Raw genomic sequence first — 57,501 nt, 5'->3', positions numbered from 1 at the left:
GTCTTCGGATGGAAGCTCATAAGGAGCTCCTCCAAAGACGGAGTAATGTCCAGCCGGAACACGAAGCGCGGCTGTATACCTTCGAAATTCAGAGCTTCCATATTCTGTTTAAATCCCAGCTTCTTTAAATTATTTGCCACAATTTGGTCTTTTATACTTATATCGGGATCTATTTTTAACATTATGGCATTATTCTTTCGGGCCAGTTTTCGGACGTTATCCATTAAGAATTTCAGGGTATCGAAATCGTGCATATCACAGACCGGGCCTCTGGGAGAATAGATTATGTTTTTCCGTATCATAGGAAGCTGCCTCAAGAGTAAAAGCATTGAGGCTTTTACAGCCCCTTTTTCCTCCACCGTAACGTATATCGGGCGCCAGTTGTCTTCCTTTACCTTAGCCCATTCTAAGGTCTGGAGTACGTGGCCTTTCGGATGAGTTTCTACAAATTTTGTATATTTAGAGGGGTCCCCGTTGATTATAAAATCCATCAGCGCTTCTCCTTTTAATTAACTATTCTTCTTGTACCTATTATCCTTAACGGCAATGCCTGTGTCAATATGGTAATTTTTTGAAAATTGCTATTAGCCGTTTCTTTCCACGTTCCGATAAATCTATTCGTTTCCCCTGACGCCCTTCAGGCGCTGCAGGGCTTTTTCAGCCGGCATTAAAGCCAGCTTCTTTTCGATGGAGTCTTCCTTAAAAAGGCTCTTTGTAATTTCCAGGGACCGGCGGTAACAATCCTCCGCTTTTTCGTATTGCCTGAGGCCTTCATAGCTTTTGCCCATGTCAATCAAAGCCTCAGCTTTAATTTTTTTCAAATATGCGGGCTCCCCTTGCTGGCCGATATCGGGAGGCAAGGGCTCTTTTGCTTTCATAACCTCATCAAAAAAGCTTATGGCCCTTTGGTACTCGCCCAGGTCATTTAGAGCCCTTCCCATTACTACCTTAAATCTATAATCCTGGGGGTAGTCTCCTTTCAAAGCAAGGCCCTTTTCTGCCGATTTCAAAGCTTCTTCAGCCATCCCCGCCTTTTGCTGGGCATCGGCCAGGTAAAACCAGAGAGCAGGTGCGTCGGGGGCTTTTTTAAGCTGTTCTTCATAATATTCCACTACTTTTGGAAAATACTCTCGGTACAGGTCTACTGCAGGAACCAAGCCGATTTCTTCCCAGCGCAGCACATCCACGGCCATAGCGGTAATGGTGTCCTTCTGCCAGACCGCCAGCTGCGCTCGTCCGTCGTAGCCCTTTTCGGTGCTATTGCCCGATAAGTGCAGTATTTCCAGTCTGTGATACCCCGTTCCGGCGATCTTCTTCAGTGTGTCCTGCTGCCAGGAGAAAATATCCAGTCCATTTCCGGCGGAGGCCCCGATGGTGGTTCCGATGAGTACTTCCGGTTTTCCATCGCCGGTTATATCCGCAAATTCCATCAAATCCAGAGCATATCCGAAGCCCTGCTGCTGCCATACCTTCTGCCACTCTCCATCCTTAAATTTGAGCACGAAAGCCCCGATTTCGTTGGTGTTGTTTCCGACCCGGTAAACGGCCAAAATCTCGCTTTTGCCGTCGACAGCGTCGATATCCCCTTGCCTGACAGCGGGACCTGAACCATACTGTTCGAGCTGTGCCCCCGGAGGCAGGAATTTCTGGACAACGGGGACTATGTCCTCCTCATTTTCGACCGGAGTGCTGGCCGGCTGCGGAGGCCTTATGGTGCTGCCCGGGGCGGGCAGCATGCTGCAGCCCGCGAGCAACAATGTCCCGGAGATAATAATTGCCGCAAACATTTTTAAACGGCTCATTAACATCCCTCCGTTGAAACTTATCACCGCAGTTTGTGCCTTAGCTAAGGTAATTCCCCTGCTGCAATAATAAGTATAATAATTGCTAGCAAAAAAAGGGTTATTAAGAAGTTAAAAAAGGTTACAAAAAAGTTAAACGGGCAATATGACCTCAACCCGGGTTCCCTTTCCTGGCGCGCTGGTTATTTCCATGCGCCCTCCGTGGAGCCTGACGATTTCGTCGCAGATGGCGAGCCCGAGTCCGCTGCCCGGCTGTTTGCTCTTTGCCTTATAAAATTTTTTGGTGACGTGGGGAAGGTCTTCCGGCGGTATGCCGCAACCGGTGTCCTCCACAATTATTCTCACACTGTCGTTTGCGCTTTCAGCTTTGACCCGAACCCTGCCGCCGGCCGGGGTGAATTTAAAGGCGTTGTCCAGCAGATTTATGAGTACCTGTTTTATGCGGTTTTCGTCCGCCAGTATCTCCGGAAGTCCTTCTTCCGGGTATATTTCAAATTCTACAGCCTGCCGCTTGGCCCTCGGCATCATCTGGGTTTTTATATAGTTGAGTGTATCAACAAGCGCGACTTTATCCAAATTCAGTTTGATTGCCCCGGCCTCAAACCTTGAAAAATCAAGGAGTTCCTCCACTAGCTCCGAAAGCCTTTCGCTCTCTTTTGTTATTATTTCAAGACCTTCTATTAATTCATCCAAATTGAGGTAAACTCTCCGATCCGGGACGCCGGCGTTTTCCCGAATATCACTACGTCCTGCCTGTGAAGTTCCACGAATGGCTGAAAGCAGCGTGATTGTCCACCCTTTAATAGCAGTAAGCGGTGTGCGGAGCTCATGGGATACGGATGCTATAAATTCATTTTTGAGCTCCTCCTGCCGCATTATTTCCTGCGCCATGAAATTCAGGGTATCTGCCAGCCTGCCCACCTCATCATCGTATCTTTTGGGAGCCCTTGCCGTAAATTTGCCCTTTGCCATCTCTTCCGCCACACGGGTTATGTCGTTTAGGGGCTTTACGATGGTTTGTGACAGTATGGCTGCGGCAAAAACGGATATAATAACCGCCGCCAAACCTATTGAAATTAGAATAACGGCGATTTTGCCCACCACACCATTTACGCCCTCCAGGGAAGTCACAAATCTTACAACCCCAACCACAGTATCGCCGGATTTCAGGGGGTATGAGACCGCCAGCACCCTTTCTCCGGTACCGGGCATCCTCCCCTGCCATTTAGAAGGAAGCCCTTTTAGCGCCTTTTTTACATCGGGAGTGCCGACCGCACCGCCGTGCCCGGCAAATTGCGAATCTGCCAGCAGTATCCCTTCTTCGTCAATGATCTGCACCTGGGCGGCGGTAGGGGCCGAAAAGCTTTCCAGCAGAACATCGGCGTTCTTTTCAAGGAAATCATCCCGCGCCAGATATTGCCGGTAAAAATTTGCCGAGACTTCCGCCTGTTTTGACAGTACTTCTTCCACATTGCCGAAATAATACTGTCTGACGGATATTATTAATATAATTTCGAAAATTATAACCGTCAGTAAGATGACCGCAAGAAAACTCTTCAAAAGTCTAGCTTTGATCCCCTTCAATACTTTTCCCTCCATCGGTAACCTATACCCCATACCGTCTCGATATATTCGGGTCTTCCGGGGTCATCCTCTACCTTTTCCCTTAACCTCCTGATATGCACGTCCACCGTCTTGGGATCCCCCACATAATCCGCACCCCAGACCGCATTCAGAATCTCATCCCTGCTGAAGGCCTTTCCGGGGTTTTTCATAAAAAGCGCCATCAGGTCAAATTCCCTGGGCGTGAGGTCCAGCTCTTCACCCTTTTTTAAAACCCGGTGACCTTTCAGGTCCAACATAAACGGCCCCGAGGAAATTTTCTCATCTTCCAAACCGGCCTTTCGAATCCGGCGCAGCACCGCCCGGATCCTCGCCGTGAGCTCCAGGGGGTTGAAGGGCTTTACCACATAATCGTCGGCCCCCAGTTCCAGGCCCATGATTTTATCTATGTCCTGGCCCCGGGCCGTCAGCATGATGACGGCCATATCGGGCAATTTCTCCCGAAGGAGGCGGCACACTTCAAAACCGTCCATGCCCGGAAGCATCACATCCAGCACTACAAGGTCCGGCTTTCCCTCCATAGCCTTCATTAATGCTTCCTCGCCGGAAGCCGCCTCAATCACTTCATAGCCGTTCCTCTTCAAGTTTATGACAATAAAGCGGCGGATGGAATCCTCATCCTCCACTACCAGTATCCTTCCGCAGGATAGCTGCTGCATTACTGAAACCTCCAATATATAACTTTCTATGTGCAAAAAATAAGCCCCTTTTTAGAGGCTTATCCAATTTTTACTATGAGGCCTATTATAGCAACGAGTATGCCCAGAATACCTATAACAGAACCTATGAACCAATATTTTAAACTATTGAATTCTTTTTTGAGTTCATTTATTTCATCTTTAAGCGATCTTGTATCAGATTTAACCGAATTTATCTCAGTTTTCACTTAATTTATTTCACCCACTAATGCTTGCCTGAAACCATCAATTTGCTGCTTTACCGAATCTATTTCACCCTTGAACTCTTGCCTCATACCACCATTCTGCTGCTTTACCGAGTCCATTTCACCCTTGAGCTCTTGCTTGATACCATCAATCTGTTGTTTTATTTCCTGTCTTAAGCTGTCAAAGCGTAGATCCACATTGTTACGAAATTCGTTATGTATCTGCATTAATGTGTTGATCTGCTGCGCCAGATAAAAATAGCCTATTTCGGTAATCCTGGCTTCTTCCCCTGAACCCGAAGCAGTAACTTCTTTTTTAGCCTTTTCCAAATCATCCAGCGCCATTGCGAAAAACCCCTCTGTTTTATTATAACACAAACGGTAAAGGGGTTGTCATATATTCAAATATTTTTTTAAAAATCCGACAATCCATTATCCCGCTTTCTTTTTAAGCCGGGCTACGGTATAGTACGTCGGCCGGTCCTGGACGATTGCGTAAAATTCGGCTTCCAGCATCAGGCCGTTATACCTCAAAACTATTTCCCTCAGTTTTTCCTGCGACACATTTTCCAGAAACGCGACTATGACTGCCTTCCTGGCCCTTCTCCTTCCGGCCGCCGCCTCGATAGATTTATTATCCACCGCCGGTACGATGTCGATAACCGTGCCGTCGTCCCTCAACAGCGCCGCCACAAAAGCAGGCCTGGGAGCCTTGGCCAGCCTCCGCCTTACTTCAAATACGACCGAATTCATAATCTTTACCCCCCGATCGTGTTCCTTATGAAAGTGGACAAAACCCACCTACGTTAAACTTATATGCACCGTATTTCCGTTTTTATGACGGATTTTTGTAATTAATAAATACGAACGAGTGTTCTTTATATTAACTATATAACATCGAAGACGAACTTTCAAGATGAAATTAAGTAAAATCAAAAAAATTGAATTAAATATGGCGAAGATTACGATAAAGGTATATAATGATAATCGTCATTACACTATTTATTGCGTATTAGTAGTAAAATACGTAGTAGTAAACTTAATTACTCTACGAGATAAATTGAAATTTGTCGAAACGTATTGTATAAATTTATCATCAAAGGAGTTATGTTATGATTAGTTTGCTTAATCTCGGCAGCCTCGTGCTTGGCCTAATTGCTTGGATACTTCCTGTTGTTAATCTCATGCGATATAAAAAGCATGACCATAGGAATTGGGTCGCTCTTTCCATTATAAGTATAAGCATCAGTGCTTGTGCTGTTTCGTTATATTTCCAGATTTTATATAATTATCATCTGGTTAAGATTACGGATTGGTCTGCTCTTATGGATATAACTGACAATGTGACGTTTGTTGCATCAGTTCTTCTTATCGTTACCATTATATTAAATGCGATTACTTTGCTTGTATATCGTGACAAAATAGCAAGTAGAAGGTTGAAATAATTAATTCAAATTCATAATGCAAAGAGGATTACCTCACAAAAAAATGACTTATTCCCCAGCAGCGGTGTTATAATTGAACTCGGAAAGGAGATATTTTGAAATATCGGAGGTTATTGTTAGGCAACAGCAGGAAAAAGCGAAGTAGAGATTATTTATGAATTGTTTTTTGCAAGAGGAAATTCCCCATTTTTGCAAAGGTTTTTCCCCAGGCACCGGTGGGGAATTTTTATGTTAACTTAATTGCCTCATGAGTGATTGCCTCATCCGGTAGCTTTGACCATCAAAGATCAATAGGTAACTGTGGTGTATTAGCCGGTCAATCATTGCTGCTGTCATCTGCTCATCGTAGAAAATGCTCGCCCAGCGGCTGAATTCCAGGTTAGTGGTAATTACTACACTGCGACGTTCATAGCAGTCCGAAATCACCTGAAAAAGTAGCTGCGCTCCTTCGCGGTCCAAAGGAACATAGCCCCATTCGTCGCAGATCAGAAGATCTGGTTTGGAAAGCTGTTTCAGTAACCCGGAAAGTTCACCTCCCTTCCGGGCTTCCACCAGCCGGTTTACCAGCGCTGCAGTGCGGAAAAACTTTACGTTGTAGCCTTTTTTACAGGCCTCCACACCGATGGCGGTGGCAAGATGGGTTTTGCCGGTTCCCACGTTGCCGTAAAGGATCAGGTTTTTCTTTTCTTCGAGAAATTTGCAATCTTTTAGGTCCTGCGGTGTAAGCCCCTGCGGGAGTTTGATTTCATCGAATATGTAGCCGGCAAAGGTCTTTATCGTGTAAAAGCCCGCATTTTTCAAAAGCCTGTCCTTTCGGCTTGCGTCTCTGTGCTCCAGTTCTAATCTTAGCAGCTTCAGCAGGTATTCTTCATGGCTTTGAGCCTCGATCTTGTCGCAGTTTTCCACTAGATTGCGGCTGAGTTTTAATGCTTTACAGCAGGCGGCGATTTCGTCCTTCAGCATAAATTGGCACCGCCTTTCAGAAAGGCTTTGTCATAGTCTTCTGCATTGAAGCGGAATGCAGTGAGTTCAGGAACCCCTTCCGGAATCTTTACCGGCTCCAACTGCGGGGTTATACCCGTTATCCTGTTATGGATGGCTACGAGGCTGTCTAAATCCTGCACTCCGTAAAGGAGAGCCTCGGCTACAGCGTTCACAGCCTGTTCAAAACTGCTTTTGGTACAAAGCACAGCCAAAGCCTTGAGCGCTTTGCCGCGCTCACTTTTGCTTAAGCCGTCGAGGTATTCCCGGAGTGGGTCCGGCAGCATGCTGTATATTCCCGAATACTTAAGGGCTCCCGGACAGCGGGAAAGCTGGGTAAGATATGGCAGCCAGTCCATGCTTTCTTGCTTGTTGTCCCCGTAAAGCCGCTGGTGGCGCACGATTTCCCGGTGGCTCTCATCCAGCGGTATGACCTCATGGGCTGTTATCTTTACAAGCACCCGGCTGTTGGCGTATTTGGGGGCGGTAGAGTATAGGTGCTTTCCACCGTTCAAGCTGAATTTGGCGTAGGCGTTGGTTTTGACTGTTATGTAACCGGCTACCTCGTAAGGAACGGTAGGCAGCTCAAGCAGAGCCTTACGGTCTTCATTAAAAAGTTCGGCTATGGATGCTTCCTTCCGGTAGTGTTCGCGGTGCATGTCCTGGTCGCATAATCGTAAAAGTTCGCGGTTAAAATCCTCTAGTCTTTCAAACCTGGGGACCGGAACTAGAAGGTTACGTCGGTGGTATCCCACCTTGTTTTCCACATTACCCTTTTCATGGCCGGAAGCAGGGTTACAGAATACCGCTTCAAAACCATAGTGCTGCTTGAACCTCAGGAAGGCGTCGGTCAGTTTGCGCTCTCCATTTTTCGAGAGTTTCACGATAGTGCTGGCGTTATCAAACCATAGCTTACGGGGTACTCCTCCCAAGTGTTCAAATATGTCCTTAAGTCCCTGAAACAGGCATTCCTGGTTTTCTCCCTTGAAAAGCTGGGTATATCCTACGTTACTGTAGGGAAACGACAGGTTCAGATAAAATCCGTGATGCAGCGTCCCGTTTTCGTAAAAGTCTGCCTCACCGAAATCCACCTGCGCTTCACCCGGGATATGTTCCAGCGGCAGACGACATGAGTTGTCCTGGTACAATTCTTTTTTTCTCATGGCTACGTAGCCTGCTACGGTGCGGTAAGAACAGTTAAACTTATCTTGGTATTTTTCACAGAGCCTGTCATAAATCCTTTTGGCGGTATGCCTCTGCTTTTTGCGAGCTTTTTTATCTTCTTCAAGCCACTGATCTATATCCGCCTTGAAAGGGTCGAGTTTTGGGAAGGTATGTTTAACTTCTTCAACTTTAACCCTGGTGTTCCAGTCTTCTTGATAAATATACTTGCGTATAGTTTTTCGGTCTTTTTGGAACTCCCGGGCTATCTCGCTGATATTTTGCCCTTTCATAAAGAACGCTTTTCTGATATTATCAATATGGGTCATTGTGAGCATCCTCCAATCCTCCCTTGCAGTTAAGATTTCCCTAACTACAAGGGTAAAGGTTTTTAGGGGTGCCTGCAATGACCTTTGCAAATTTGGGGATTTTTGAGTTGCAAAAGTGGGGATTTTATTTTGCAACTCTGTCCATTTTAATTATGCAATAAACATTTATGAATCTATAAAAGGAGTGTGTCTATAGTGGTTGGAGTAGAAATCGATATGGTTGTCACAGACAGCCTAAAAGCATTGGAATTATACGAAAAAATATTTGATATCGAGCGTGTTGAGGTTACAGATTTTCCCAAAGGTGAAAATGAAGTCATTTTTACCCTATACGGAGTACGTTTTCACATGTTGGATGAAAACCCAAAATTCGGGTTGAAAGCACCAAACCCGGATGAACCTAAAACGATTTGGTTTAACATCCTTGTCCCTGACATCAAGGAAACATTTTCAAAGGCGATCAGTGCAGGCTGTACTGAGGTGCAACCGGTGACTGAAATGCCTGATTACGGAGTGTCAAATGCCATATTTATTGACCCTTTCGGCTATCAATGGATGCTGCATCAAATACACAAAGAAGTGAGTTTTGAAGAACGCATACGACTTTGGGAGGAAAAAAGGGATAATTAACAATTGGTGCATAATACGAAGTTAAATTGGTTCCCTATCTTCTTATTTTACGAATCGAATTACCCGCAAAATTATACACAGTTTATATATAAACTAAGAGGCAAGCCTTCATTTATGTGGCTTGCCTCTTTTTGAGTTTAGATAATTTTTATCGGCGGGATTTTTTTCTATTAATACATGTCGGGGTTGGGCATGGGCTGATTCTTTTCTTTTTCGGGAAGCTCGGCGACCACTGCCTCGGTGGTGAGCACCATAGCAGCAACGCTGGCCGCGTTCTGCAGTGTGGAGCGGGTTACCTTGGTCGGGTCAACGATACCCTTCTTGATCATGTCGCCGAACTCTTCACGCAAGGCGTCGAAACCGATGCCCTTCTCCATGCCCTTCAGCTTCTCGACGATCACGGAACCGTCCAGACCGGCGTTATAGGCGATCTGCCTTACGGGTTCCTCAAGGGCCCTCCTGATGATTTCCACACCGATCTTCTCGTCGCCATCCACGCTGAGCTTGTCAAGAGCGGGCAGCGCGTTGATGAAGGCGGTTCCGCCGCCGGGTACGATGCCCTCTTCAACGGCAGCTTTGGTGGCGGAGAGGGCGTCCTCGATGCGGTGCTTCTTCTCCTTGAGCTCGGTCTCGGTGGCGGCACCTACTTTGATTACGGCTACGCCGCCGGCCAGCTTGGCAAGGCGCTCCTGAAGTTTCTCCCTATCGAAATCGGAGGTCGTCTCCTCAATCTGGGCTTTGATGGAGTTGATGCGCTTTTTAATTTCTTCCTTGCTGCCGGCGCCATCGACGATGATGGTCTTCTCCTTATTGACCTTGACCTGTCTTGCCCTGCCCAGCATATCCATGGTGACGGTCTTGATGTCGATGCCGAGCTCTTCGGAAATTACCTGGCCTCCGGTCAGGATAGCGATATCCTGGAGCATGGCCTTCCTGCGATCGCCAAAGCCGGGTGCCTTAACGGCAACGGACAGCAGAGTGCCGCGCAGTTTATTCACAACCAGAGTGGCAAGGGCTTCGCCTTCCACATCTTCGGCGATGATCAGGAGTTTGGCTCCGGCCTGTACAACTTTTTCAAGGATGGGTATGAGGTCCTGGATATTGGAGAGTTTCTTATCGGTAATCAGGATATAAGGATCATCCAGAACGGCTTCCATCTTCTCGGCGTCGGTTACCATGTAGGGGGATATGTACCCTCTATCGAATTCCATACCCTCAACTACTTCAAGGGTGGTTCCCATGGTCTTGGATTCCTCGACGGTGATTACGCCGTCTTTACCGACCTTTTCCATAGCCTCGGCGATGAGGTTTCCGATCTCTTCGTCGGCAGCGGATATGGAAGCGACCTGGGCTATAGCTTCTTTGGTCTCGACGGGTTTGCTGAAGGTTTTCAGCTCTTCAACGATGGCTTTCACAGCCTTCTCGATACCCTTCTTGATGAGCATCGGGTTGGCTCCGGCCACAACGTTCTTCATTCCTTCGTGTATTATGGCCTGGGCCAGCAGTGTAGCGGTCGTGGTACCATCGCCGGCCACGTCCTGGGTCTTTGTGGCCACTTCCTTTATCAGCTGGGCTCCCATGTTCTCGAAGGGATCTTCCAGCTCGATTTCCCTGGCGATGGTGACGCCGTCGTTGGTGATGGTGGGTGTGCCGAATTTCTTGTCGAGCACCACGTTACGGCCTTTGGGACCGAGCGTTACTTTAACGGTATTGGCCAGCTTATCGATACCCTTTAAAAGGGCTCTGCGGGCGTCTTCGTTGAATTTGATCTGTTTTGCCATCTTTCACATACCTCCTTCGGACTCTTATTCTATAATAGCCAGAACATCGCTCTGCCTGAGGATAAGGTACTCTTCATCGTCAAATTTGACTTCGGTTCCGGCGTATTTCGAGAATATTATTTTGTCGCCGACCTTAACTTCCAGGGGAACTCTTTTGCCGTCGATGATCTCGCCGGTTCCAACCGCTATTACTTCGCCTTTCTGGGGTTTTTCCTTAGCCGTGTCGGGAAGCACTATGCCGCCTTTTGTCTTTTCCTCTTTTTCCAGAACCTTGATGACTATGCGATCACCCAATGGCCTGATGTTCATGTTAACCCTCCTTTATTTTGTATTTGTCCATTGTTAGCACTCTTCTTAAGTGAGTGCTAATAGCAATTTATATCATATCTTATTGATTTTTTAAAATCAATTTCACGCCGTCGTCCAAATCCTTTAATTTTTTTCCTCTATCCGGGTTTTTTAATTTTTTTTGCTTAAATTCTCGTCAATTCGCCGGCAATCTTTTAAAGTTCCACTTATTATTTTACCCGGTAATTACCACAATATTCATGGAATGTTACTTTTAGACAGCAAAATCCTACGCTCCCGGTAAGAACCCGGCCAACCCGTCCCGGGGCCTTGCCGACTTCAAGGTTTAGTGTCTATCCGGTCTGCCGCAGTCCCTCACGCGGCCCCTGAGGAGCTCAACGGCGTGGGGGAGTGCCGGCAGCACCACTTCGAGGTTTTCTCTCACAGCTTTGGGGCTTCCCGGCAGGTTTATGATAAGGGTCCTGCCGCGGATGCCGGCCACGGCCCTTGAAAGCATGGCGTTCGGCGTTTTTTCGAGGCTTTTTTGCCTCATGGCTTCCGGTATGCCGGGAACCTGTTTTTCGACGACGGCTAGGGTCGCTTCCGGCGTGTTGTCCCGCGGGGAAAGTCCGGTCCCGCCGGTAGTGAGGACGAGGTCCAGCCCCTTTTCGCACATCGCCAGGAGGGAGTTTTTTATCGCCTCCAGATCGTCGGGAACCATGACGTATTCCTCGATCCTTCCGTTCACGGCCTCCATCATTTCCTCTATCACCTTGCCGCTCAGGTCCTCCCTCTCGCCTTTTGCTCCCCTGTCGCTGGCGGTCAGTATCCCCACCCTGATCACGGGTATCACTTCTATCTCATCCCCAGCCGAAACCACTCCGCCCCGGAGTACCCGGGCGAAAATGCCTTCTTTCGGCATTATGCAGTCTCCGGCCTGGCGATATATGGCGCACCTTTCATGGCACTCCTTGCCGATCTGGGTTACTTCCAGTAGGACATCGTTTATCCTGAGCCTGGTTCCAACCGGTAGGCTGGAAAGGTCTATGCCTTCGGTGGTGATGTTTTCGGCAAAATCGCCGGGCCCCACCGAAAGGCCTTTTTCCCGCATTTTATCGATGCTCTCTAAAGCCAGGAGGCTCACCTGCCGGTGCCATGCACCGGCGTGGGCGTCTCCCTCAATGCCGAAACCTTCTATCAGCATGGCTTTCCCCACATCGCGCTTTTTCTCTCCCTTTTTCTCGCTCACGCAAACGGCCACTACTTTTCCCACGGCACCTCTTCCTCCCTCCTGAAGTCCCCGCTCGTACCTCCGCTCTTTTCGACGAGCTGGATGTTTTTAATGACCATATCTTTGTCCACTGACTTGCACATATCGTATATGGTGAGGCAGGCAGCCGAGACCGCCGTGAGGGCCTCCATCTCGACACCCGTCCTGCCGGTACACTTAACCCGGGCCTCAACGGCCACGGCGCTTCTTTCATCTATGATACTAAAATCCATGTCGACACCGGTTAGAGTAATATTGTGGCACATGGGGATGATATCCGGCGTCTTCTTTGCCGCCATTATCCCCGCCACCTGGGCTACAGCCAGCACATCGCCCTTTTTTATCCTTCCTTCCTTTATCATGCTGAGGGTTTCGGGTTTCATGAATACATACCCTCGCGCCACAGCAGTGCGAACTGTTTCGCCCTTTCCGCTTACATCAACCATTCGGGCCCTGCCTTGCCCGTCGAAATGGGTAAATTCCATTTTCATCCCCCTATCTGGCACATGGTCCTTCCGGGTTTTCCGAAACGAACCGCGTTCATCCTGTGACCGTCGGGCTTTCTCATGAGCGCACCGGTAAAGATCCTCCTCAGATCCTCGCCGCTGGCACCGCCCCGCAGCGCCGCCTTTACGTCGAATTCCTCTTCCGAATCAAGACACACCTTCAGCTTCCCGTCGGAGGTCAGCCTGACGCGGTTGCACTCAGCGCAAAAATGACGGGTCATGGGGGCGATAAATCCTATAAAACCTTTGGCTCCGGGCAGCCTGTAGTAAACGGCCGGCCCCTTCCCTTCCTCAGGATATTCCACAGGCTCGAGTTCCCCACCCAAGGACCGGCTTATACGGCCGGCGGGCACAAAGTTCATCCGCGCTTTTTTGGATTCGCCGACGGGCATGAGCTCTATGAATCGTACCGTCAGGTTGCGCTCAATTGTAAGTTTTGCAAAATCCATGATCTCATCGTCGTTAAACCCCTTTATCACGACGCAGTTTATTTTTACGGGCTCCAGGCCATTTTCCAGCGCGGCGTCAATGCCCTTTAGCACGCTCTTCAGGTCACCGCCCCTGGTCACCCGCCCAAACCTTTCGGGCCTCAGGCTGTCAAGGCTGATGTTAACCCTGTTAAGCCCGGCGCTTTTCAAATCCGCCGCCATTCCGGCAAGCAGGGAACCGTTGGTAGTCATGGCTATGTCTTTTACCCCCGGGATGCGCCGGACCATGCGCACAAAATCCGCAATGCCCTTTCTCACCAGAGGCTCGCCGCCGGTAATCCTGACTGTAGATATTCCAAGGGGTACTATCGCCTCTAAAAAACGGGCAATCTCTTCAAAGCGAAGTATGTCTGCGCAGGTCTTCGGCATCACCCCTCCTTCCGGCATGCAGTAGATACACCTGAAGTTGCACCTGTCGGTAACCGAGACCCTGATATAGTCGATTTCCCTTCCGAACCGGTCCTTCACTCAATCGCCCCCAATCAATTCGCCGGTCCTGGACGTGTCGTATCCGCCCAAGGATTCGATTTTCCTTTTGAACTCTTCGGACCTTAAAATCTTCAATACCTTCTGTATGGAATCCATGGGGTAGAATTCGTGGGGTATGGCAATGTCAAACCTTTCCGGAGCCACCGGTACAAAGTCGAGGTCCATGGCCCTGGCGGCAGCCAAAATCCCAAGTCCCGCGTCAGCCATACCACCCGCCACTGCGGCCGCCACTGCGAGATGTGTGTATTCCTCCTTGCCGTAACCCCTGATGCGTCCCGGATCGATGTCCAGCTCTTTGAGCTTCAGGTCCAGCAGTATCCTGGTGCCGGCCCCCTTCTGGCGGTTCACGAAGGTCACGTCTTCCCGGACCAGGTCTTCTATGCCCCTTATGCCTTTTGGGTTACCCTTGGCCACCATGAGGCCCTGCTGCCGGTAGGCCAGGTTTACCAGCACCACCTTGCGGCCCGCCAGGTATTTCCGGATATAGGGCAGGTTGTACTCACCGGTTTCGGGGTCCAGCAGGTGAAGGCCAGCCATGTGGGTCTCTCCCCGCATAAGAGCCATTATTCCGCCCATGCTCCCCACGTGGGCTGAGGAAAGGGTGATCTCCGGGTAAAGCCGTTTCAGTTCGTTGGCCAGCAGGTCTATCGTGACGTCGTGGCTACCGATCATGAGCACGGTGTTCTCGATCTCTTCCCTATCCCTTAAAAGTTCGACCTCAACGGACTCACCCGACTCTATGCCCTCCCTGGATTCGGGTATCCTCACAATGCCGTCGGCCCTCACCACCGACATTATTACTCCGGCCCCACGGGAGAGGGGCGAAGCTATGAATTCGCTGCCCATCCTCCCCACCTTGACCCTGAGAAATTCCAGGGTTCCTATGGAAGAAACTACCCGCCGGGAGAGCCTGGCCCTTATCTTATGCCTGCCGGGCACCGGCAGGCCCTGCATCCGGTAAACGATGGGTTTTACAAAGAGCTCCATGGCAAGATAAGCCGAAACCGGATAGCCGGGAATGCCTATTACCGGTTTACCGGCGATCCGGCCGAGGACCACCGGCTTCCCGGGTTTTATGGCGACGCCGTGCACCAGGAGCTCGCCCATAGCCCTGATGCACTTTGCCGTGTAGTCTTCCGAACCCGCCGAAGAGCCCGCATTAATCACGACCACGTCGGCAGCGGAAAGGCCCTCCTCTATCCTCCGTTTTATCAATTCAAAATCGTCTTCTGCCTTTTCCAGGACCAGGGCCTCTCCGCCCCATTCCTCCACGAGGCCCGAGATCATGGCGGAATTGGACTCAATTATATCGCCCGGCTTCAAGGGCTCGCCGGGGTTGACCAGCTCGGTGCCGGTGGGTATAACGGCAACCCTGGGTTTTTTTCTCACCCTGACGGCGGTATGGCCGGCGGCCAGGATTGCGCTTAAATCCTGGGGCCTCAGGCGGTGGTTTTCCGGGACTACCAGTTCCGCAGCCGCTATGTCCTCGCCTATGCCCCTTACGTTGTCCCAGGGGGAACAGGGCGCCACTATCTCCACCTCACCATCGCCCAGGGGATGGACTTCCTCAATCATTATTACCGCGTCACACCCGGGCGGTAATGGGTCTCCGGTATCTACGTAGTGGAAATTCACGCCTTCCTTCAATCTCACCGGGTTCTTTTCACCGGCCCCGAAGGTATCTTTCGCCGAAACGGCTATACCATCCATGGCCGCGGCGCTGTAATGGGGGGAGGATATCCTGGCGAAAACCGGTTCGGCGGTAATCCTGCCCAGGGCCTGCCTTACGCTTACTACTTCCGCTCCGGTAAGCCGAAGGGCTCCGGACTCCTCAAGGTCAACGAAAAATCTATCTACAGCCTCTGCCAATGACACGTTTTCCAAATACACTTCTCTTTCCTTCACGCTCTTCAACCCCCTCAGTACAGCTCCACCTCGATGTATTCCCCTTCCCCGACGCCCAGCTTTTCGGGTGGTATCCTGGCGAGGCCGTCGGATTCAACCATGGTGGAAATCAGGCCCGATTTCCCCAGAATGGGTTTTGCCCAGAGTTCCCCGTCCCTTTCCTCCAGCTTCACGCGGATAAAGTCCTCCCTGCCGGCGGCCGAGGCTACGTTCCGGGCGACCCTGGCTCTGACATTGATTTTCCCGTAATTTGCGGGCCTTCCCAGCATGGCAGAGATAAGCGGCCTTACCACCAGCTCGAAGATGACCATTGCCGACACCGGGTGACCCGGAAGCCCTACCACCGGCTTGCCCATTACCGCGCCGAGTATGGTGGGTTTGCCGGGTTTTACCGCAAGGCCGTGCACCACGACGCCGGGCTCTCCTAAGCTCTCTATAACTTTCACGGTCAGGTCCCGGCTCCCTACAGAGCTCCCGCCCGAAAGCACCACTAAGTCGCTGCTTGCCAGGGCTTCCACCATCACCCTGCAGAGCCCATCAAAATCGTCTCCGACAACACCGTAGGTGCGCGGTATCCCTCCCCATTTCCGGACCTGGGCCGAAAGGGAGTAGGTGTTCATATCGCGGATCTCACCGGGCTTGATCTTCTCACCCGGAGGCCTGACCTCATCCCCCGTTGATATCACGGCGACCACCGGCAAAGCGGCCACCCTCACCTTTTGCCGCCCTATACCGGCCAGGACTGCCAGGTCCTGGGGCCTGAGGGTATGGCCCTTAGGCAGCACGAGGCTACCTTCTTTTACGTCCTCGCCCCTGAATATCACGTTTTCTCCCGGCGCCACCGGTCTTTCCACGACTAGGGTGCCGTCATCAAATTGTTGTGTATATTCAAGCATAACGACCGCATCGGAACCCTCCGGCAGCATCCCTCCGGTGGAAATCTTCACGGCCTGGCCGGGTTTCAGGGTGATGTCCGGCCGTTCTCCCATCCTTATCTCTCCTACCAGTTTCAGCAACGCCGGCATGGATTCTCCTGCACCAAAAGTATCCCGGGCCATGACGGCGTAGCCGTCCACCGTAGAACGGTCAAAGGCCGGTATGTCTTCAGGAGAATACACATCTTCCGCAAGCACCCGGTTCAATGCCTCAAGGAGCAGGACCTCCTCGCTCTTCACCGGTATATTCCCTAAGTTTTCTTTGAGCGCTTCCAAAGCGTCCCTTACGGTCCTGGCATCGAAAAGTCGCATACCGAAAACTCCTTTGAATAGCGTTTTAAAAATATTTGCATAATGTGATATATTCGCTACTTGGGCTTTCGAATCCTCCCGGCCGTCTAAAAATATTTTCGATACAGAGAGGAATAAACGCCCTTATGTCGAACATAAAATCTGGAAATGGGGGTTTTCGAAGTGGAAAAAAGAACGATGTCGGAAAAGGAATTTTACAACAATTTCAACGCGCTGAGCTACGATGCCATTTTCTTTGCGGTGTTTAACAGTTTTGTGGAACCCGGAACGGTGGTCGCGTCTTTTGTGAGCAACCTCACCAGTTCGCCGGTACTGATCGGCCTCACCACCACCATAAGGAACTGCGGCTGGTTTTTGCCCCAGCTACTGGTGGCCCGGAGGGCCGAGGCATTACCCCGGAAAAAACCCCTTGTGGTCGTCGCCGGAGGGCTATTGAGACTTGCCGCCGGGATGATGGCGCTATCGACCCTCATCGCCGCGAAAAATCCCGCGCTGGCCCTAACGCTGTTTTATGTATTCTTCATCGTAATGGCGTTCTCGGACGGGGTGGGCGGAGTTCCCTGGATAGACCTCTTCGCCAAGTCCATACCTCCGGAAAGGCGGGGAACGTACTATACCAAAACCCTATTCCTGGAGGGCAGCCTGGCTTTCGGCGCCGGATTCCTGGTTAAAGCCATCCTGAGCAGCGATCGCTTTTCCTTTCCCTACGATTATTCTGTCATATTTTTACTGGGATTTATTTGTTGTACTATATCCTACCTTTCTTTTTTAAGGCTGAAGGAAGTCGAAGACGGAGCGCCGCGCCAGTGCGAAAGCCTCGTAAAATACCTGATGGGCATACCTCAGGTTTTCAAGAAAGACCGCGACTTCAGGCTCCTGATAGTGGTAAACACTCTCCTCAGGTTTTTCTTCATGCCGTTGCCGTTTTACGTAATATTCGCCCAGGAGGCCCTGAAGGTCTCCCAGGACAGCGTCGGCATTTTTGTATCCGCCCAGATGCTGGGCTACATTCTGGCCGGCGTCTTTTTCGGCAGGATCAACGACTTTTACGGCAGCAGGAGTGTGGTGATGCTGACGGCAAAGCTTACAGCTATGCCACCGGTATTGGCTCTGCTGAGCCTGCTCCTTTACAGGCTCAACCTCCCCTCCCTACCACTTTACGTCCTGCTATTCATCCTTATAGGTGCCACATACAGCGGCATCTGGGTAGGCATCTACAACTATCTACTAAAAATCGCTCCAGAAGAAAAAAGGCCCCTTTACATAGGCCTTTTAAACACACTGACAGCGCCCACCACGTTCCTTCCGCTGCTGGGCGGGGTCATAATCCAATTTTTATCCTACGTCCACCTATTTGTTATAACGGCGGTGCTGGTGTTTTCGTCGGTGGTTGCCGCTTACGCCCTGCGGGAATTGGACGCTTAGCAAATCTCAATTTACCGTGATCGTCTCTCCCGGCGCCAGTATAACCACCCTGGCTCCTGTTTTCCCCTCAACTTTTTTCTTAAATTCCTGCGGGTCCTTTTTTATGATATCGAAGGTGTTGTAATGCATGGGAATAACCGTCTTCGGCTTTAAAAATTCCACGGCCCTCACGGCGTCGTCTATACCCATGACGAAATTGCCGCCGATGGGCAACATCGCCACGTCCAGCGAAACCTTTTCCCCTATGAGCCTCATATCCCCGAAAAGGCCGGTGTCCCCTGCGTGGTATAAAGTCTTGCCCTCGATCTCCAGGAGAAATCCACAGGGGTTTCCCATGTAGACGATCTGGTCGCCGATAAGCTCGCCGGAACCGTGCATCGCCGGTGTGAGCTGCAGCCAGCCGAAATCAAAGGTATAATCCCCGCCTATGTGCATCGGGTGGACCTTCGCACCTTTAGACTGGCAGTAAGTTGCAAGCTCGTAGGGAGCGATTATGGTGGCATTACTGGCCTTTGCTATTTCTATCGCATCCCCCAGGTGATCCCCGTGGCCGTGGGTCACGAGTATGTAGTCCACCTTCACCTGTTCGGGCTTTATGTCGGAAAGAGGGTTATCCTTCAGCCACGGGTCAATGATGAGATTGAACTTAGACGAGCTTATTGTGAAACATGCGTGGCCGTGAAACGTAAGAGAAACCATAGGCATACCTCCCTTACAAAAAGTCTCTGCCAACAATTTATATCAGAATTAGAAAGTAGTCAATTTAATTTACGAAAAAACTTTGGGGTAAATTCTCTTCCGGATATCCTGCCTAAACTTTTTTCAGCCTGTCTAAAATAGATAAAACAAAAAAAGTCATGGCTTAAAACGAACCATGACCTCATAATTTACAACGTGAAAATGTTTTAATAAATTTATTCCCTTTTTGCCAGTTCCAACGCCATATCCAGTACGGCTTCTCCGTTCATACTCCCATAAATTTGAGAATTTATTACCTCAACAGGAATCCCTTTTGGAGTTGCTATTTCTCTGACTTCATCAAGAACATACCTTGCCTGCGGTCCCAGTAGTATTACATCCGCATTATCCAGTTCTTCGTACATATCAGAAGTAGATAATGCAACAATATCGGCATCGATGTTTCTTTTAGCCGCAGCCTTTTTCATTCTGTTCACCAGCATACTCGTCGACATTCCCGCAAAACAGATCAATACTATTTTCATAAATTGTCGCCCTCTTCTCTAACAATTTTAATAATATCTTTAAGGCTATGTTCGTTAATTTCACCAAAAGGAGATCTATTATCCCGCACAGCAGTTCCAAAATGGAACACTTTTACTCCCGTTTCCTTAACCACCCGACCTATGTTTTCAAAGTTTAAACCTCCTCCAACCATAACACTTATATGACCAGAGTTTTTTATCATTTCCCTTATTTTCGGGATATTTTCGACAATGCTTCCTTTCCCTCCAGAAGTTAAAACAGTCTTGATATGTGTATATCTCGAAAGTATTCTGATTCCATTAATAGGGTCCTCCAATTCGTCAATCGCCCTATGGAAGGTTACATCTAGACCATCACATAAATTAAGCAACTCTTCAATAAAACCCTCGTGTATTTCTTTTTTTTCATTAAGAGCTCCGATTACCACTCCATTTGCTCCTAATTCTTTCGCTATTCGAATATCTTCCTTCATTATCTCGATTTCTTCCCGGGTATATATAAAAGATTTCGAATGCGGCCTTATCATAACATTTACCGGAATTCTCACCGACTTTACCACTTTATCTATCATTGCATAGCTCGGCGTCAATCCACCTTCAGTAAGAGCGCTAACGAGTTCTATTCTGTCGGCTCCACAGGCTTCAATGCGTTTTGCATCTTCCGGAGTCATGGCGATAACTTCAATCATTATTCAATTCTCCTGTCTCATAATTTTAAACTTTCACCTTTATTATAGACCTTTTCATTTTCTTCGGCTACTCTTTTTTTATCCATTATCGCTATAAACGGCCACCATATTAACATCACAATCAGGATATCTACAATTTGAAGAATAGCTCCGGATATATGTCCGGTAATTAAGAAACCCTGAATTATCGGAGGAGTGGTCCACGGTATAATAACCCCGGTGGGCCTTGCTACAAGATTAAGGGCCATCGCCTCATAATTGACTATTGTAATGGCAACTGGTCCAAGTATAAGCGGGATTATCCCGATGGGGTTCAAGACTACCGGCAAGCCGAACATTATTGGTTCGTTTATATTGAACAACCCTGGCGCCAGGGACATCTTTCCAAGCTCTCTATACTGCTTAGATTTAGCTCTAAACATGAGTAAAAAGACTACTGCCAAGGTTGCACCAGCACCGCCTATCCATATCATGTCGAAAAACTGCTCCGTAATTATATTCGGGGGAAGTTTTCCCGCTTCAATTGCTGCGAGATTAGCATCCTGCAACGGTACCCAGAACGGCCTCATGATACCGTTGACTATAGTGCCGCCATTAAGCCCTATGGACCAAAGCAGACTTATAGAAAACACCGTACCTATGGCCCCTAACAGGTTGTTGGCTACCATTGACTGCATGGGAAGAGATACTAGCTTGTAAATGAAATCATGAATGTACTGATACGGCGTTTGGAGAAACAGTAACCTTACCAGCAGCATTGTAACTATTATCACAAAACCGGGTACAAGGGCTGAAAAAGCTCTCGAAACGGCAGGAGGCACACCTTCGGGCATTTTAATGATAATTCCCTTTTTTATAAAGTAATTGAACATCTCTGTTACAACTAAGGCTGTTATAATAGCTACAAGTATACCGTTAGTCCCGTACCATCCACCGACGGTTATTACTCTTGAAACAGTATGAGTGGTGCCGTTTATGTCTATTGTTGTCGTAATAGGCGTTAAAAGGATAAAGGAAGCGATACCGAGCATGGCGGCGGAAAATGAGTCAATTCTATATGATTGTGCCAGCTTGTATGATATGGATGCTACAATATAAAGTGACATTATGTCATAGGTTACCCTTTTGGGCAAAATAATGAATTGATTAAATTCCTCTCCAAACAATTTTACCTGCAGTTCCTGCCATCCGGGTGCGGGGAAATCCTGAATAATTATAAACAGAGAACCGATAATTAAGAACGGCATGAAGGAAATAAAACCGTCTCGTATGGCCGCAAGATGCCTCTGCCCAGCCAGTTTTGTGGCAAAAGGGGCAAACTTGTTTTCCAGAAAATCTTGAATTTTTTTCATGCCCTTTTCTCCTTCCTGGTAATTTTATTGATATCTCGTTTAACAGGAAATTTAAAGTTTATATCTTTCTTTCAGCAAAGTATTTAAGGTTAATCTTTAAATTAAAGGATGATTATACTGGACTTGTAATTTTTCTCTGATACTCTTGAAGCCATTCCTCCGACGCCTCTTCGCAGATAACCCTACCGTTTTCGGGATGAGCCAGATATACTTTCGGCATACTGTCATCGGTTGCCACTACAAAAGAGAATTCTACATTGGTACCAACCCCCCATTCTCCTTTATTATTTATACACACCAGAGATATTGCTCCCGCTTTACCGCTCCTTTGCCTCAGTTTTTCACTAAAGTTGAAAACCGCTTTCTCGGCAGCTGTCTGAGGATCTATCCCACTTTCCATCAATCGAACCGCCTCATATGAAAGGCATCCCTTCATTATATCCTCCCCAAGGCCCGTTGCCACAGCACCCCCAACTTGGCTGTCCACATATAACCCCGAACCGCAAATCGGTGAATCCCCCACCCTTCCCCTTTTTTTCATAAATAGTCCACTTGTTGACGTGGCCGCGGTCATATGTCCTTTTTTGTCGAGGCATACAACACCTACTGTGTCATGTCCGTCGTACGGGCTGAGGTTTTTCTCATAAATTTCTTTGACTCTTTTTTCCCAAATTTTCTTCGCCCTGTCCGTTAACATGTTCTTTCTCTCAAAGCCGTTTTTATGAGCGTACTCCTCCGCTCCGCTTCCGACAAGAAATATATTGAATTTTTCATGGCTCAATTTCCTGGCTATGGATACGGGGTTTTTAAAATCCCGTATTCCGCCAACCGCACCAAAAGACAGAGTATCTCCGTCCATAAAAGCCGCGTCGAGTTCCACTTCACAATTTTCATTGGGAAGGCCGCCGTATCCCACGGATTTGTACAGTGGAAAGTCCTCGACGATTTTAACGGCCTCCTCCACAGCATCGCCAGAATCTCCACCATGTTTCAATATTTCTGTTGCAGCAATTATGCCCTCAAGAGACATTCGCCAAGTGCCTATTATCGCCCATTTCATACATATCTTCCTTTCGACACTTTGATTTGGAAAACCAAAATCAACCAAGCCTTTTATATAAATTTATAATTTCTCTTATAAGCGGTTTTGCCAGCATGGCGTTCATAATATGGTCCTGAGCGTGTACCATTAAAATTGAATATTCAGATTTATTTCCCCGAGATTCTTCTGCTATTAATTCCGTCTGCACTTTATGGGCTTGTAACAAAAAATCATCCGCCTTTTGCATCAACTGTTCGGCTTCTTCAAATTTACCGTTTCTTGAAAGTTTCATAGCTTCGAACATCATCGATAACGAATCTCCTGCCGCTGATATTATCCGAAAAGCTATTTCTTCTATTGATTCCATTCAATTCACCTTCCAATTTTTCTTTTAAACACCCACATTATAAGCTTATTAAAAAAAATACATCAAATAAGTTTTTTCCTAATGAATCGGAAATTTACAAACAAAAAACTTCGCAAAACTGCGAAGCCCTTTATTAATTCTCATAATTTAAATTTAATAATCTTGACTTGAAATCGTAAAAATCCCGGGATTCTATTAGACTATTTACTCCTCCGGGCCTGTCAATGGCATCAATGATATGATTGTACAAAAAATCCAATTTTTTTCTGTCTCCTGGCTTTATTGCAAACATCAGGACAAGCTGAACTTTGTGCTTCCCCCACATAATGGGTTTGTCAAGGATGGCAACCGAAATCACCGTTTCATAGGCACTAATAAGAACTGGGTGGGGTATTGCCACAAGATTACCGAAGGATGTCGAGGATAGCTTCTCTCTTTCTATAACAAGTTGGGGATAATTTTGGGGAACATAACCTTTTTCATGAAGCTCTTTTGCCATAAAATCAATAACCTGAAATTCATTTTGAAACACAAGGTTTTTGTAAAAAAGTTCTTCTTTGAAAAACTTGTCGGCTTCACTGCGTAAACTTTCAGCTTTACTTTCTGCATAATAGAGATTTAAAGTCTTATCAATCAATTTCTTGTCCTTCTCATCAAGAAAGGGCGATATTACAATAGTATTTATAGGAAGGTCATGTTCAAGCGGTACTGTAGTAAATATAAAGTCGGGGTTATCTTTTTTAATAGAATCGAGTTCCATGAATGAAAAAACCCCTAGAACTTTTATCTTTTCTTTATATATCGAATTAATTTTAGAAAGAAGTATATTAGATGTAGTATACCCTGTCGGGCAAACAATAGCTACTCTTTTGGGGAAGTTTTGTTTTTCCGTGTACCTCTCAAATGCAGCCCCAAGATGGAGGGCAATAAAACCTATTTCATCTTCATTCACTTGTAAACCGGTTAACCTGTAAAATTCTCTTGCAAGGAAGACAGCTATTTCAAAAATAAAAGGATATCGCCTTTTTAAATCTTCCAGTAAAGGGTTCCTCAGAACCATTCCATTTTTAATCCTGCAATACATTATTTTTAAATGAAGACATAAACCGATCAATAGAGTATCATCACGCGTAAAATCTATGCCGTATTCCGTAGCTATTGAATTCAGCAAAGCCACTGTTAAGGAGATATAGTATGGTTCAACGATATCTTTTAATTCATCGCGGTTTGTACAGGTACATTGTATCTTTTCTCTACCTAGAATAAGGTATGAAACATATAATACCTCTTCCGGCGGAAATTTAATCTGAAATTCATCCTCCAGTTTTGTACATAATTCCTTTGCTATTTTATATTCCATTGTATTTACCATATTTCTGCAACTAGTATAGATGTCCAGAAGGTTTTTATTCTTTATCCTATCTACAGTTATTGCAATATGAATTAAAAGATTTACTACAGCCATTTCGTTTATGGAAAAACTGTATTTTTTAACTGTTTCTAACAGGTGTTTTTGAATTAAATCTAAATCAACATCCTTGAAGTATTTCTTATATTTTGATACATCAAAGAAACTGCCGTTTGTTTCTTTGAATAACAGCTCGCTTAGTAAACTTCTCTTATCTTTTTCACTCCCCTTGAGAAAAATTTTTGAGGACTTTTTAATAACTTTTAAATCCCTGTTGTTTGCACTCACTATCTTGTTTATACGCTTCAAATCACCGACTATAGTTGATTCGCTTACCATAATTTCATCAGCGAGTTGGTAAATGTCTAATTCTTTTTTATCAAAAATTAACTTTTTCAGAATGTAGTTTACCCTTTCATCAGGATTGTCAGGCGAATCAACCCTAGCCAGTTTTAATATTTCCCTTGCTTTTTCGCAGTTTTTAATACGGTAACCTTTACTTTTCATTGAGGTAATAATTTCTTCATTATCTTTTGTAAGAGAGTTTATGTATGCAATATCATTTCTCACCGTTCTGTCGGTTACCCCTAGGGCTGCAGCGATCTCTTGCCCTTTTACCCAGTCTTTTCGAGTCAACAGAAATCTCAATAACGTTTTTTGCCGCGTATAAAGATAATATTCCAAAAGTACACCCCCTTTTTTATCGTTATTTACACGAGTTTCTTCAAGTATGTTACGGCGAGCTATTCACCTTATCATGGAAATTATAACTCATGTCGAAGCACGTCGCCAAGTTAAATAGCCCTCAAAAGAGGGCTTTCGTTCTAACCGCAGTTATTCACGTTCACTCCGAGGTATGATTCCTTTACGCCCGGATCGTTGATGAGGTCGGTAGCTCTGCCGCTTTTTACTATACTGCCCTGTTCCAGCACATACCCTCTGTCGGCGGTAGCAAGGGCTTTGTAGGCGTTCTGCTCCACCAGCAGGATGGTTTTCCCCAGGCTCTTTATATCTTTGATCACCCGGAATATGGTCTCCACCATAACGGGTACCAGGCCCAGCAAAGGCTCGTCGAGGATAATCAGCTCGGGGTTGCTCATCAGCCCACTACCTATGGCCAGCATCTGCTGCTCCCCGCCGGAAAGGGTCCCCGCCATCTGCTTTTCCCTTTCCTTCAGGCGCTGAAAGAGTTAGTACACCTTTTTCAGGTCACGCTTTATCCCTTCTTTATCACTCCTCACGTAGGCTCCTAACATGAGGTTGTCCTTCACTGTAAGGTTTGCGAAGATCGGCCTGCCCTCGGGAATCTGCACGATACCCCTCTTGACTATGAGGTGGGGAACCTTCGGCAGCGGCTCTCCCTTGAAAAATATGCTGCCTTCCCTGTACCTCACGATTCCCGAGACAGCGTTTAAAAGCGTCGACTTTTCCGCGCCGTTGGCGCCTATTATCGTAACTATTTCCCCTTTGCTCACCGATATGCTGACGCCTTTGAGGGCGTGCATGCCGCCGTAATTGACGTGTAGGTTCTTGATTTCAAGCACCTGGCATCCCCCCTTCGCTCAGGTACGCTCGGATTACCAGCGGGTCCTGCTGGATCTTTTCGGCAGGTCCTTCGGGCAGTTTTTTGCCGGAGTTAAGCACAATTATATTGTTGCAGATGCCCATTATCAGGTCCATGTGTGGTGCTCTATGACGAGTATGGTGCAGCCGAACTCGTCCCTGATCCGGCGGATCAGGTTCATCAACTGCAGCGTCTCGTCGGGGTTCATGCCCGCGGCGGGCTCGTCGAGCAAAAGGAGTTTAGGCTTCAGCGCCAGGGCTCTGGCGATTTCCAGTCTTCGCTGGAGCCCGTAAGGGAGAGAATTGGCCACCTTATCCTTCCACACGAAAAGTTCCATAAGCTCAGCAGCCGGTCAGCGAATTCTTTTAGTTCCCTTTCCCGCCGCTTGAATTTTTTCAACCTCAGAGCCGCGTCAAATATGCCGTAGTCGGCGTTGTGATGGCAGGCGGTCAGCACATTCTGGTAAACCGTGAGGTTTTTAAAGAGCCTGATGTTCTGTAACGTCTGTTATTCCCATTCCGGCTATTACGTGGGGCTCTTTGTTATGGATTGGGGTATTTTTGAAATATATGGAACCACTTGTGACTTTGTAAATTCCCGTTATGAGGTTGAATATGGTTGTCTTACCGGCCCCATTAGGTCCTATTAGTCCCCAAATGTATTTTGTACATAAAAAGAGCCCTTGCGGGCTCTGTATAAATTTACATCTCTTTTGCCTTCGCGAAACTACGTTGGAGCAAAAATATTAACGTTACGCCGATGGCCCCTCCCAGTAGGGCTGTGAAAAGCTGTGGGAGCGTAAACGCCTGTACGACCGGTGGGGGCACCCTGACGCCGAACCACTTAAGGATGTATATAACCGAAATCGAAAGCCAGGCGTATTTTGCCACAGCGGCAAGCAGCACCCCTATCACGGCGTTCTTTTGGGAAGAATAAAGCCATACGTATAAGGCATTTCCCGCCATTATGAAGGGAACCATGGGCGGGAACTTGAGGATGCCCACCAAAAGCGCGATAAGAGGAGTTAAAAGTCCGATGGTTATACCCGAAAAAACGCCAACGGTACCAGCTGCGATCAGCAGCATGGCGTTCACCAGCGACCCGGTTATGAGTTGTGGCATTTTAAGGTACTGCAACATAAGGGTTACCGCCAGTAAGAGAGCGGTCCTGGTTAAAAATTTGGTGTCATATTTCACGAAAATTCCCCCTTCGCTTCAGGTTTCCCCTCACGTCAGGATGAAGTCTAAAGACCGGGTCCTTTAAGGCCCGTATTCGGGCAAGGAACCAGGCCTATTTTATCGTAAACCTTTTTCAGTGTCTCCCGGGCAAGTTCTTGGGCTCTTTCCGCTCCGTTTTTTATGACGCTTTCCATGTAGTCCTTATTGGCCATCAGCTCGTCGTATTTTTCCCGTATAGGCCTGAGCTTATCAATTACCACTTCCGCTACAGCTTTTTTAAATTCGCCGTAACCCTTTCCCTCAAATTCCCTCTCTATCTCTTCAAAAGACCTGCCGGTTACGGCGGCGTATATGTTCATGAGGTTACTTATCCCGGGTTTTCTCTCCACGTCGTATCTTACCACGGCTTCCGAGTCGGTGACGGCCCTCTTGAACTTTTTCATTATCACATCGGGCGGGTCCAGCAGCAGAATATAGCTGTTTTCGTTTTCATCGCTTTTAGACATCTTTTTGGTGGGTTCCAGGAGGCTCATTATCCTGGCGCCGACTTCGGGGATATAGGGCTCCGGTATTTTAAAAACTTCTCCGTATAAATTGTTGAACCTGGTTGCGATATCCCTAGTCAGTTCAACGTGCTGTTTTTGGTCTTCGCCTACGGGCACCAGATCCGTCTGGAAAAGCAGTATGTCAGCGGCCATAAGCACCGGGTAGGTAAAGAGGCCGGCATTTATATTGTCCTGGTGCTTTCTTGCCTTTTCCTTAAACTGGGTCATCCTGCTCAGTTCGCCCATATAGGTGTAACAGTTTAGAATCCACGCCAGTTCCGCATGGGCGCTGACGTGGGATTGAAAGTACACCACGTTTTTTTCGGGGTCCAGGCCACAGGCCAGGTACTGAGCCAGGAAGGAATAGCACCGTTCCCGGAAAACTTTTGGGTCCTGCCTTACGGTCAGCGCGTGGAGGTCCACGATACAGTATATACAGTCGTACTTATCCTGAAGTTCAACCCAGTTTTTTATCGCCCCCAAAAAGTTTCCCAGGGTAACGGAACCCGAAGGCTGGGCACCGCTGAAAATTCTCTTTTTACCGCTCATCTTTACTTCCCCATCCTATCCTGTATATTTTTATATATTTTACATCGGAAAGGTATATAATACAAGCGCGTCCAAATAAATCCACCACTACTTTATTCTCCTGCCACGTCTTTTTCGTCCACAATCCCCCTGTTTTTGGCTTCCCAGAGGTACAGCGACGCTGCCGTCCTGTAAGGCTTCCACCTCTGGCTGCACTCGATGAGAAATTTTTTGTCGGGCCAATCGGAAAGCCCGTAAAGCCATTTCACGGCCCTCTGAAGCCCCAGGTCCGCTACGGAAAAGACATCGGGCCTTCCCAGGGAAAATATCAGGAACATTTCGGCGGTCCACCGCCCGATCCCCTTTACCCGAACCAGAGCTTCTATCACTTCCTCATCGGCCATGGAGTCGATTTTATCAAGGTCCAGGATGCCGGATAGGACCTTTTCCGACAGGTCTTTAATATATTCTATTTTTTTCTTCGACAATCCTGCGCTCCTCAGTTCGTCCTCGCTTAAACTCAAGATTCTCGCGGGCGTCACCTCGCCGCACAGGTCCTGCAGCTTTCGCCAGATGCTATCCGCGGCCTTCATGGAAAGCTGCTGCCCTACTATAGACTGGACAAGCGACTGAAAATAGTCCTCCTCCAGCTCCAGCGAATAATCACCGATGAGGTGTATAAGATAGGCCATTTTTTCGTCGGCTTTCGAAAGGGCTTTCAAAGCCGGGTCATCCTTTTGGAATCTTAAAATCTTTTTGCGTGAAATCATTTCCTGCTCCTTTCATACTGTTCGGGCCACTTAATATCATCGCCGAGCTCTTTTGCGGCGCTTAAAGGCCAGTAGGGGTTTCTCAAGAGCTCTCTGCCTAAATATACCATGTCTGCCCTCTCGTTTTGCAGGATTTCTTCGGCCATTTCGGGCACCGTGATGAGCCCGCCGGCTATTACGGGGAGTCCCGTCATTTTTCTTATGGTTTCCGCAAACCTTACCTGGTATCCGGGGTAAGCTTTTATCGTTGCCGGCACCACCGCTCCGGAGCTGACATCGATTATATCCACCCCTTCGCCCTTTACCAGGTTTATGATATTAGCGAGATCTATATCATGATTCCCGCCCTCCGCATAGTCTTCGGCGGAAACCCTGACCATGAGAGGCTTTTCTTCAGGCCATACTTCCCTTACAGCCCTTATAACTTCTCTCAAAAACCTCGCCCTGTTTTGGAGGTTTCCTCCGTATTCGTCGGTCCGCTTGTTGGTGAGAGGGGAGAGAAATTCGCTTATAAGATAGCCGTGGGCGCCGTGAATCTCTATGATATCGAATCCGGCCCTGTACGCTCTATAAGCTGCGGCTTTGAATGCGCTTACCACTTCTTTTATATCCTCTTTGGTCATCTCCCGGGGCACGCCGTAGGTTTCGTCGAAGGCTATGGGGCTCGGGGCGATAAGATCTTCGCCCGGCGCGCCGCACTTTCTTCCGGCATGGGCAAGCTGTATGCCTATTTTTGCTCCGTGTTTTTTAACTTCTGATGCTATCTCCGCAAGCCCTTCTATATGAGCGTCGTCCCATATACCGAGATCCCTTTCGGATATCCTTCCTCTTTTTTCCACGGCCGTGGCCTCCATGATGACAAGACCAACCCCGCCGATGGCCCTGGTGGCGTAGTGGATCAAATGCCAGGAGTTTGGAAAGCCCTTATCATCGGAGCTGTACATGCACATGGGCGGCATGACGATCCTGTTTCTCACTTCCATATCTTTTATTTTTATTTTGGAAAAAAGCTTGGACATAACATTCCCTCCTTTTTGGAAGTTTATCAATGGCTGCCGAGCAGGCCGTTTTTCCGGACGAGCCTTGCAAAATGCGAGAACACTAAAAGTCCTACTGCAAGGCAAATTAAAGATGTAAAGGCCAGCATGAGCCACAGCTCTGAGGGTACGGGCAATCCCATCATGCTCAACCTCGCGATATGCATGCCCTGGGTAACGGGAAGGCTCCGGGAAATCCAGCCGAAGATTTCCGGCAGCATATCCGGAGGATACAGCATTCCTGAAATAAAGAATATCAGCGTCTGGAATAAGATCACTACCCTGTTAACCCTCTTGACGTATAGGGCAAATCCCGCAAATATGTAGCCGAGCCCTTACATCCCGACGAGAGTTAAAGATAGTGCGGCCAGTGCTCCCGCCGTCACGTCGATCGACACCCTGAAAAGTAGAAAGAACACCCCACAAATCACAAGAATGAAAGCCGTAGTAGTGACAACGTGTCCTATTGCTTTCCCGGCCAGTAGCAGTGCAGGCGGTGCCACTGAAGTAAATTTGTGCTCCAATATTCCCCTTGCCGCCTCGATGGAAATATCGTTGCCCATGACGCTGAGCGCACTTGCTGAATAATACCAGAAAAGGTATCCTAAAAGTACGAGCGGTCGGGTCTCAGTCCTTGTCACTCCATAGGCGGCGCCCATGTCGGAATAGCCTCCTAGAAATATTATCATCCCAAATATTATTATATCTATCATAAGTTCGCTGAGGAAGTTCGCCTTATAATACCAGCTCTCCTGGATTTCCCGTATCATCTCAGCCGTCGCAGCGCGAAGCGCTTTCATTTACATCCACCTCCCCGGGTGGTAAATTCTGAAGAACGACACGGCGGTAAAGCTCCATGAGATTTCTCTTAACGGGAAGAACCGATCTGACGATGAGGCCGATTTCACTCATAACCTCCAAAATGCGGCTTGCCGGCACGGATTGAGGCACCTCCACCTTCAGCATGGCCCCGCTAATGTCAATTACGCGGAACCCCGCAAGTTCGAGCTTTCTGGCATCTTCGTGGGTTGCATCGTACGATAAATATATGTGGTAATACCGCATTTCTTCCTGTTTTTCCGGTTCTTCCAGCCTCACATTCCCCACCACGCGCCCCTGTTTCATGAGATACACGCGGTCGGCCACTTCCTCTATAAACCCCAGATTGTGGGAGGAAATCAGTATTGAGAGCTTTTTCTCCAAAAGCGACCTTATGATTCCGGAAAGGTGTATTGTATTTTCCACATCAAGGCCGTTGGTGGGTTCATCAAGAATCAAAATTTTGGGATCATGCGCCAAAGCAGTTGCTATAGCCGCCCGCTGCCTCTGCCCGTGGGACAGGGTGGCTACCCTCCTGTCCCATAATTCCTTGAGATCGAATATTTCCCCCAGGTATTCGAATTTTGCCTTGACTTCTCCGGAGGCGGCTCCTTTTAAGTGTGCAAAGTACATTAAGTTCTGGCGCACCGTGAGGCCCCAGGAGAGGCTCCTTTCCGTATCGAAGACCGAACCTAAAAAATTTGCAAACTCCCGGGAGTTTTTAACCGGCCGGCCGCCGATGTAAATTTCCCCGGAGTCCTGAAGGATGATGCCGTTGATGATCTTTATCAGGGTGGTTTTGCCGGACCCGTTAGGACCCAATAGCCCCACCACCTCACCTTCCATCACCTCCAGGGAGACACCGGCGAGAGCTGTAACGGGCGGTTTCTTATAAGTTTTTTTAATGTTACATACTTTGAGCATCCCCCTCCCCCTTCCCCTAACCTTTTATATTACCCCCTGTAACGGTTCCCAGGGGTATTATCGACAGATCATCAAAGGGTTTCCGTTTTAAGTCCGTAAGCAGGGGAAAGCTCGGTTATCAGTACCCCTGCCAGTATCAGCGCAAAGCCTGCGAGGGCTTTGAACGTTACGGGCTCACCCCAGAAGAGGAAGGAAAATACACCGGCAAATACCGCTTCCTGGCACATGATGACTGCCGCGTGGGTCGAGGTGGTGTATTTCTGCGCAACGTTCTGGACGAGAAAAGCGCCTGCTGTGCAGCATATAACCGCATACAGTATCGCGATCCACATCGATAAATCCAGCGTTACGGGCATGGGCTCGGTCAAGGCACCGACAAAGAGCGACAGCATTCCGGTTATACCCGTTTCAAGGATTGCGAGGTTAATCGGATTGCCCCGCCTGGCGTAGTATTCGGTGCTCACTATCTGCATGGCAAAAAATACGGCGCAAAGCAGTGTAAGAAAATCCCCTACATTTACCCTTAACCCGCCTTCCAGGGAGATGACACCCAATCCTGCAAAAGTGACGGCAGCCCCCAACACCTGGTACCAGCCGGGGAACTTTTTGTTTACAAAGTACGCCAGAAACGGCACCATTACTACATTGCTTCCCGTTATGAACCCGGACTTGGCCGGTGTGGTATAAATAAGCCCCACCGTCTGGGTGGCAAACCCCAGGAAGAGAAAAAGGCCTATGATGCTACCTCCGATTATATCCCTTTTATCCACTTTTTTTATATTTTCATTGAAGACGGCTGCAAGGACGAGAAAAGCCAGCAAAAACCTCACGGCAAGGTACATGAAAGGCGTTATCCTCTGAAGGGCGTTTTTCATTACGACAAAGTTGAGCCCCCACGCCATGGTGACTAGGAGCAGAGCCCCATCCGCCAGAAGGCTCTTTTTTATCCTCATCTTTTACTACCCTCCGGTTATCTTTACATTGTTTATAAAGTTATTGCAGGCGCTCCAGGTACTGTGATATTACCTCCCTGGCAATAGGCCCGGCGTTTCTGCCGCCGGAACCGGCGTTTTCCACAACGACCGCCACCGCTATCTTAGGGTCGTCCGCCGGGGCGAAGCCTACAAACCAGGCGTGGGTCTCTCCGTGGGGGTTTTCGGCGCTGCCGGTTTTTCCGGCTACGGGTATGCCGCGAACCCTTGCCGGAGTACCGGTGCCGTTTTCTACCACATCAACCATATATTCCCTTATCTTGTTCGCCGTCACTTCGTCGATTACCTGCTTCGCAGAACCCGCCTTCTCAAAATTTTTTACGTGCCCTAGAGGTGTAACCGTCTTTTGCACGATATACGGCTGTATCATCTTGCCGCCGTTGGCCACCGTGGAAGCTACCATGGCCATTTGAAGCGGAGTCGCCAGGATGCGGCCCTGGCCTATGGAAGCTTCAGCCAGTTCTACGTCGTCGCTCATAAGGGAAAACCTGGGGAATCGGCTCACGGCCGCCGGCAGCTCAAAGGGGATTTTTGAATTAAACCCGAATTCCTGGGCTTTGGCAAAAAGCCTCTCCTTTCCCACTTCAAGCCCTATTTTCACAAAAATCGAGTTGCTGGAGAGGCTGAAAGCCCTCTTAACGTCGTAATTGCCCGGTTCCATCCCTTCGTAATCCCTTATGACTCTTCCGCTGACCTTCACGTACCCCGGCGTCTCGTAAGTCCTTTTCTCAATATCCGGTATGCTTTCCAAGGCTGCGGCAAGGGTCACTATTTTAAAGGACGAGCCTGGAGGGTACAGCCCCTGGATGGCCCTGTTGAGCAGGGGACTCGCCTTGTCCTTAGACAGTGCTTCCCACTGCTTTTCGACACTGCTGGGATTGTAACCCGGTGAGCTCACCATTGCAAGAACCGCGCCGGTATTCGGGTCCAGGGCTACCAGAGCCCCCCGCCTTCCCTGAAAAAGCTCGTATGCTCTTTTTTGAAGGTCCGAGTCTATCGTCAGGTAAACATCGTTGCCCTTTGAAACTCCCAGAATCTTCTGGCGCAACAACAGCATGGGATCCTGCTGGGAAATTCCTAAAAGCTCCCCGTTCAGCACCTCTTCCAACCCGGCCCTCCCCAGCTTCCTGCTGGAATACCCGAGCAGCGGACCGAAAGCCGGCCCCTGGGGGTAAACCCGCCTTTTCGCACCGTTTTCCACAACCGTAGCGGCGAGGACTCTTCCCCTAATATCGTACACGGTGCCTCTGGTAATGCTCTCCTCCTGTTCCCAGAGCCTCCGGTTATATGAGCTTTCTATGAGCTTTTGCCGCTCATAAACCTGGAAATAGGTGAGGTATCCCAAAAGGCACATAAAAAGCCCGCAGAACACCGCAAATACCAGCTTTATGTTTCTATGCAGCTTCTCCATCGGTCTCTCCTTCCCTCGCCTGGAGCCACAGCCCGTTCAGAATGCCAAGAGACGTAAAACTCATGACCATGGAACTCCCCCCGTAGCTCATAAACGGCAGCGTGACGCCGGTTACCGGTATCAGCTTTATAACACCGCCTATAATTGTAAATATTTGCATGCCGAACATCACCGTGTATCCCAGGGCTATCAGAGCCGGGTAGCTGTCCTCCAACCTGAGCGCTATCTTTATGCCCCTGTACACCATTAGGAAATACATGAGGATGACTGCGGCAGCCCCGAGAAATCCAAATTCCTCCGCAAAAGCGGAGAAGATGAAGTCCGTCGCCACCGCGGGAATGAAGTCCGGCCGCCCAAGGCCAAGCCCGGTACCGAAATAGCCGCCTTCCGCTATTGCAAAAAGGGACTGGACGATTTGATAACCCCTGCCCGGGACGTCCTGCCACGGGTTTAACCAGGCTTCAATCCTGACCCTCACGTGGTCGAAAAGAAAGTAGCTCAGAACACCCAAGATTCCGGCGGCAGACAGCCCGGCAGCCGTCAAATCCAGCCTGGAAGTGGCGGTGAAAATCACGGCCAGCGCCGTAATGTAAAACAGCATCGCCCCGCCCAGGTCCTTGGAGATAGCCAGAAGACCGACAGCAGCCAGGATTTCAGCCGCAAGCCTGGGGAAATTATTAATTTTATTTTGTTTCAAAACACCGGCCAGGTAAAACACGAAGGTGATCTTGGCAAGTTCGGAGGGCTGGAAAGTAAAACCGCTGAAAGCCAGCCAGTTCTTGGCTCCCCCTTTTTCCACTCCGAAAAGAAGGGGCAGCAAAAGCAGCGCTACAGTAGCGCCCCAGAAGTAAACGGGTTTGAGTTCGAGGCTGATGAAGTACCTCGTAAGAATGCTGCTCAAAATAAAAAATCCGACGCCAAGGGCGAAAAAGGCGACCTGTCTTTTAAAAAGTTCCATGTTGATCCTGCAGAGCATTATGAGGCCCAATTCCGTCAGAAACCCCGCCAGTATAAACAGAAATTTGTCCGAGCTGGGGAAGATCCACCCCGTAAAAAAATAGCCGATGAATACTATGCTCAAAAATATCACGGCACCGTAAAAGGGCACCAGCGTTACGGGCTTTCTGAAGATGGTTAGGAGTAAAAAGGAAATTAAACCCGTCAGTGCCATCGCGCTCAGTGCCCTGTTATACGTCGCTTCCACTTTCGAGTCCACGGGCCTCCCTCCTCAAAAAGGTGAATTTCCTGCTGCCCATCGTTATGACGTCCTTTTCCTTTAAAGCCACCGCCTTTTTTATGCGCTTTCCGTTTAAAAATGTGCCGTTGGTGCTTTTAAGATCCTGTATGACCATCCTTCTGCCCTTTTTAAAGATCATGGCGTGCTTGCTGGAAAGATAAGGGTCGTTTATCACTATATCGGAATCCCCGGCACGACCTATTGTAGTTACAGGCCGGAGGGGGTATTCCCTGCCATCGTCGCTCCTGAGGTAATAACCGGTATCCACTGACGTATTTTTTTCTTCACTCAGGTCTAGCACCATCAACTTTAAAAAATTATATAAAAAATAATATATTAGCCCGATTAATAGAAATTTCAAAATTTGAGCCAGGAGTTCATACACCCAAAACCACCTCTAGTATATTATAACACAATTGAAAAGCGGGCAATCTCATATGGATAAAAATAACAGCATAAAAAAACCCGCGGTTACACCGCAGGATTTTCCACCCTGAGGATTTTGGCAATCAGCCCGGCCGTAAAGCTATTGAATTGGTTCGGGTTAAGAAACGGCCTGTAAAGCCCCGTTTTTACCAGTTTACCTATTAGTTCGTCCATCTCTTCGAAACCTTTCTTTTTCCATACACCCGCCGCCATGGCTTCAATCGTGAGCCTCGGAGAAAGCAGCTTGCGGAGGTTTTTCTCGTAGTCCGTTCCACCGGAAGAAAGGCTTCTTACCGCTTCCATGCCGCTGAGCACCGCCATGTCGATACCGCCGCCGTGAAGAGGGGATGTGAGCCCGGCGGCGTCACCCACCAGCAGTATGTTGTCGTAAACCAGACGCGGGGCCATCCTGATCGGGCAGATGCCCCCCAGCTTTCTTTTTATAGCGTATCCCGCAAGTCCTTCCATTTCCAGCACATCGCGAAGCCGGTTCCACAGCGGCAACGGCTCTCCACCGAAGCTTCCGACCCCGACGTTAGCCGTGTGTCCGTCTTTGGGAAATATCCAGTAGTAGCCGTAAAGTCCCGGCAACAGCCCTACTTTCAGGTTATTCCCCAGGTAAGAAAAATCCCCCTCCATGACGTACTGCACGGTCCTGGCGCAGTTTTGCTTGTAAAAGTCAGCAAATCCGTAAGCCCTGGCAGTAACCGGAGGTGCACCGCTGGCGTCTATTATGTAGTCGTAATCCCTCATCAGTCCCTCCAGGTCTTTCGGAGAAACCGGGCTGTTTTCCTCAATGACCGCACCCTTATCCCGGGCAATGCGGGCGAGGTCTTCCTGCCATTCCCTTCTGTCGATCATCCAGAGATTCAGATCTGACACGTCTATTTCGTAGGTGGCTAAAGCTTTCGCGATCAGCTTTTCTACCTTGAATCTCACGCCCGCGCCGGGCTTTCCCAGCTTTTTCAGCACATCGAAGAAACCTTCGGCGCACCGGATATTTTCGCCTATCCGGCCCTTTTCCAGGAGCCTTACCTCATGGCCCATGGATGCAGCCGAAGCTGCTGCTGTAAGGCCGCCGGGGCCCCCTCCTATCACCAGAACCCTTGCCAACGCTATCCCAACCTCCTTTGTATGAACCTCAATATCCCCCTGACCAGACTAAAAAAGCCCATGGTGAGGGACGCAGCGATAAGAAATATGCAGAAATCCACAAACCACCCCAGGGTAATGTTCACAAAAGTCCCTCCTACAGCCACCTGTCAATACGCTGTTTCACTTCCAGGACGCCTTTGAACAGGTCTCCCACCTTTTGAAGCCTTTCGGGCATGTTCCTGATGGTGAACATAGAGGGCCTGACCCCCTCTTCAAGTTCATCCCATGTAACCGGAGCCGATACCGGCGCTCCCGCTATAGGCCTGGGGCTGTAAGGTGCGATCAGCGTTTTGCCCTTTATGTTTTGCAGGTAGTCGAGGTACACCTTGCCCCTGCGTTTTTTTATGCTTCTTTCGGTAGTTGCTTTTTCGGGAAAGGTCCTTTCCAGAACCCTGCAGAAAATTTTTGCAAAAACCCTGACCTCCCGGTAGGTGTACCTGGGCTCTATCGGCACGTATACCTGAATGCCGGTGGCACCGGAAGTCTTCGGAAATCCCACGAGTCCCTCCATATCAAGCAGTTTTTTCAGCGCCAGCGCCAGCTGCCGGGCGTCCTCGAAATCGGTATTTTCCATAGGGTCCAGGTCGAACACGACGAAGTCCGGGTATTCTATGGTCCCCACTCTGGAAAGCCAGGGGTGCATCTCAAGGCTTGCCTGATTCGCGGCCCAGAGCAAGCTTTTCATATCGTCGATAAGGGCGTAGCGCACAACCTTCCTCTTGCCTCCGGTGAAACTCTCCTCGTCGTAGGTCCTGAGCCACTCGGGAGCGTAATCGGGAATGTTTTTCTGGTAAAAAGCCTTGCCGTATATGCCGTCGGGGTACCGGGTGAAAACCATGGGGCGGTCCTTTAGGTGGGGCAGTACATAAGGAGCTACGCGGACGTAGTAGTCTATGAAATCAGCCTTTGTTATGTTGTCCTCAGGCCACATCACTTTGGAAAGGTTGGTCAGCTCAAGTTTTTCGTCTTCTACTATGACGACAGGCAATAATACCACACCTACCCGATTATATTATTATATTTAGCTTTAATCCTTAAATTTCCTTTAATGCAAAAATATTTTTTAAACGGGAAGAATATGTACGGTGATGTAAAATGATAAAGCCCGGGATACCCTTCATACCCATGGAGCCGCTGCCTCACCCGAAGCCCTTCGACGACGAAAAATACGGCTTCCAGATAAAGTGGGACGGCACCAGGATAGTAGCCCACTTGAGCGGCGGCGTGGAGCTTTTCAACCGGAAAATGAAAAGGCGCACCGCCCAGTACCCGGAGGTGGCAGGAACGCTTTCGGATGTCCTCGGGGACTCCGACGCGGTACTGGATGGAGAGATGATAACTTTGATCGGCGGAAAGCCCAGCTTCCAGCAGTTGATGAGGCGGGACTGGGCCACCGACCCGGGCACCATAAACTATCTGGCCTCAAGGATACCTGTAACCTACGTGGTTTTCGACATCCTTTACTTGAATGGAAAGAGCCTCATCGACCTGCCATTTTCCCGGCGGTACCACATATTAAAGTCCACCCTGAGGTCCTCGGACCCGGTGGTGGTGACCGATACCTTCCCGGGCCGGGGAATCGCCCTTTATGAGATCGCCAGGGAGAGGGGACTTGAAGGCATAGTAGCCAAAAGGCTGGACAGCGTTTACCAGATCGGGAAAAAGAGCGACAAATGGCTCAAAATCAAAAACCGCCGCGAGGTAACCGCCCTGGTGGGCGGCTTTCTGGCCGAAGGAAAAAGCGTGCGCTCCCTGTTTCTGGGGCAGCTCGTCGAGGGTGAACTCATTTATATCGGCAGGGCGTCCAGCGGACTTGGTGCCGAAACGAGCAGGGTCCTATACGATTTGCTTTCAAAATCCGCAAAGGAGTCATGCCCTTTTGCCAACCCGCCGCAAATCGAAAGGAGGGAAAAGCCCGTATGGGTCAGCCCTTCGGTCGCTGTTGAAGTGGAATTTCTCGATTATACCGACGAAGGTTATCTCAGGCATCCGGTAATAAGGCGGGTGGAATTCGGGTCATGAGGTGGCCCTCTTCCTCCTGCCGCGGCCTGCGGCCTCTTTTTTGCTCTCCTTTTCCTTTTCTACCATGGCCAGGCTCGCCTTGAGGGCTTCCATGAGGTCTACCACCTTCTCCTCCCTGGGAGCGGGTATCCTGATATCCTGACCTTCGACCTTGGCCCTTATTATGTCCAGCAGAGCTTTCCTGTACTCGTCGGTGTATTTCTCGGGTTTAAAGTCGGTAGCCAGGGAGTTTATGAGCTGCACCGCCATCTTGATCTCGTTCTCGTGGATTTTTACCTCCGGCGAAACCGGGATTTCACCGGCATCCCTCACCTCATCGGGATAGAACATAGTCTCCATCACCAGGCGGTTTTCACCGTAAGGTCTGAGGCACGCCAGGCTCTGTTTCGCCCTTATCATCACTTTTGCTATGGCGATTTTTCCGGTTTCCTTCAGGGCTTTTAAGAGCAACAGGTAAGCCTTCTGCCCTGTCTCTTCGGGCCCAAGAAAGTAGGAGTGGTCAAAATAAATGGGATCTATTTCCGCCAGGTTTACAAAATCTATGATATCGATGGTACGGGTTGTCTCGTCCGGTATGCTCTCCAGGTCTTTGTCTTCGATTATAACGAACTTTCCCTTTTCGTATTCGTACCCCCGGGCTATCTCATCATCCTCGACTTTCCGGTTGCACGCCGGGCATACCTTTTCGTAGCGTATGGGAGTGCCGCATTCCCTATGGATCTGCCGGAAGCTCACGCTCTTTCGTTCGGTTGCGGCGTACATCTTTACCGGCACGTTTACCAGGCCGAAGCTTATAGAGCCCCTCCACAGAGCTCGCACCGGCAATCACCTCCGGTACTAATATCTCTCATTTATAAATTGATTATCCCTGGAAATACTTCCAGTAACATATAGTAATATCGCATGTTTTTCGGGAAAAAATAAAAATACCTGCCGATGGTTAGCGAGGTACCGTATCCCAATGGGTATCGATAGTTAGCCATCGGCAGGCTTTTTTTGATTTTAGGTATATGATATAATTCTGATGATCGATTTTTGACGCCCGGACGTTACTTTTATAAAAAGGAGAATGCCAATGAAGATCGCTTTTTTTATAGACTTCGACGGGACGATAACCAAAGAGGACACATGCGTAGCGATGACCCGGAATTTCGCCCGGGGTGACTGGGAAGAGATAGAGCTAAGGTGGCAGAGGGGGGAAATTTCCACCGAAGAGAGCGCCAGGGAAACGTTTAAGCTCTTTGACGCCGGCGAAGAAGATCTCAGGAATTTTTTAATTGAAAACATGGAGATTGACGACTATTTCATGCCCTTTGTGGAATTCTGCCGGGAAAGGGGATATGAAATTTACATACTGAGCGACGGGTACGATTTTAATATAGAAACAGTTTTTAAAAAATACGGGATAAAGGATATACCCTATTTTTCCAATATGCTTATAATCGACGGCCGGAAATTCGATATCGAAAGCCCGCACTCTTCCTGGTCGTGCCCGCAGTGCGGCACCTGCAAAGCCGAACTCATCGACAAATTGAAGCCAAAAAATGGATTAGCGGTTTACGTAGGCGACGGCCATTCGGATATTTGTGCGATAAAAAAAGCGGATGTCATTTTTGCGAAAGGGGTTCTTCTTTCCCACTGCCGCAGAAATGACATCCCCGCCATCGCTTATAAAGATTTTTCCGATATAATAGACTGGGCCCGCTCCGCCAACATCCGTTAAGCCGCACCGGAATCCTCAATAACCTTCCACTTGTTGCACCTGTCTCCCCAGCGTGCGATTACCTTTCCCTCCATTTTTATGTTTACCACCTCGCAGTGGTTGGAACAGCCCTGACACTCGAAACTGTCCGCCGCAAACTCTATATCGCTGGCCTGAAAGCCCCTGAATTTTGTTTTTTCCACTCCAGCGTCTCTGGCCAGCAAGGCAGCGCCGAGGGCTCCCATGACGTGGTGGTATTTTGGGACGTATACTTCCATTCCAAGCGCTTCCTCGAAGGCGGCCTTCATCCCTACATTTGCCGCCACGCCGCCCTGGAATACCACCCGGGGCAGTATTTCCTTGCCTTTGCCCACGTTGTTCAGATAGTTCCTGACCAGGGCCTGACACAGGCCCCTTATTATATCCTCTATTTTGTAACCCAGCTGCTGCTTATGTATCATGTCCGATTCCGCAAATACCGCACATCTCCCCGCAATGCGCACCGGGTTCTTCGACCTGAGGGCGTATGAACCAAACTCTTCTATGGGTATACCCAGCCTGTTGGCCTGTTGGTCCAGGAACGACCCGGTACCGGCAGCGCAGACGGTGTTCATGGCAAAGTCGGTTACGACGCCGTCCCTCAGTATTATTATTTTCGAATCCTGTCCGCCTATCTCTATAACCGTTCGCACGTCGGGGACTTCCTTCTGGGCGGCGACTGCATGGGCGGTTATCTCGTTTTTTACAATGTCGGCACCCGCAATCACCGCTGCCAGTTGGCGGCCGCTGCCGGTGGTGCCAACACCCCTGATATCCCACTTTCCATGACCTCTCGAATTAAGTAGCCGCAGCCCTTCCTGGACCGCCTTTATGGGCTGGCCCTGGGTGCGGATGTAAACCGCTTCCTCCACCTCGCCGCTTTCATCCATGATGATCAGGTTCGTGCTGACGGAACCCACGTCAATACCCAGATAGTGTGCCATATACTACATCTCCTTTTCCAAGGTTCATTTTTTTCTTCTTACGCTTGGCTGCCAGGAGGTCTACGAAGGCCTCCACGCGGGTCCTCAATCCTTCCTTGCCCGTCTGCTCGTCAAGCGTTACCGGCAGAAAGCCTATACCGTATTCAGCGCAGACCTTGGGCAGTATGCTCTTTGCCACAATCTCGGGGATGCAGGTAAATGGCGAAAGTTGTATCACCCCGTCAAATCCCCTTTTTGCGAAGAGTATGGCGTTGCCCACTGATTCCCGCCCGTGGCCGCCGCACATCTCCTTGAAATACGGAGAAGCCAGTTTTTTCACATCCCTTTCACCGGGCATTCTGAAGAGGTCCATAACGGCGTTGTAGAAAGTGTAAGATGCCAGGAACATGGACCTTTCCGCATAAACCCCCAGATCCCCCAGCATTTCCTCTATTTCCAGGTTGGCCGCCGGTTCAATGACCACGTATATTTCCCCGACGATGCCTATTTTTATGGGATCGATATCTTTTTTTTCGATTTTTTCATATAAAAGCTCGATTTCCCTTTCGATTTCCACAAGGTCGCGGTAACTCTGCGCCTGTGCTATCAGTTCAGCGCACTTTTTATACGTCCTGGTAGTTTCACCCTTTTTAACTTCCAGGGGCCTTATCTTATGAGAGAGCTTTTCCGCCTTATCCAGCAGCTGAAGCTCCTTCCATACAAAACGCCCGATTCTGAAGTAATCGGCGATGGAAAGCTTTTTACTCACCAGTTTTTTTATACTGGCTATCAGGTCCCTCAGATGCCTGCCGGGAGGTTCCAGGGTTATCATCTCGAAGTCGTAGCCCAGGCTCTTCAAAATCTTTTCGTGCAACGTAGTATAGAGTCCGGCCCTGCAGGGCCCCACACCTCCGGTGGAAACAAGCGTGTCGGCTCCAGCTTCCAAAGCCTCGATGTAGGTTCCCAGCACTATCTTGAAGGGCAGGCACGCGAACTCCGGAGCATATTTGGTGCCCAGGCTCAGAGTTTCCTCGGTGGGCCGTTTGGGCAGCACCACATCGTTGCCCAGCGCTTTCATGAGTTTTTGAAAGGTTATAGTAGCATTCCCTAAGTAAGGATAGGATACTTTCCTCATAACATAGCCGCCTCTTTTACCTTTCTTTTTCTCCTCAGCATATCTACAAAGGCTTCCAGCCTGGTGTTAAGGCCTTCCTGCCCGGTGTGCTCGTCGAGGGCGATTGTTAAGTAAGCCATGTTCCTCTCCCTGGCCTCCAGTTCCATTATTTTATCCACGATAAAATCAGGACCGCAGCCGAAAGCGGTCACGTGAATGATGCCGTCGACGCAGCCGGTCTCCAGAAAATGAAAAGCGGTCCGCAGGACGCTGTTGCTGAAGGTCCAGAAGAGCGTCTTTCTAAGCTTCCCCGCGTATTTCTGCTTCACCTCTTCCGGTACCATCTCGGGAGTAACCACATAAGTTCCCATGCCTATCAGCTTTTTTATAAGGTCCAGGCTGACGTAAGGGTCGTAAAGCATATACGGGTAGCCGACGACCCCCAGTTTGATATCGGCACTTTTTTTCTGGGCCATTATACCCAGGGGCGGAATACCCCCCTGCAGGAACTGGTTGGTGTAGTCTTTAAAGCTTATGAGGGCTTTTCTATAGGCGTTGTAAGCCGTAAAGAACCCCTTTTTGAATTTCCCTGCAACCCTGAGACAGGTTAAAAAAAGCTCCCTTTTTTTCCCTCTGATGTCTATTCTGACCTCCAGCATGTTGTTCAGGTTTGGTATCGAACAGGCGAGCATATCGGGCAGTCCCAGAAATTTAGGGCAGAAAGTAGCTTCCCGGTTTACACTCACCAGCCTCGGTACGAAGACGTAATCCACACGGTTTATCAGATTTTTGACGTGTCCGTGAAAAAGTTTAATGGGCACGCAGGCGTCCGCCACGGCATCTTCCACGCCGGCATCCACTATCTCCTTCGACGTTGGATCCGATACTGCCACTTCAAGGCCCAGTTTTTCAAAAAATGTATTTATGAAAGGATAGTATGCATAGTAGGCCAGGGTTCTCGGTATACCGATTTTCAATCTAGGTCTCTCCTCGTAAAAATGTCGAATAATATATAATTCAACGATAAGCAAAAAAATCCTTCCTTATATATCACCGACAATTGTTAATTATTGATGATTGGATAAAGTGTTTCCACAAACTGTTATACCGCCGTTCATAGAATATTAACCGGAGGGGAAAGGTATGCACACGTATTCAAATTAAGAGCCCGCATCTTGAAGATGCAGGCTCTCTATACTTGCTATTATCTTGCTATGCCGGTCTCCTCCATTTTGCGGGCAAAGGCTCTCTCCACGGCATCGGCCGGACCCATGCACCTGAACGCAGGTCCCCCGGCGGATACGGCCAATCTCGCCTTACCGCTTTCGAAATTAAATCCTTCCCTGTACAGCACCGGCATTCCGAAGGCGTCCTTCGTCCCCGCCGGCCAGAATATGCCACCGCCCGTCAGGGCCGTCTTTTTTACCCCCCTGTACTCGGGTATCTGCCGTGAGATCGCATCCAGCACCTCTTCCGCCGAACCGAAGTTAAAGGCACATCCGGTGGCGCCGGCCAGGTCCCGTATCACCTGCCAGTTCTCGCGGCCCGTGGAGGCCGGGAGAGCCCTCTCAAACCACTGCACTCTGCGCTCGGCGCTGGTGTAGGAGCCCCGGGACTCGGAAAAGGCCGCTGCTGGCAGCACTACATCCGCCAGGCGGGCGGTATCGGTCAGGAAAAGGTCCTGGACCGCCAGGAATTCGAGCTTTTTCAGGATACCGGTTACGGCTGCGTCAGCGCCGGCCGGATCTTCTCCGAAAATAAACGCTCCCTTTATCCTGCCCTGTTCGATGAGCTTTAATATTTCTGCGGCGTCCGCCGTCACGCCCATGTCCACGAGACCCTGGGCGTTACCCTTGGCTTTAAGCATGACGATGCCGTTACGGGGCCTTCCGATGTGGCCCGATACGACGGCTATGGATGCTATTAGCCTTTCGGCATCGCGGGTAAGTCTCTCGTGGTCGAAAACAACCATGGCGTTCCCGGCCTTGCCGTAAAGGCGCGCTATTTCCCTGATGTCATCGGACACCGCAGTATCGGCAAGGCTGGCCTTCAGTTCCTCGAACCCCTCGGCTCTTGCCGCACCGGAAGTAAAGCCTTCCTCGATAAGACCCTTCAGCAGAGCCTTTAGGAAGTCCACGCTGTTTTCCGGCCTTACCACTTTGTGGGCCCACTCGTCGGCGATGGAAGGTTCGGGGTTTATGACGACAAGCTTAGCCCCTTCCTTCAACGCCTCTCTTATCTTCAACCCCGCTACGGCGTAATCCTCCATCACCCGGCATCCGATGAGCAGTATCATGTCGGTGGAAGTCAGCTCTTCCAGCGAATTGGTGGACGCATCGAATCCCAGAACGTCCTTCAGGCCGCTGGTGGTATTGCTGAAGGAAGCCACATGAGGTGTGCCTAAACCCTTTTTCGCAAACTCCACCGCCATGAAAATTTCTTCATTGGTGAGCCTGGGCGATACGAATACCGCCAGACTTTCTCCGCCGTTCATAGCCCTGATCCCCTGGACCTTCCTGCCGGCGTAGAGCAGGGCTTCTTCCCAGGAAGTTTCAGCCAATTTGCCGTTCTCCCTGACCAGCGGCGTTGTCAGCCTTTCTCCGGCTTTCAACGCGCTGAACCCGAAGCGCCCCTTCACGCACAGGTGTCCGGCGTCCACAGGGCTCTCTTTGTCGGGAAGGGCCCTCAGAATCATATCTCCCCTTATATCCAGCTTCATATTGCAGCCGACACCGCAGAAGGAACACACCGTATGCTTTTTCTCCGTTGCCACCGGAACGGGCTTTGCCACCGGCGGTTTTTCCTGCAGCGCCCCTGTGGGACATACGGCCACGCACTGACCGCAGGATATGCAGGAAGTGTCCCTTAAGGGCAGCTCGAATTCAGGTTTTATAACCGTGTCGAACCCCCTGTTCACAAATCCCAGGGCGGTAATACCCATGACCTCGTCGCACACCCTGACGCACAGTCCGCACAGGATACACTTATTAGGATCTCTTACGATAAACGGATGATCATCCCGGTATTCGTACCTGCTGACCTCACCGGCGAGCTTTTCGGGGTTTACGCCGTACTCGTTGGCGTATTTTATGAGCTTGCACTCGAAGAAGTCCTTGCAGCCGCACTCCAAGCAGCGCATGGCTTCTTTCTTTGCTTCTTCTTCGCTGTAGCCCAGGACGAATTCCCTGAAGTTGGTCTTCCTCTCTTCGGGAGATAAGTGGGGCATGGGAACACGGGGAATCCTTTCCCTGTCAGCGAAGTCGGCTTGGGTCAAATCGCTGCGTCTCACCACATAGGGTTCCCTGAACGGGATGGTGTTCCCTTCCAGATAACTCATTATCACTTCCGCCGCCTTCTTGCCATCGGCTACAGCCTCGATGGCTATGCCGGGGCCCTCGTTGATAGCGTCGCCGCCGGCGAATACCCCCGGTATACTGGTGGCAAAAGTGCCTTCGTCGGCGGAAATGGTCCTCTTCCTGGTGAGGTTTAGGCCTTCCAGGCCTTCGGGGTTTACCTCCTGCCCTATGGCTGCGATAACCGTATCGACCTCCAGTATCATTTCCTCTCCGGGGATGGGTTCGGGTTTTCTCCTGCCGGTGGAGTCGGGCTCTCCAAGCCTCATCTTCTGCAGCCTTACGGCAGCAACTCTGCCGTCCCTGCCCATGATCTCTATCGGCGATACGAGGAAGACAAACTTCACGCCCTCTTCCTCGGCTTCTTTTATTTCAACCTCGTTGGCGGGCATCTCATTCCTGGTGCGCCTGTACAGCACGTACACTTCTTCGGCCCCCAGGCGAATCGCAGTGCGGCATGCGTCCATAGCGGTGTTGCCGCCGCCCACCACCGCGACCCTGCGGCCCATATTCACCGGCTCGCCCTTTGCCACGGCCCTTAAAAAGTCGATGCCTCCCAGCACGCCGTCCAGGTCCTCGCCGGGACAACCTACTTTTGCGCTTTTCCAGGCGCCTATGGCAACAAATACCGCATCATAGCTTGACCTCAGGTAGTCCAAAGTCACGTCCCTGCCGACTCTGCAGCCGGTTATAAACTCAACGCCCATTTTCCTGATCAGGTCTATTTCCCTGTCCAGCACCTCTTTGGGGAGGCGGTACTGGGGTATACCGTATCTCAGCATTCCGCCGGGTTTTTCCATAGCTTCGTAGACCACAACCCTGTGGCCTTCTTTCGCAAGATAGTACGCGGCGCTCAACCCCGCCGGTCCGCTGCCGATCACGCTGACGGATTTGCCGGTGGGGGGCTTTATTTCAGGCATATAGGGATACTCCGACGCCAGGTCCACATCGCCCACGAAGCTCTTGAGCCAGGCGATGGCGATGGGCTCCTCAACCAGCTGCCTTCTGCAGGCGTCTTCGCAGGGATGCGGACAAATTCTCCCGATGCTTGCAGGGAGGGGCAGCTGTTCCTTAATCAGTTTCACGGCCTCGCGGTACTGGCCGTTGGCTATGAGGCCAACGTATCCCTGACAGTCGGTACGGGCGGGGCATGCCTGACGGCAGGGCGGCCGGCAGTCACCGGTATGGTTGGACAGCAGGAGTTCCAAAGCTACCTTCCTCGATGCCCGAACCTTTTTCGTATCGGTGTAGACCACCATACCGTTGGAAATCTCGGTGGCGCAGGCCCGGAGCAGCTTGGGAGCGCCCTCTACCTCCACAAGGCACAGTCCGCAGGAACCGTATATCTTAACCCTCTCGTCGTAGCACAGGGTAGGGATGTCTATCCCGTTTTCCCTGGCAACTTCGAGGATGGTCTGCCCTTTTAACCCTCTGACTTCGCGTCCGTTTATATTCAGCCTTATTTCCTCCATGTTTCCCCCTCCATTTAAGCTATTCTACAAAGACCGCGCCGAAGCGGCAGACTTGCATACAAGTGCCGCACTTGGTGCATTTTTCTAATACGATCTCGTAAGGCTGCCCCTTCGAGCCCTTTATTGCGTTTACCGGACACTTGCGCGCGCAGAGGCCGCAGCTCTTGCATTTTTCCGCATCTATCCTGTAGGCGATGAGGGCCTTGCACTGTTTCGCCGGGCACTTTTTATCCTTTATATGCGCCTCGTATTCGTCTCTGAAGTATCTGAGGGTGGTGAGAACGGGGTTGGGTGCCGTCTGGCCGAGGCCGCATAAAGAACCTCCTTTTACGTTTACGGCCAGTTCCTCCAACAGCTCCAGATCCGACTCCTCACCCCTGCCCTCGCAGATCCTTTCCAGGATCTCCAGCATCCTCTTGGTGCCGAGGCGGCAGTGGGTGCACTTTCCGCAGGACTCCTTCCGGGTGAAATCCAGGAAAAATCTTGCCATATCCACCATGCAGGTGGTCTCGTCCATAACTATCATACCGCCCGAGCCCATGATGGCGCCGGTCTTTACGATAGACTCGTAGTCCACCGGGGTATCCAGCAGGGACTCGGGTACGCAGCCGCCCGACGGCCCGCCCAGCTGGACGGCTTTTATCTTCCTGTCGTTCTTTATCCCGCCGCCTATCCTGAAGATGACATCCCTCAGCGGTATACCCATAGGCACTTCCACAAGGCCGCCCTTTTTTACCTTGCCCGCCAGGGCGAACACCTTCGTGCCCTTGCTCTTTTCGGTGCCTATTGCCGCAAAGGCTTTGCCGCCGTTGAGTATGATCCACGGCACGTTGGCAAAGGTCTCCACGTTGTTGATATTGGTGGGCTTGCCCATATACCCTTTCTGAGCGGGGAACGGCGGTTTAAGCCTGGGCATCCCCCTTTCTCCTTCCAGCGACGCGATGAGGGCGGTTTCCTCGCCGCACACGAAGGCCCCCGCACCGGCCTTTATTTTTACGTCGAAGCTAAAGCCGGTACCAAATATATTGCTGCCGAGGAAACCTTTTTCCCGCGCCTGCTCAATGGCTATTTCCAGCCTCTTTATGGCCAGCGGATACTCGGCTCTCACATAGATATATCCATGCTCGGCTCCGATAGCATAGCCGGCAATGGCCATGCCTTCCAGTACCGAGTGGGGATCGCCCTCCAGCACGCTCCTGTCCATGAAGGCTCCCGGGTCCCCTTCGTCGGCGTTGCACACGACGTACTTGGGAGATCCCTGGGCGCTCCTTGTGGCGTTCCACTTGAACCAGGTGGGAAAGCCGGCGCCGCCCCTGCCCCGCAGGCCCGATACCTTCATTTCTTCTATGACCTGCTCCGGAGTCATCTCTTTAAGCACTTTTTCCAGGGCTTTGTAGCCGCCCTTTTCGATATATTCCTCTATCGACTCCGGGTCGATCGCGCCGCAGTTTCTCAAAGCGATCCTCACCTGGCCGTCGATATAGGAGCGGTCGTCCTCTCCGATAGCATGCTCGCTCAGAACCTCGCCTTTTTCGATGTGTTTTTCGAAAATCTCCTTTACAATCTCCGGCGTTACCCTGACGTAGGTAGTCTTGTTTCCATCGTCATCTATCACGTCGACAATGGGCTCCAGGTAGCACATTCCAATGCATCCGGCCTTTTTTACATCTACATCAATTTTCCTACTTTCCACTTCCTCCTGGATAGCCTCCAGTACCCTGTTACCCCCTGCGGCAATTCCGCAGCTTCCGAGGCCAACGACTACTTTCACTTTCTACACCTCCAGTTTTTATTTCCCGGTCTCGCGCTTATAGATATCCCTTATTACGTCCCTGGCCTTATCGGGCGTAAGTTTGCCGTAAGCTTCCCCGTCGATCATCATGACCGGTGCCAGACTGCAGCAACCCAGACACGCTACGTTTTGAAGGGTAAAAAGCCCGTCGGCGGTAGTCTCTCCGTCCTTTATTTTCAGCTCATCGCACAGGGCGCTGGTTATTAGTTCCGCCCCGTTTACGTGGCAGGCCGTGCCATGGCAGACCATTATGAGGTGTTTGCCTATGGGCTTTAACCTGAACTGGGCATAAAAGGTGGCCACTCCGAAGACTTTGGCGGGCTTTACACCTATCTCCCGAGCTATATGGTATAGGGCCTTTCTGGGAAGATACCCGTATATATCCTGAACCTTCTGAAGTACTGTAATAAGACTGCCGGGAACCCCGCGGTACTCCTTCAAAACCTGCTCCAGAGCCGAAAGATCCACCTCGTCGTCGGGAAACTTTTTTTCTATTCCGTGTTCTTCACCAGCACAGCAAAACACCGTTTTTCACCCCTTCTTTGTAATTACTGACCAATGTGAATTGTAATACAATATTCGACAAATTAAAATATTCTACATCAAATCGAATTTTCCTTCTTGAAGTAAAGCCTTCTCGCGGTAACATCGACCCTTAAAACGTTCAGGGCCGTCATGTGTTCCACCTGCTTTGCCACTTCCGATTGTACCTTTTCCAGCAGCGGAATGAGCGGCACCCCGTACTCCACCGAAAGCTCCAGCACGATCGCCACCCCCGTCCCGTAGTTTTCGATTATGGCCCTTCCACCGGGGCCTACACCTTTGACGCTTAGGGCGGCATGAAGGGCTATCTGGCTGACGACCGTGTCGGCTATGGTGTACCGTCCCAGATAGCTGTAAGTGGGCCTTACTACCGATTTTTCCGTTACGATCTCCTGTTTTCCGCGCCGGTAGAAGATCTTAAGTGGATCCAACAGGTAGCCAGAAAAATATTTTTTTATTTCCAGCGTTGGCACGGGGATCACGTGTTTGCCCTCGTATTTCCTTATCAGCCGCGCTTTCTCTATCTCCTCAGGGGTGGACACATCCTCTATGCGCACTACCGCTTCCGGCGCGGGCAGTTCCAGAGCCCTGCATATAGCTCGGATCATTTTTTCTGAAGTGCCTATTATCAGGACCTTACCGGCGTTGATCTCGGCCAGCTTCTTTTTCACTTCCCCGGCATGGTCTGGATCCTGGAAGATAGCTCGCCGAATTGCGCCGATCATGGTCTCTTCCCTCTTGGCCGAAAAACCGGCCACCACCCGGTTGCCGTGTATCAAAAGCCCGTCGTCGATTATAAGCTCTGCACCGTAGTGTCTTGCTACTATGTGGGCCTTATGGCTTTTGCCGGTGCCGCTTTTACCCACAAGAGCGATTACTTTCAAACTATCAACTCCTGAAAGTAATAATGCTCATAATTCTATACTACCATAATAATACGGGACTATAAAGACACATAAGTTTTCTTCGGTTTACAAAGTTTGGTTATTTATAAAAACCCCCTGTGAGCAATAACTCACAGGGGGCAATTCCGGAAATTATTTGGCTGCTATGAAATTATCGTTCACCGCCTGCCAGAAGGAAGGCGTAGTATACCCGAGTCTCCATACGGCTATACCCTTAAGCCCTTTTTTAATAGCCAGCTTGGACTTAGCATCTACGGATTTTGGGCTTTCCATCCATATTTGATAGATGTTGCCTTTTTCATCGGTAAAGCTGCCGTAATCCATCAGAGAAGTGCTGTCTATGGTCATTTTCAGGCCGTACTTCTGAGCAAGCTCATCCAGGAACCAAATTTTGCTGTAAGTCATACCGTTTCTGGCTTCCAGCACGGTGTATTTTTCATTCCCCGACCAGGCATAACCGTAGTAACCTATCCCCAGCACTATCTTTTCGGCGGGGATCCTGGCAAGAGCGTAGTTCACGATCTCTTCCACCCATTCCACCCCGGCCTGGGGTCCCGGAGTGCTCGGGCTTTTATCGTAGGCCATCAGCACCACGAAATCGCTGTATTTGCCCAGGGTCCCGTAATCGTAGCCCGGCCACCAGTCCTGCTTTTCGGTTTTTGCCGGCAGCGACAAGCTCAGGGTTTTATTTCTGGATTTGAGGGCGGCGTAAAGATCTTTAATGAAAGCATTGAAGTTCTCTTTATCCTCAGGCCCGAGGTACTCGAAGTCAATGTTCACCCCATCGTAATTTTCCTTGTCCACTTCCGCAAGGATCTGGCCGACCAGTGCGTTCCTTTTTTCTGCCGTGGCCAGAGCCTGCTGCAGCCGGGCCCGGTCGCTTTCGAACACCAGAGCGTGGACCTTTACTCCCCTTTCTCTGGCGGTCCGGAGTACGGAGTCGTACCCTTCCGGCTTCATTATCCAGCGGGAACCGTCATAGCTTGTCAGGTTACAATCGCTGTTAAGGGTGTACCATTTGGTAGCTATGGAAGACAGCTTGTCCACATTGTTTATGAAGTCGTCGTAGGACTGTGAATAATAATACCCCATTATGTATTTGCTCAGCTTGTCAGCCGTCTTTATAAACACCGTATTCTCCCTACCATCCCAGTCCACCGCTGCACCGAAAGCCTCGCTGTAAAACCGGAGCGGTACCAGGGTGCGCCCCTGGATCAGCATAGCCGGCACATCCAGCTTGACGGGTTTCCCGTTTACGTAAGCGGTCGAACTCCCCACCCTGAGGACCACCTGGGTCTCGCTCTTGTAAGCGGTGACCATTTTTGTCCTGCCGTCCCACCGAACGCCGGCGCCCAGATTTTCACTTAAAAGCCTGAAAGGGACCAGAAGGCGGTTGTTCTTCAAGACGGGCGCAACATCGAATTTCAACTCGTCGCCGTTCAGCATAACCCTGACGAAAGCCGCCGCACTTGCAGTGAAGGGTGTGATAACCGTTAACATGATCGTAACTGTCAAAAAGAATACGGCAAACCTGCGTTTCAACATTTCTTTATTTAGACCCCCTTTTTTTCAGTCTAACAGCACCATCCCCGTCCAGATCACCTTTCCCGGAGTAAAGGCCATCTCCATGCCGGCGTTTTTGCAGGTCTTAAAAACGTCTATCCCCATGGCTTCCATTGGTGGCCTTACCCTATCTCTTTTCACGCAGAAGGCACCGGAATCTTTCGTTACGGGACATTCCTCACACAGCCTGCAGGGCCCTCCCGTCAGGCCCGCCGCAAAGGAAAAACCTAACGAAAAAGCTCGCTTTTCCGTCCGGTACACGGCATCGTGTAAAAGCAGAGCAAGCCTTGTTGCTTCTTCGTCGGCACCTTCCCCTTTCGCAGAACCCTGCACCTGGATGAGCAAAGCCATTATGTAATTCGAAAGTACCTTTCGAAATTCGTCGACCCCGGGTACATGAGGAGGGCACATAAACCTCTTTCCGTATTCCCTGCAGCCCGAATGACTGCACTGGAACCTCACCCGCTCGTCCACCACCACATCGCGGACGGCAATAAGTTTTGCTTCAGTGACGCCCTCGCAGCCCAGGGCAAACTCCAGGAGTTTTTCGGCATCCTTGAATTTTGTCAAAAGATCCATAGTCCACCTCGCGAGGATACACCTTTTTTACCTTAAATAATACCAGACAAGTCACCCGCAGTCTACAATGTTACAAAAATGTAATATAAGTTATTGTTTTATGCGCCCCTGTATGTTATAATTAAACGTGCAAAGTCACCTTTCGTGGAGGTGACCTAAAAAACAAAACAAATTTTCAGCGTGCGCCTATAGCTCAGGGGATAGAGCACCGGCCTCCGGAGCCGGGTTTTGCGGGGGTTCGAATCCTCCTAGGCGCACCATTATTTTATTTTACCTAAAAAGCTATCGAGACCGGCGATAGGCCGGTAATGACCAAACTTATTTTTCGGTTAAACAGGGGGCTCAAAAGGCGCGGCCCTTTACCGCTCCTTTTTAATTTAAAGATAAAGCTGGGGGGTCAAAATATGGGTTTTACACAGGAACTTGTGAGCTGGTCTTATGAACAAAAGTGCCAAAAAGCAGTGGAATCCCTGAAAAAGAGGGGGTTTACCGCCGTCTACTGCAAGACAGGACAGGAAGCCGTGGATTATATCATCAGAGAAGCGAAAGAAGCCTCCACTATAGGTTTCGGCGGTTCCATGTCGATAGCTGACTTAAAAATAGCCGATACCTTAAGGGAAATGGGAAAAGAATTGCTCATTCACGGAGCACCCGGCCTTTCCCCCGAAGAAAGACTGTCTGTGATGCGTAGGCAGCTTACCTGTGACCTCTTTTTGACCAGTACCAATGCTCTGACCATGACGGGATGTCTCGTCAACATCGATGGCACCGGCAACCGTGCCGCTTCTATGTTTTTCGGCCCCAAAAAGGTTATCGTCGTTGCCGGCCGCAACAAACTGGTCAGCGATACGGAAGAAGCATTGAAGCGCATCAAGATGTATGCTGCCCCGCCCAATGCAAAACGTTTAAACTACCAGACCCCGTGTGCCAAGACCGGCTTTTGTGCGGACTGCGATTCCCCGGACCGCATCTGCCGCATCACCACCATCCTGGAGCGCAAGCCAAGGCTCACCGACATCCACGTGCTGGTAATAAACGAAGACCTGGGATTTTAAAATTAAAGCAGCCCCGTTCGTATCAACGACCGGAGGCTGCTTTTTTTACGTTTAGCATCACTGTCCAAGAATCCTAATCAGCCAGTTGCCCATGAATAGGCCGAAATAGTTGCCGGTCACATATCCCCATATGCCGCACAAAAGGGCGGGAATGATGTGATTGGACCAACCTCTGGAAATGGCCATGGCCGCCGCCGTCGTAGGACCTCCAATAGTGGCGTTGGAAGCCAGGAGGGATTCCTCCAAAGAAATGTTGAGAAATTTGTTTCCGTAAAGGGAAAATATGAGGTTGAAAAACGCCATTATCACGCAAAACAGCAATAAAGCGGGGCTTTTCAGTATGATCTCTTTAATCGATGCCGGAACGCCTATTACCACAAAGAAAATGTATATCAGGAATGTGCCGAGTTCCTGAGCTCCGTTAATATTCTCGAAAAAGTCGGAGAATATGGTTACCAGAGTCACGGTGATGGTAGTTATCAAAAAATATTGGTTGCTTACCATAATTTTGAGCATGTCAAAAAGAAAGTTGCCGCCGGGCATAACTGCACCTAACAGGATGGAAAGTTTCTTGCTTATCGCTGCCACGGCAACGCCGACAGCCATGGCGGTGGCAATATCTTTCAGGGATATTTCCTTTCTCCCCCAGTAAGCGGCCGCCTTCGTTTCAGCTTCGGTATTGATGGTAGCTATGCCACCATCGGGGTATAAAATTTTGAAATTTTTTTGGAAATACTTTAGGGTAGGGATATACATGTAAAGCAGAAAGAAAGCTGCCATTACAAGGTTGTCTGAGACTATGGTGGCGTTTAAAAGGCTTTCCTGGGGTTTGAAGACGGCCGTCATAGCCACAAAGTTTACACCGCCACCGATATAGCTGGCCGTCATTATACCGCCGATCTTGCCGAGTTCCGGTATTACATTCTTTAAGAGCACCGTGGCCACAAAAGCTCCAACGCACGTGCCTAGAGCAGCCGGCCAGAAAGCTAATATCATTCTCCCGCTTTCAGTCCAAATCTTCCTGATATTGGCCTTAAATAAAAGCAACGGAATGGCTACGGGGACTACATAGCTCCATACAGCATCGTAGACAGGACTTTCAGTGGGAATAATGTTCAAGTTTGCAAGTATCAGTGCCCCAAAAAGTGCTATCACCGCACCGCTTATTTTCGCAGCCCAATCGTACTTTTGTTCCAATAAGATACTTACAGCAGCCCATCCAATAAGTACCGCCCATAGAGACCAAGCGTCGTCAGGCTTAATTAAAGTCATATCTGCCCTCCTAAAAAGGTTTTTGATAAATTTATATTCTTCACCGCATTGAATACTCCTGCTTATCAAGACAGATATACAAAACCACCTTGGTGAGCCAAGGTGGTTTTGAAATTCGCCCTTAATACCAATTCCTCCTGTATCCGCCGTAGCCGTAACCGCCGGTGGATTTATACATGTAATAGGCGAAAGCCACTACGAAGGGGGTAATGAGCTGTGTCAGCGTTAAAAAACCTATACCCCAATGGTCGTTCACGTAATGAATTAGGAAAAGCGGATTATCCCTCACCGTCTCCTCAATAAGGGCTCTGAGTATCTGGTGGTACCAAATAAAAGACCAGAACTGGTATCCCGGCGGCAGCTTTTTGGTCTGCAGGTACAAAAATCTTATTAAAAGTATCAGGCCGATAAACGAGCCGATGAGCTGGGCCGGCCACCGGCCGAAGGAAAATTCGGTCATGCGGCCCAGAACTTCCTGGTTGAAGATATTCCCTATCCTGACTATTATATACCCGAAGGAAAGCCCCAGCACCGTCCAGTCGGCTATCATGTTGGGATTGACGCCGTGCCTTCGGCAGTAGGGCCATCCTGCGAGAAACCCGCCGAGAAGCGCACCGTGCCAGGAAAGCCCCCCTTCCCATATCTTAAGCACCTGAACCGGGTCCTTTAAAAACCATTCGGGATAATTGGTGAGCACGAACATCAGGCGAGCTCCTATGACTCCCGATATTATGACGATCATTGCCAGGTTCAGCAGGAAATCCTCGTCGAGGCGCAACTTCCTGCCCATGGTGTAAAGGTAATATGAACCTACCAGGAACGAAATGGCCATGAATATTCCGTACCAGTGAACCGCAATAGGTCCTATTTTAAAAGCATACGGGCTTACGTCGATCAACATAATTTCAATTATCCTCCTCGTTTATTTTTCTTGCGCCGATAAAGTTTACTTTTATTTTATCACCAAAACCGTCTTCTGTATATAAATCGAAGCCGGTGCAAATCCTATTTTTAGGACAAGAAGAAAGGAGCTTTCCTATGGATTTTCAACGGGCGCAGGAAATCCTGAATTCATCCGATACTTACGAGGTTTTTTATCAGGGAAAACTGGTCTGGATAAAAGGGCTTAATCCTGACGACAACACCGCCGATGTGGAAATTCTCGGTGAGAAAATCCACACCAAAGTTCCGGTAAACGAGCTGGTGGAAGGCGGAAGTTTTTATTAATTTACGGGAGGTGATAGCTTGATCAGCTGCGAGGTATCCATTTACCCCATGGAGACACAGAATTCCGATCAGGTCATAAATCAGGCCCTCGCGTCCATTAAAGACAAGGGCGTCACCTGCCAGGTGGGAACCATAAGCACATATATATCCGGCCCGCCCGAGAAGGTATGGGAGTGCATACGCACCCTCTACGATGCAGCATCCGCCAGGTCAAAAGAGCTGTCTATGGTGGTCACCATTTCAAACTCCCAGGAATAATAAAATTAAAAAGCCGACCCCCTCAAAGGTCGGCTTTTTAATTCAGCTTACGGTTATCTCTGCCCTTTTAAAAATTTTCTCTATCCTTTCCGTTTCGGTAAGCACCCGGTTTTCCTCGGGGTCGTAGGCGTAAAGGGCTCCGTCAACGAGCCTGGTAACCAGTTTTCCGCAGGCCGCCGGGTTGCCCTTAAGATGCGGCGCATCCAGGATACCCAATTCGACTGCTCTTGCGATTGTATCCGGGTCGGTCCAGGGATCTTCCGCCCCCGGGTTAAGCCGTTTTATGGCTTCCAGCGTAATCATGGCCTCATCTACGAGCTGTTTTTTCCGCTCCTGTACCACCGGGTCGTTTACCAAATCCGGAAGGCCCAGGAAGGCGTTGCGTATAACGCCTCGCACTATCTTGCAGCTCTCGATTATGTCTTCGGCGGTGGCTGCGTGATGGGCCTCGCAGAAACCAACCACGTGGTATATGTGAGGCTTTATCGCCATAGCAAGATACGCCGACGACGCCAGCTGCCCCTTCGCCTGGGCCAGGTCACCCGGGAAGCTGGCAAGGCCGGCCCTTGCCTGGCGGTAAACCCTAAAGTTTTCATCCTGCAGCGATTCTATCAGCTCGATCTTGGCCAGCATCTTTGCCAGGTCCATCCGCGGAGAAAGGGACGGCGGCACGTTAAACATGTACTGGGCAATGTAGTGCTTTACACCCATCTTCTTGGCATTGTAAGCCGCCAGGAAGGCGGTCGCGACGCCTACGGTATC

The 57,501-nt window shown here is 49.6% G+C and carries 61 protein-coding genes, 1 tRNA gene and 1 pseudogene (2 of these 63 only partly in view); 9 read left to right on the top strand and 54 right to left on the bottom strand.

The features are described from left to right. From TOCE_RS01495 to TOCE_RS01470, 7 genes are all read right to left on the bottom strand, one after another. Positions 1-491: the 5' portion of a lipid II:glycine glycyltransferase FemX gene (locus tag TOCE_RS01495; protein ID WP_013275122.1), read on the bottom strand. It extends 616 nt beyond the left edge of the window; 491 of the gene's 1,107 nt are visible here — the first part of the coding sequence; its start codon is at positions 489-491; its stop codon lies off the left edge, out of view. A gap of 123 nt (positions 492-614) precedes the next feature. Further along, the gene (locus TOCE_RS01490) at positions 615-1,802 is read right to left on the bottom strand and encodes an FG-GAP repeat domain-containing protein (RefSeq protein WP_013275121.1); all 1,188 of its coding nucleotides are present in this window, start codon (positions 1,800-1,802) and stop codon (positions 615-617) included. A gap of 132 nt (positions 1,803-1,934) precedes the next feature. Continuing rightward, on the bottom strand, positions 1,935-3,386 hold the full coding sequence (locus tag TOCE_RS01485; protein WP_013275120.1) for a sensor histidine kinase: 1,452 nt from the start codon (positions 3,384-3,386) through the stop codon (positions 1,935-1,937). Further along, complete coding sequence (locus tag TOCE_RS01480; protein ID WP_013275119.1) at positions 3,383-4,084, bottom strand: response regulator transcription factor; 702 nt, start codon at positions 4,082-4,084, stop codon at positions 3,383-3,385. Before TOCE_RS01480 ends, TOCE_RS01485 begins: the two co-directional genes overlap by 4 nt. A gap of 59 nt (positions 4,085-4,143) precedes the next feature. Further along, positions 4,144-4,311: a hypothetical protein gene (locus tag TOCE_RS12230; protein WP_187286578.1), complete on the bottom strand. Its 168-nt coding sequence runs from the start codon at positions 4,309-4,311 to the stop codon at positions 4,144-4,146. Next, entirely contained in the window at positions 4,312-4,653 is a 342-nt protein-coding gene (locus TOCE_RS01475) for a hypothetical protein (RefSeq protein ID WP_013275118.1), read from the bottom strand. Between the two features lie 87 nt (positions 4,654-4,740). After that, complete coding sequence (locus TOCE_RS01470) at positions 4,741-5,061, bottom strand: hypothetical protein (RefSeq protein WP_013275117.1); 321 nt, start codon at positions 5,059-5,061, stop codon at positions 4,741-4,743. Between the two features lie 359 nt (positions 5,062-5,420). On the opposite strand from TOCE_RS01470, the gene TOCE_RS12835 reads away from it, so the two are divergent. Then, entirely contained in the window at positions 5,421-5,753 is a 333-nt protein-coding gene (locus TOCE_RS12835; protein ID WP_013275116.1) for a hypothetical protein, read from the top strand. Positions 5,754-5,984: 231 nt separating this feature from the next. Here TOCE_RS12835 and istB read toward each other — a convergent pair whose 3' ends face one another. Both istB and istA read right to left on the bottom strand, forming a co-directional pair. Beyond that, positions 5,985-6,716, bottom strand: coding sequence for an IS21-like element helper ATPase IstB (gene istB / locus TOCE_RS01460; RefSeq protein ID WP_013275115.1), 732 nt, complete (start codon positions 6,714-6,716; stop codon positions 5,985-5,987). Continuing rightward, positions 6,710-8,224 carry an IS21 family transposase gene (gene istA / locus TOCE_RS01455; RefSeq protein WP_083768516.1) on the bottom strand — a complete coding sequence of 505 codons (1,515 nt, stop codon included), beginning with the start codon at positions 8,222-8,224 and terminating at the stop codon, positions 6,710-6,712. Before istA ends, istB begins: the two co-directional genes overlap by 7 nt. 195 nt (positions 8,225-8,419) lie before the next feature. On the opposite strand from istA, the gene TOCE_RS01450 reads away from it, so the two are divergent. Continuing rightward, a complete protein-coding gene (locus TOCE_RS01450; RefSeq protein ID WP_013275113.1) occupies positions 8,420-8,854 on the top strand; it encodes a VOC family protein in 435 nt (144 codons plus the stop codon). 170 nt (positions 8,855-9,024) lie between these two features. Here TOCE_RS01450 and groL read toward each other — a convergent pair whose 3' ends face one another. From groL to TOCE_RS01415, 7 genes are all read right to left on the bottom strand, one after another. Next, the gene (gene groL, locus TOCE_RS01445; RefSeq protein WP_013275112.1) at positions 9,025-10,635 is read right to left on the bottom strand and encodes a chaperonin GroEL; all 1,611 of its coding nucleotides are present in this window, start codon (positions 10,633-10,635) and stop codon (positions 9,025-9,027) included. A 24-nt stretch (positions 10,636-10,659) separates the two neighbouring features. Beyond that, positions 10,660-10,944 carry a co-chaperone GroES gene (groES, locus tag TOCE_RS01440; protein WP_013275111.1) on the bottom strand — a complete coding sequence of 95 codons (285 nt, stop codon included), beginning with the start codon at positions 10,942-10,944 and terminating at the stop codon, positions 10,660-10,662. A gap of 325 nt (positions 10,945-11,269) precedes the next feature. Continuing rightward, positions 11,270-12,196, bottom strand: coding sequence for an MOSC domain-containing protein (locus tag TOCE_RS01435; RefSeq protein ID WP_013275110.1), 927 nt, complete (start codon positions 12,194-12,196; stop codon positions 11,270-11,272). Then, a complete protein-coding gene (moaC, locus tag TOCE_RS01430) occupies positions 12,184-12,678 on the bottom strand; it encodes a cyclic pyranopterin monophosphate synthase MoaC (protein WP_013275109.1) in 495 nt (164 codons plus the stop codon). Before moaC ends, TOCE_RS01435 begins: the two co-directional genes overlap by 13 nt. Positions 12,679-12,680: 2 nt before the next feature. Then, complete coding sequence (gene moaA / locus TOCE_RS01425; protein WP_013275108.1) at positions 12,681-13,655, bottom strand: GTP 3',8-cyclase MoaA; 975 nt, start codon at positions 13,653-13,655, stop codon at positions 12,681-12,683. Then, on the bottom strand, positions 13,656-15,581 hold the full coding sequence (locus TOCE_RS01420) for a molybdopterin biosynthesis protein (RefSeq protein WP_013275107.1): 1,926 nt from the start codon (positions 15,579-15,581) through the stop codon (positions 13,656-13,658). 14 nt (positions 15,582-15,595) lie between these two features. Then, positions 15,596-16,828: a molybdopterin molybdotransferase MoeA gene (locus TOCE_RS01415; RefSeq protein WP_013275106.1), complete on the bottom strand. Its 1,233-nt coding sequence runs from the start codon at positions 16,826-16,828 to the stop codon at positions 15,596-15,598. A gap of 162 nt (positions 16,829-16,990) precedes the next feature. On the opposite strand from TOCE_RS01415, the gene TOCE_RS01410 reads away from it, so the two are divergent. After that, positions 16,991-18,253: an MFS transporter gene (locus TOCE_RS01410; protein ID WP_013275105.1), complete on the top strand. Its 1,263-nt coding sequence runs from the start codon at positions 16,991-16,993 to the stop codon at positions 18,251-18,253. 6 nt (positions 18,254-18,259) lie between these two features. Here the strand turns inward: TOCE_RS01410 and TOCE_RS01405 are convergent, their stop codons facing one another. The 25 genes and pseudogenes from TOCE_RS01405 to ligD form a co-directional block, all read right to left on the bottom strand. Next, complete coding sequence (locus TOCE_RS01405) at positions 18,260-18,952, bottom strand: metal-dependent hydrolase (RefSeq protein WP_013275104.1); 693 nt, start codon at positions 18,950-18,952, stop codon at positions 18,260-18,262. A 215-nt stretch (positions 18,953-19,167) separates the two neighbouring features. Beyond that, positions 19,168-19,476: a PTS sugar transporter subunit IIB gene (locus tag TOCE_RS01400; protein WP_013275103.1), complete on the bottom strand. Its 309-nt coding sequence runs from the start codon at positions 19,474-19,476 to the stop codon at positions 19,168-19,170. Then, a complete protein-coding gene (locus tag TOCE_RS01395; RefSeq protein ID WP_013275102.1) occupies positions 19,473-20,165 on the bottom strand; it encodes a copper homeostasis protein CutC in 693 nt (230 codons plus the stop codon). Before TOCE_RS01395 ends, TOCE_RS01400 begins: the two co-directional genes overlap by 4 nt. Positions 20,166-20,182: 17 nt before the next feature. Further along, positions 20,183-21,517, bottom strand: coding sequence for a PTS sugar transporter subunit IIC (locus TOCE_RS01390; RefSeq protein ID WP_013275101.1), 1,335 nt, complete (start codon positions 21,515-21,517; stop codon positions 20,183-20,185). A gap of 112 nt (positions 21,518-21,629) precedes the next feature. Further along, positions 21,630-22,577, bottom strand: a complete 948-nt coding sequence (locus TOCE_RS01385) for a glycosylasparaginase (RefSeq protein WP_013275100.1) — start codon at positions 22,575-22,577, stop codon at positions 21,630-21,632. A 40-nt stretch (positions 22,578-22,617) separates the two neighbouring features. After that, a complete protein-coding gene (locus tag TOCE_RS01380) occupies positions 22,618-22,926 on the bottom strand; it encodes a PTS lactose/cellobiose transporter subunit IIA (protein ID WP_013275099.1) in 309 nt (102 codons plus the stop codon). Positions 22,927-23,059: 133 nt separating this feature from the next. Continuing rightward, positions 23,060-25,018, bottom strand: a complete 1,959-nt coding sequence (locus tag TOCE_RS01375) for a BglG family transcription antiterminator (RefSeq protein ID WP_013275098.1) — start codon at positions 25,016-25,018, stop codon at positions 23,060-23,062. Between the two features lie 140 nt (positions 25,019-25,158). Beyond that, positions 25,159-25,878: pseudogene (locus tag TOCE_RS01370) on the bottom strand (ABC transporter ATP-binding protein). Further along, a complete protein-coding gene (locus TOCE_RS12365; protein WP_223156829.1) occupies positions 25,871-26,014 on the bottom strand; it encodes a hypothetical protein in 144 nt (47 codons plus the stop codon). The pseudogene TOCE_RS01370 and the gene TOCE_RS12365 overlap by 8 nt, the downstream one beginning before the upstream one ends. Further along, on the bottom strand, positions 26,005-26,235 hold the full coding sequence (locus TOCE_RS12360; protein WP_223156828.1) for an ATP-binding cassette domain-containing protein: 231 nt from the start codon (positions 26,233-26,235) through the stop codon (positions 26,005-26,007). The genes TOCE_RS12365 and TOCE_RS12360 overlap by 10 nt, the downstream gene beginning before the upstream one ends. Positions 26,236-26,376: 141 nt before the next feature. Next, positions 26,377-26,502 carry a hypothetical protein gene (locus TOCE_RS12830; RefSeq protein WP_425358475.1) on the bottom strand — a complete coding sequence of 42 codons (126 nt, stop codon included), beginning with the start codon at positions 26,500-26,502 and terminating at the stop codon, positions 26,377-26,379. 97 nt (positions 26,503-26,599) lie between these two features. Beyond that, on the bottom strand, positions 26,600-27,094 hold the full coding sequence (locus TOCE_RS01360; RefSeq protein ID WP_013275097.1) for an ECF transporter S component: 495 nt from the start codon (positions 27,092-27,094) through the stop codon (positions 26,600-26,602). 47 nt (positions 27,095-27,141) lie between these two features. Then, the gene (gene trpS / locus TOCE_RS01355) at positions 27,142-28,170 is read right to left on the bottom strand and encodes a tryptophan--tRNA ligase (RefSeq protein ID WP_013275096.1); all 1,029 of its coding nucleotides are present in this window, start codon (positions 28,168-28,170) and stop codon (positions 27,142-27,144) included. Between the two features lie 92 nt (positions 28,171-28,262). Further along, positions 28,263-28,919 (bottom strand): DNA-3-methyladenine glycosylase family protein, encoded by a 657-nt coding sequence (locus tag TOCE_RS01350; protein ID WP_013275095.1) that lies wholly within the window; start codon positions 28,917-28,919, stop codon positions 28,263-28,265. Then, on the bottom strand, positions 28,916-29,938 hold the full coding sequence (gene namA, locus TOCE_RS01345; RefSeq protein WP_013275094.1) for an NADPH dehydrogenase NamA: 1,023 nt from the start codon (positions 29,936-29,938) through the stop codon (positions 28,916-28,918). Before namA ends, TOCE_RS01350 begins: the two co-directional genes overlap by 4 nt. Before the next feature lie 26 nt (positions 29,939-29,964). Continuing rightward, positions 29,965-30,279, bottom strand: a complete 315-nt coding sequence (locus TOCE_RS01340) for a hypothetical protein (RefSeq protein ID WP_342606905.1) — start codon at positions 30,277-30,279, stop codon at positions 29,965-29,967. Between the two features lie 12 nt (positions 30,280-30,291). Beyond that, positions 30,292-30,756 carry a hypothetical protein gene (locus tag TOCE_RS01335; RefSeq protein ID WP_041423817.1) on the bottom strand — a complete coding sequence of 155 codons (465 nt, stop codon included), beginning with the start codon at positions 30,754-30,756 and terminating at the stop codon, positions 30,292-30,294. Next, positions 30,728-31,699, bottom strand: a complete 972-nt coding sequence (locus TOCE_RS01330; RefSeq protein WP_013275093.1) for an ABC transporter ATP-binding protein — start codon at positions 31,697-31,699, stop codon at positions 30,728-30,730. Before TOCE_RS01330 ends, TOCE_RS01335 begins: the two co-directional genes overlap by 29 nt. A 71-nt stretch (positions 31,700-31,770) precedes the next feature. Then, on the bottom strand, positions 31,771-32,652 hold the full coding sequence (locus tag TOCE_RS01325) for a DMT family transporter (protein WP_013275092.1): 882 nt from the start codon (positions 32,650-32,652) through the stop codon (positions 31,771-31,773). A gap of 40 nt (positions 32,653-32,692) precedes the next feature. After that, a complete protein-coding gene (locus TOCE_RS01320; protein WP_013275091.1) occupies positions 32,693-34,102 on the bottom strand; it encodes a peptidoglycan D,D-transpeptidase FtsI family protein in 1,410 nt (469 codons plus the stop codon). Then, a complete protein-coding gene (locus TOCE_RS01315; RefSeq protein ID WP_013275090.1) occupies positions 34,086-35,318 on the bottom strand; it encodes an FtsW/RodA/SpoVE family cell cycle protein in 1,233 nt (410 codons plus the stop codon). The genes TOCE_RS01320 and TOCE_RS01315 overlap by 17 nt, the downstream gene beginning before the upstream one ends. Further along, on the bottom strand, positions 35,290-35,724 hold the full coding sequence (locus TOCE_RS01310) for an FHA domain-containing protein (protein ID WP_013275089.1): 435 nt from the start codon (positions 35,722-35,724) through the stop codon (positions 35,290-35,292). The genes TOCE_RS01315 and TOCE_RS01310 overlap by 29 nt, the downstream gene beginning before the upstream one ends. Before the next feature lie 86 nt (positions 35,725-35,810). Continuing rightward, positions 35,811-36,878: an NAD(P)/FAD-dependent oxidoreductase gene (locus TOCE_RS01305; protein ID WP_013275088.1), complete on the bottom strand. Its 1,068-nt coding sequence runs from the start codon at positions 36,876-36,878 to the stop codon at positions 35,811-35,813. 2 nt (positions 36,879-36,880) lie between these two features. After that, complete coding sequence (locus tag TOCE_RS12730; RefSeq protein ID WP_281054640.1) at positions 36,881-37,003, bottom strand: hypothetical protein; 123 nt, start codon at positions 37,001-37,003, stop codon at positions 36,881-36,883. 11 nt (positions 37,004-37,014) lie between these two features. Then, the gene (ligD, locus tag TOCE_RS01300; protein WP_148218353.1) at positions 37,015-37,917 is read right to left on the bottom strand and encodes a non-homologous end-joining DNA ligase; all 903 of its coding nucleotides are present in this window, start codon (positions 37,915-37,917) and stop codon (positions 37,015-37,017) included. 98 nt (positions 37,918-38,015) lie between these two features. Here ligD and TOCE_RS01295 point away from each other — a divergent pair, with 98 nt between their 5' ends. After that, positions 38,016-38,942: an ATP-dependent DNA ligase gene (locus TOCE_RS01295; RefSeq protein ID WP_013275086.1), complete on the top strand. Its 927-nt coding sequence runs from the start codon at positions 38,016-38,018 to the stop codon at positions 38,940-38,942. Here TOCE_RS01295 and ku read toward each other — a convergent pair. Then, positions 38,937-39,761, bottom strand: coding sequence for a non-homologous end joining protein Ku (ku, locus tag TOCE_RS01290; protein ID WP_013275085.1), 825 nt, complete (start codon positions 39,759-39,761; stop codon positions 38,937-38,939). The two genes, TOCE_RS01295 and ku, sit on opposite strands and share 6 nt — an antisense overlap. A gap of 256 nt (positions 39,762-40,017) precedes the next feature. Here ku and TOCE_RS01285 point away from each other — a divergent pair, with 256 nt between their 5' ends. Next, a complete protein-coding gene (locus TOCE_RS01285; protein ID WP_013275084.1) occupies positions 40,018-40,665 on the top strand; it encodes an MtnX-like HAD-IB family phosphatase in 648 nt (215 codons plus the stop codon). Here TOCE_RS01285 and TOCE_RS01280 read toward each other — a convergent pair. The 9 genes from TOCE_RS01280 to TOCE_RS01240 form a co-directional block, all read right to left on the bottom strand. Beyond that, positions 40,662-41,627, bottom strand: coding sequence for an acyl-CoA dehydratase activase (locus TOCE_RS01280; protein ID WP_013275083.1), 966 nt, complete (start codon positions 41,625-41,627; stop codon positions 40,662-40,664). The genes TOCE_RS01285 and TOCE_RS01280 overlap by 4 nt on opposite strands. Continuing rightward, on the bottom strand, positions 41,605-42,741 hold the full coding sequence (locus TOCE_RS01275) for a 2-hydroxyacyl-CoA dehydratase (RefSeq protein WP_013275082.1): 1,137 nt from the start codon (positions 42,739-42,741) through the stop codon (positions 41,605-41,607). Before TOCE_RS01275 ends, TOCE_RS01280 begins: the two co-directional genes overlap by 23 nt. Then, the gene (locus TOCE_RS01270; RefSeq protein ID WP_013275081.1) at positions 42,738-43,697 is read right to left on the bottom strand and encodes an acyl-CoA dehydratase activase-related protein; all 960 of its coding nucleotides are present in this window, start codon (positions 43,695-43,697) and stop codon (positions 42,738-42,740) included. The genes TOCE_RS01275 and TOCE_RS01270 overlap by 4 nt, the downstream gene beginning before the upstream one ends. Before the next feature lie 227 nt (positions 43,698-43,924). Next, positions 43,925-47,545, bottom strand: a complete 3,621-nt coding sequence (locus TOCE_RS01265) for an NAD(P)-binding protein (RefSeq protein WP_013275080.1) — start codon at positions 47,543-47,545, stop codon at positions 43,925-43,927. A 19-nt stretch (positions 47,546-47,564) separates the two neighbouring features. Then, complete coding sequence (nuoF, locus tag TOCE_RS01260) at positions 47,565-49,316, bottom strand: NADH-quinone oxidoreductase subunit NuoF (RefSeq protein ID WP_013275079.1); 1,752 nt, start codon at positions 49,314-49,316, stop codon at positions 47,565-47,567. 18 nt (positions 49,317-49,334) lie between these two features. Further along, positions 49,335-49,862, bottom strand: coding sequence for an NADH-quinone oxidoreductase subunit NuoE (nuoE, locus tag TOCE_RS01255; protein WP_013275078.1), 528 nt, complete (start codon positions 49,860-49,862; stop codon positions 49,335-49,337). Between the two features lie 77 nt (positions 49,863-49,939). Then, the gene (locus TOCE_RS01250; protein WP_013275077.1) at positions 49,940-50,764 is read right to left on the bottom strand and encodes an Asp23/Gls24 family envelope stress response protein; all 825 of its coding nucleotides are present in this window, start codon (positions 50,762-50,764) and stop codon (positions 49,940-49,942) included. Between the two features lie 153 nt (positions 50,765-50,917). After that, positions 50,918-52,330 carry a stalk domain-containing protein gene (locus TOCE_RS01245; RefSeq protein WP_013275076.1) on the bottom strand — a complete coding sequence of 471 codons (1,413 nt, stop codon included), beginning with the start codon at positions 52,328-52,330 and terminating at the stop codon, positions 50,918-50,920. Positions 52,331-52,354: 24 nt separating this feature from the next. Further along, complete coding sequence (locus tag TOCE_RS01240) at positions 52,355-52,927, bottom strand: DUF2284 domain-containing protein (protein ID WP_013275075.1); 573 nt, start codon at positions 52,925-52,927, stop codon at positions 52,355-52,357. Positions 52,928-53,109: 182 nt separating this feature from the next. Here TOCE_RS01240 and TOCE_RS01235 point away from each other — a divergent pair. Both TOCE_RS01235 and TOCE_RS01230 read left to right on the top strand, forming a co-directional pair. After that, a tRNA-Arg gene (locus TOCE_RS01235) sits at positions 53,110-53,187 on the top strand. Positions 53,188-53,331: 144 nt separating this feature from the next. Continuing rightward, complete coding sequence (locus tag TOCE_RS01230; protein ID WP_013275074.1) at positions 53,332-53,982, top strand: lactate utilization protein; 651 nt, start codon at positions 53,332-53,334, stop codon at positions 53,980-53,982. A gap of 57 nt (positions 53,983-54,039) precedes the next feature. Here the strand turns inward: TOCE_RS01230 and TOCE_RS01225 are convergent, their stop codons facing one another. Next, complete coding sequence (locus TOCE_RS01225; protein ID WP_013275073.1) at positions 54,040-55,254, bottom strand: DUF819 family protein; 1,215 nt, start codon at positions 55,252-55,254, stop codon at positions 54,040-54,042. 121 nt (positions 55,255-55,375) lie between these two features. Next, the gene (locus TOCE_RS01220) at positions 55,376-56,158 is read right to left on the bottom strand and encodes a prolipoprotein diacylglyceryl transferase (protein ID WP_049817876.1); all 783 of its coding nucleotides are present in this window, start codon (positions 56,156-56,158) and stop codon (positions 55,376-55,378) included. 134 nt (positions 56,159-56,292) lie between these two features. On the opposite strand from TOCE_RS01220, the gene TOCE_RS01215 reads away from it, so the two are divergent. Then, on the top strand, positions 56,293-56,481 hold the full coding sequence (locus tag TOCE_RS01215; RefSeq protein WP_013275071.1) for an H-type small acid-soluble spore protein: 189 nt from the start codon (positions 56,293-56,295) through the stop codon (positions 56,479-56,481). 18 nt (positions 56,482-56,499) lie between these two features. Next, positions 56,500-56,739, top strand: coding sequence for a YkoF family thiamine/hydroxymethylpyrimidine-binding protein (locus tag TOCE_RS01210; RefSeq protein ID WP_013275070.1), 240 nt, complete (start codon positions 56,500-56,502; stop codon positions 56,737-56,739). A 42-nt stretch (positions 56,740-56,781) separates the two neighbouring features. Here the strand turns inward: TOCE_RS01210 and TOCE_RS01205 are convergent, their stop codons facing one another. Next, positions 56,782-57,501, bottom strand: partial view of a cobalamin B12-binding domain-containing protein gene (locus TOCE_RS01205; protein WP_013275069.1) — the final stretch only. Its footprint extends 927 nt past the window's final position; the window shows 720 of its 1,647 coding nt (coding positions 928-1,647); its start codon lies off the right edge, out of view; it ends in the stop codon at positions 56,782-56,784.

It is taken from the genome of Thermosediminibacter oceani DSM 16646, assembly GCF_000144645.1.
Lineage (GTDB): Bacteria > Bacillota > Thermosediminibacteria > Thermosediminibacterales > Thermosediminibacteraceae > Thermosediminibacter > Thermosediminibacter oceani.
This window is presented reverse-complemented; position numbering and strand designations above follow the sequence as displayed.

Bases quoted from the DNA above. Each gene is read 5' to 3' on its own strand.
- TOCE_RS01380 (WP_013275099.1), bottom strand. From the start codon at position 22,926: ATGGAATCAATAGAAGAAATAGCTTTTCGGATAATATCAGCGGCAGGA.
- TOCE_RS01320 (WP_013275091.1), bottom strand. From the start codon at position 34,102: ATGGAGAAGCTGCATAGAAACATAAAGCTGGTATTTGCGGTGTTCTGC.
- istB (WP_013275115.1), bottom strand. From the start codon at position 6,716: ATGCTGAAGGACGAAATCGCCGCCTGCTGTAAAGCATTAAAACTCAGC.
- TOCE_RS01475 (WP_013275118.1), bottom strand. From the start codon at position 4,653: ATGGCGCTGGATGATTTGGAAAAGGCTAAAAAAGAAGTTACTGCTTCG.
- TOCE_RS01215 (WP_013275071.1), top strand. From the start codon at position 56,293: ATGGATTTTCAACGGGCGCAGGAAATCCTGAATTCATCCGATACTTAC.
- TOCE_RS01245 (WP_013275076.1), bottom strand. From the start codon at position 52,330: ATGTTGAAACGCAGGTTTGCCGTATTCTTTTTGACAGTTACGATCATG.
- TOCE_RS12360 (WP_223156828.1), bottom strand. From the start codon at position 26,235: ATGGAACTTTTCGTGTGGAAGGATAAGGTGGCCAATTCTCTCCCTTAC.
- TOCE_RS01295 (WP_013275086.1), top strand. From the start codon at position 38,016: ATGATAAAGCCCGGGATACCCTTCATACCCATGGAGCCGCTGCCTCAC.
- TOCE_RS01390 (WP_013275101.1), bottom strand. From the start codon at position 21,517: ATGAAAAAAATTCAAGATTTTCTGGAAAACAAGTTTGCCCCTTTTGCC.
- TOCE_RS01330 (WP_013275093.1), bottom strand. From the start codon at position 31,699: ATGCTCAAAGTATGTAACATTAAAAAAACTTATAAGAAACCGCCCGTT.
- TOCE_RS01385 (WP_013275100.1), bottom strand. From the start codon at position 22,577: ATGAAATGGGCGATAATAGGCACTTGGCGAATGTCTCTTGAGGGCATA.
- groES (WP_013275111.1), bottom strand. From the start codon at position 10,944: ATGAACATCAGGCCATTGGGTGATCGCATAGTCATCAAGGTTCTGGAA.
- TOCE_RS01240 (WP_013275075.1), bottom strand. From the start codon at position 52,927: ATGGATCTTTTGACAAAATTCAAGGATGCCGAAAAACTCCTGGAGTTT.
- TOCE_RS12835 (WP_013275116.1), top strand. From the start codon at position 5,421: ATGATTAGTTTGCTTAATCTCGGCAGCCTCGTGCTTGGCCTAATTGCT.
- TOCE_RS01225 (WP_013275073.1), bottom strand. From the start codon at position 55,254: ATGACTTTAATTAAGCCTGACGACGCTTGGTCTCTATGGGCGGTACTT.
- TOCE_RS01405 (WP_013275104.1), bottom strand. From the start codon at position 18,952: ATGGTTTCTCTTACGTTTCACGGCCACGCATGTTTCACAATAAGCTCG.
- TOCE_RS01265 (WP_013275080.1), bottom strand. From the start codon at position 47,545: ATGGAGGAAATAAGGCTGAATATAAACGGACGCGAAGTCAGAGGGTTA.
- namA (WP_013275094.1), bottom strand. From the start codon at position 29,938: ATGTCCAAGCTTTTTTCCAAAATAAAAATAAAAGATATGGAAGTGAGA.
- TOCE_RS12365 (WP_223156829.1), bottom strand. From the start codon at position 26,014: ATGGACCTGATAATGGGCATCTGCAACAATATAATTGTGCTTAACTCC.
- istA (WP_083768516.1), bottom strand. From the start codon at position 8,224: ATGACCCATATTGATAATATCAGAAAAGCGTTCTTTATGAAAGGGCAA.
- TOCE_RS01280 (WP_013275083.1), bottom strand. From the start codon at position 41,627: ATGGCACACTATCTGGGTATTGACGTGGGTTCCGTCAGCACGAACCTG.
- TOCE_RS01350 (WP_013275095.1), bottom strand. From the start codon at position 28,919: ATGATTTCACGCAAAAAGATTTTAAGATTCCAAAAGGATGACCCGGCT.
- TOCE_RS01275 (WP_013275082.1), bottom strand. From the start codon at position 42,741: ATGAGGAAAGTATCCTATCCTTACTTAGGGAATGCTACTATAACCTTT.
- TOCE_RS01230 (WP_013275074.1), top strand. From the start codon at position 53,332: ATGGGTTTTACACAGGAACTTGTGAGCTGGTCTTATGAACAAAAGTGC.
- TOCE_RS01400 (WP_013275103.1), bottom strand. From the start codon at position 19,476: ATGAAAATAGTATTGATCTGTTTTGCGGGAATGTCGACGAGTATGCTG.
- TOCE_RS01285 (WP_013275084.1), top strand. From the start codon at position 40,018: ATGAAGATCGCTTTTTTTATAGACTTCGACGGGACGATAACCAAAGAG.
- TOCE_RS01415 (WP_013275106.1), bottom strand. From the start codon at position 16,828: ATGCGACTTTTCGATGCCAGGACCGTAAGGGACGCTTTGGAAGCGCTC.
- moaC (WP_013275109.1), bottom strand. From the start codon at position 12,678: ATGGAATTTACCCATTTCGACGGGCAAGGCAGGGCCCGAATGGTTGAT.
- TOCE_RS01470 (WP_013275117.1), bottom strand. From the start codon at position 5,061: ATGAATTCGGTCGTATTTGAAGTAAGGCGGAGGCTGGCCAAGGCTCCC.
- TOCE_RS01335 (WP_041423817.1), bottom strand. From the start codon at position 30,756: ATGAAAGCGCTTCGCGCTGCGACGGCTGAGATGATACGGGAAATCCAG.
- TOCE_RS01490 (WP_013275121.1), bottom strand. From the start codon at position 1,802: ATGAGCCGTTTAAAAATGTTTGCGGCAATTATTATCTCCGGGACATTG.
- groL (WP_013275112.1), bottom strand. From the start codon at position 10,635: ATGGCAAAACAGATCAAATTCAACGAAGACGCCCGCAGAGCCCTTTTA.
- trpS (WP_013275096.1), bottom strand. From the start codon at position 28,170: ATGAGCGGTAAAAAGAGAATTTTCAGCGGTGCCCAGCCTTCGGGTTCC.
- TOCE_RS01325 (WP_013275092.1), bottom strand. From the start codon at position 32,652: ATGAGGATAAAAAAGAGCCTTCTGGCGGATGGGGCTCTGCTCCTAGTC.
- TOCE_RS01395 (WP_013275102.1), bottom strand. From the start codon at position 20,165: ATGATTGAAGTTATCGCCATGACTCCGGAAGATGCAAAACGCATTGAA.
- TOCE_RS01480 (WP_013275119.1), bottom strand. From the start codon at position 4,084: ATGCAGCAGCTATCCTGCGGAAGGATACTGGTAGTGGAGGATGAGGAT.